Origin of the sequence: Cytobacillus citreus (assembly GCF_018343665.1) — a bacterium.
GTDB lineage: Bacteria > Bacillota > Bacilli > Bacillales > Cytobacillaceae > Cytobacillus > Cytobacillus citreus.
This window is the reverse complement of sequence record NZ_JAGYPM010000004.1, coordinates 237,357-295,027: the sequence shown is the minus strand read 5'-3', so window position 1 is coordinate 295,027 and position 57,671 is coordinate 237,357. Positions and strand designations below refer to the sequence as shown.

Sequence of the window (57,671 nt, the reverse complement as noted above, 5' to 3'; positions counted from 1 at the left end):
GTACATTCATCACTTCCTTAGTACCGTTACCAACAACGAAATTAATCTTCTTATCAAACTGACTTTCATATTTGAATGATACTTCGTAAGTTGTTCCTTTATCGAATCTTAAAGTCTGCGGTAATGTTCTCATGATGAGACCGCTACCAGTTTTATGGGACTTAATGGACCATTGGCCATTTAATACATCATCAACTGCTTTTCCATTCCAACCTTTTTGAGTGTATGGAGCGTGTAATTCTGATAAATGAGTACGTGGATCACTTACTCCATCAGCATCGGCAATAACAAATGGCGTCAACCCTTGGTCAACATTTTCAAAATCTTCAGCTAATACTACATCTGAAGATTGTGGAACAACTCTCTTTGTAGGTACACAGCGTACATCGTCAAATGTTACAGTCGCTGTTCCTGGAGCTACTTGCAAGTATAATTGTGCAGTTTGCTGTCCTTCTGCTACATCAAATACTACTCTCATTCTTTGCATATTTGTGCTGTGCTTTGAGTCAGCTGAGATATAGTTTTTAAGCGGTGAACTTTCAGCATAGTTAGTTATGTTTGCCCCGCCGGAATTTTTAACACCAATAGTCGTTTTACGTTTTGCATTTCCTGCAGTGTTTGGATCGCTAGCATTTGTACGGTTTGGTGTATTGCCAACCTGTACATATATTGAAGCTGAGTATGTTCCTGGCTTTAAACCTGATAATTTAGTTTCTAATACAGTCTCTTTTTTGTTTTCTTTTACTACTAATTCATATTGTCCACGATTGTTACGTTCTACTGTTGCAGCACCGCTCTTTACTTTCCAGTGATCTAATGATCCGCTGTTGAAGCTTGGATCCTTTGTAGGCATTCCAAATCCCCACTCCATATCTTCAGCAGTTACAGAAACATCACCTTTGTATACACCGTAAGCTTGTTTTGGTTTTGCATCAATCGTGATTTTGCCTTCAACTACGTTTAATACTTTTTTATCTTTCTTACCGGTATCTGTTAATGTGTATAACTTAACTTTTGATACATTGTTCCAGCTATTTGGAAGTTCCCAAGTAGATGATCCGCCAACTTCATTATAGTGATATAGTTTTTCTTCAGCGCCTGCCAATTCGCTCTCTGTCCTATCGGCATTTGGCGACCATGGTAACAAATATTGGAGGTTATTGAATCTTACATCATCATAAACGTTACCGTTACTTGTTCCTTGTTGTATTGTTACATCTTCTTCAAGAAGTTTCTTTCCATCTTTTGTAAATACTCTTTTTCCGTCTTCTGTCCTTTCGGCGACAACATTTCCTTTAAATTCAACTCGTCCCACATTATTGGTTACATCGTACTTCGTCATTGGGAAGCTTTGAAGATATTTGGTTGGTAGATTTGTTTTGAATACATCATCGATCATTTCATCATAATTTACTCTACCCTGCCATCCTTCCGAATCGGTTGCCTCCGTACCGCCTAGAATCGGATGACGACCGATCCAAGTATCCTTCTGGTGATTTCTTATGAATCTTGCGATATCGCTGCTGTAGCCCTTGATTTCATTGCCGCCGGCGCCGTAATCATAGTCGACTGACCAGTGATTCCAAACGGCTTCGTCTTCTAATACATTTGGAAACTCAGTCGTAAGGGTCCATCCCAAAGAGTTCACTTCTCTAGCAAATCTTCTTCCATTAAAGCCCTGTTCAAACCATGCATCAGCATAAATAAAATTAAGTGTTGGTGCATCTTCCTTTAACATCTTTAAACGGTTTATTCGGTTTTCAGTATAAACTTCTCTACGGTATGTCGGGTCATCAAAGTCATAGGATTGATCAAGCCAATCCCAACCCGGTTTATTTAAATTAACTAATTGATCATCAAAAGCTTTTGCTTCTGGGTGAGCACCTGTACCACTAATATGTACACCCATGAATGCATTATATTTCTGCGCTTCTCTTACAAGCGTATCCATATCCTTCTGTCCACCCTGACGTACACCTATATGTCCGCCATAATCCGGATGTGCCGAGTCATGACCTTCTGCTTGGTAACCCTTTAATTCCACCCACTGTCCAAGCCCATCAGTTGATAAATATATTTTTTTTGTTTCATCTAATGTCTTTAAGAATGGGTTTGTTGCCTGGCTACCAAAGTTCATTGGTATACGGTGAACAACAAGTTCGGACATTCTGTCGCTGCCAACAGGATTGTTCATAATATTACGGTATGCAATAGCTGCATCCTGCCAGTCCATTTGATCATCACCATTTGCATCTTCTGTGATCACTACTTTAGCGTGTGGTAATGGCTCCGTTATATCATCAGGCATTTCATTTCCACGATATACCCATGAAGCACTCCACAAAGCTGTACGAGAGTAACCCGTTTTCTCTGTAGTCTGCTTAACAACACGGTGGTTGTCATTGTCTGCATCTTTATTTGCATCACCAAATGCATTTGACCAAACACCCGCTGCCAATTCATCATTGTTAATGAACGCGTACATATAGTTTTTTGGTGTACTATCTACCGTAGGAGTACCTGATACAGGTTGGTACACATCACCTTTTTTATAAACAGCGTTTTCCATTCTGGAACCGGCAAATTCTGCACCCGCTTCTGTACTTCTTACCGATGCCAAGCTATGGTTTGGAATATCAATGGTGTGTATTCTCGTTGCACCATTTTCTTCCACTTTTTTTACTTCAAAATCAAGTGTATTCTCTTCTACTGTTATGGATAGAAATATTACTACATTTAACTCATCAACGGTTAGAACATAGTCAGCTTTATTATCTGCTGCTTCTGTGTAGGTTACTTTCGGTACATAGTCTGTTCCGTTAATTCTTATTGTGTTTAATACATCTTCTGAGCCATTTAATACTTTGCTGTTTAACTCATACTTTATTACTCTTGGAAAATTCTGATCTACTTCAACTTTCATTTGATTTGATGCTATTATTCCATCATAAGCTGCAGCATCTGCAGTTCCTGAAAATGCTGGAATTGTAATGCTAATCATCTGTGCAGAAGCTACCACAATTGCTAAGTTTTTAATTATCTTTGACAGTGACATGATTTACCTCCTCTAGGTTTATCCATTACTTTTCAAATGCTTTTAATTAATCTTTAGTTTAACTTAAATTGGAATTCGTAGTCCCCATCTGCAAGCTGGGGTGAGTTTTGATCTACTACTATAAGATTGTTATCTGCTCCCCTTACTACTTTCATTTGATTATTTTCTATCACTAATGTTGAGGCAGTACCAACAGCAGCTTGCCAGCCTCCAATATTTCCGTCATCAAAATTTTGCATATATAGATTTTGCCAATCATACTGAATGTGCTGAGCAGTATTGGCAGCATATGCTGTAAAAGAAACATTAAAACCAAATACTTGTGTAACCATAAATAATGATAAAAATAAACTAATTGCCCTCTCAAATTAATAAAATCATGCACCTCCCTTAATACTCAAAATACGTTTTATGTTTTAAATTTTCAGTTAATTTAATATTCTAACAAACCGAGTTAATACTTAATGATATATTTTAACTAAAATTTGACTATTCTTTGTTTTTTAATAATTTGATAAATTTTACCTACATGGAGTTCACGGATTGCTGCAGCAGCCCAAAAGACAAGGAAACAGGTCCTTTGTCTCGAAAAAAATTAGTAAATAATACTCACTTCAGTTTGCATGATTTATTTCTATTTCAGTCGAAATGAACTGCAATTAATAACCATAGATAACGTAACGTCAAATAATCCCCATCTACCTAGGTGGGGATTATTTGACGTTTAACTTTATGTAGTTTGTTATGCTTTCCATACCGACAAACCCTTTATTTTTGTCTTTGTCGGTACCTGACACCAACCTATTTCTCTATCAATGGAAAATATGAATGAATAACGACCTGATCTGGCTTTAAGCCTTCCTCATCAAATATAACAATTTCATTTTGTTCTTTTAATAACGAGGCTGGAATCTTATATTCCTCCTGAGGTCCAATGTTCCAGTACCGTCCTAAACATTGGCCATTTATCCAAAAACAGCCTTTACTCATGACATCCAATCGAATTTTGACAATCAAACCGTTTTCTGGCTTCCAGTCAAAAGAACTTTTATACCAGCGTGGAGAAACTGTTTGTTGATTCTGTTGATTAGCAGCCGACCATTCCTTTTCTTCTTGAATCTGGGCAAATGATTTTGTTTTCCAGTTTTTAATTTGCTCTTGTTCGTTATACAAATAAAGATCAAAGCGGCGAATACTAGATGTATTCTGAACATCTAAATCTAATACATTCTCTCCCTGCTTTAAGGCATCGCTAATATCCGCAACCCCGTACACAGCATAACCTCTTGACCAAGCCGTTTGAGTCTCCATTAACATCTTTACCGATCTTCCATTTACCTGAACACGCGATACACCCTCACCAACAAGAATCGCCCGGTCATAACCATGATTCATGAAAGATCTTAAAAATCCAATTCGTCCTTCAATTTTTGGTATTTGCGATAAATGGTGTGTAACTCCACACCCTTCTACCTGCCATCCTTCCCGTAATGATAAATACTTTCCATTCAGAGCAGGCGCTTCACTCATCCCTTTTGGTTCACCGATCGCTTGAGAATAGTTAAAACGCCCCATATTTTGGACAAGGCAGGTTAATGTATTTTTCCCTTTCTTAACAGGAACCTCAATGGCTGCAGCCCCAATCATGCTAAGCTTGCCGACATATTGATCATTACAGAAGACCATGACGGGATCCTCGATTCTCGTAAAAACAATCGTCGTATCCTTCGTTTCCTCAGCATAAAATTCACTTTCATAACCTAAATAGCCGCTAAACTGTCCGAAGCTGCTAAAATCAAGTGGTTTGTCGGCCTCTTTCACGTTTCCGCTTAAAAAACAAAGCTTTTCATCTGCCGCTTCCCAATGTAATGGATGATTTGCTGAGCTCTTGTCCAAATGAGGAACCGCTTTTTCTAAAGATTTTCTTGAAACCACTTCAATTGAATAGCTGGAACCACCTTCAAAGGAAAGCTGAACGGTTTGTGGTTGGCTTCCATGGAATAAATGAAACGTAACCATGTCATCCTCACTGATTTCAAAGCGATTCGGCATTGGACAATGAACTTCAGCCTTTCTATTAAGCTGTAATTTCAAAAATGAACGCTGCCCTTCCTCATGATAAATGACCGCCTTATCGGTATCGAACCCAGTTGTCTGACCAGTGAGTGTCGCAATAGAAAAGCTGTTTCCTACGTTCACATGACAGACAATCGGTAAAACCGCATTCGCCTCTATCGTAAACGGAACCGATTCACCATCAAGTAAAACCTGTGATTGAACTCTTTCCTGTCTAGTATTCTCGATAAATATCACTTCACCATGTGGACTGACAACCCGCTGAGACTTTAGTTCACTAGGAAGCTTTAATTCTATACCTGTTTGTTCTGCATCTGTGAATACCGGTTCGAGCCACTTAGTAAATGAATGAAACCTTTTTAATACCTCATACTTTCTTGTTGGCTGTAAATATTCATCAATGGCGACATCATAATCATACGATGTCGTGGAAAAAATCTGTTCTCCACCTGTCCTGCCACCCCAATGGTCAAAATTGGTGCCGCCGAAATACATGTAATAATTGATTGCAGAAAATCCATTACTCAATAGTTGGTAACACTCACGTTCAAGCTGCTCAGGTGTTTTTTGATTCGCTTTATTTCCGCCCCAATGTTCAAACCAGCCGATCCAAAACTCCATAACCCCTTTCGGCTGATTGGCAAACCGTTCATCTAAGATCTCAGCGGCGTGTTTGGCATGCGACCAAAAATTGCGAAACTCGACTGCGCCATCAACGGCTCCGTAGCATGTAATAAATGGTACCTCAATGCCCCTCGCCATCATACCGTCCCGCAAGTTTTCCATATACTGTTTGTCAGGTTTACCAAATGCCTGGAATTCGTTTTCTACTTGGACCATAATGACTGTTCCATTTTTCGTCAACTGGAATTCATCTATGATCGGTATGACCTGATCGAAATATTTATCCACATATTGTAGAAAGATAGGTTCAGCGGTACGATATTGAATCCCCTTTTTCGTAGAGAGCCACCAAGGTATTCCGCCAAAATCCCATTCAGCACAAATATATGGCCCTGGTCTCGCAATCACATATAATCCTTTGTCAGCGCATAGCTCAAAAAAATGAGCTAAATCCTTGTCGCCAGAGAAATCCCATTCCCCTTCATTCATTTCATGAAAATTCCAAGGGATGTACGTTTCGATTGTATTGCAGCCCCCTGCTTTCGCCTTATCTAAGACTTCGCTCCACTCTGCCTTTGGAAGGCGGAAATAGTGGATAGCAGCAGATAGGATAAAGATTCTTTCATTATTAATCTTCCAGCTTTTTTGGTCATAAGTAATCATTGATTTCCCTCCAAAATTTTATTAGGAAATATTCTGTAGGACCCCTACATTAACACGAATGCTGTTACACTGCCCCCAAAAAAGAATATTCATCCGGGCATTACTTTAAAAGCATATGATCAAAAAAGAACAGATTGAATATTCACTACGGATGGATATAAAAAAATGAATAGATTTATAGAAACCTGCGAACTCTATTTAAGGATAGAATTCGCAGGATGAAGCATGATGCGATTTTACTGATCTTCCCTTATCATCCAAATCGGACTTTCAGGTTGAGGTAATTTCATCGCTTCTACTTTTTTACGGGCATCATCCGTAAATTTCAAGCCCCATTTATCGTAGAAATTAAGCAAGTTTTTCCCGCTCGTTTTCGAGGACATGACAACGTACATATCAATTTTTTCCTGATCATCATCAGACGGTAATTGATTCTCCGGTAATTCACGATAGGCTATATGCAGTTGCGTGTAGAAATCCCATCCAAATGCAAGTTGTAGCTGTCTGAACATCACTAATCGTTCAAATACACCTATTTGATTGTAATTTTTGTTCGGATCATTGCTGTTTAAGAATTCGAATGCTTTATCATAATAGGATTTGCCTTGTTTATCTTTTTCGACCACTAATCGGTTAGGGGCACCGAAATAATCTTGCATGTTCAAGGAATGGATATTGACGGTTACTTCAGTAATATCTCCCCAAAACCAAGGAGTCTGTTGATATTCATGCCCCATTTCATGCCAAAAGCCCCAGCCTGTTTGTATTTTTGAAAAGTCAACGGCGTTTTTGGCTTCTGGGTCAATTGGGATCATGATCGGATAACCGGCATGCATATAACCAGCACTGATTTGTCTGTCTGCCACAATACGATGAGGACGATCCGCGCTTCGATGCGGAAGCGCATTATCTGGACCGACACCAATCAACTCATCATACTTAGCCAGCATATCATCCCATTTCTTCAATAGTTCTTCCGGATTATCAAGCTGACGGATCACATCGGAAGGAACAGTAAGGATAATCCTGTCGCTTTGCAATTCTGCCCAAGGAGATTCATAGTTTCGTATAGTATCTTTCCAATCTTGTATACTAGTTTTCCCTAAAACAAATTGAGGGGCTCCGACCGCTCCACTAATGCTCACATTTGCCTTACTGTTTTCTTTCGCTTCTGTTGGAATTAAGTAAACTAAACCGCCGTACGGACTTTTAACTTCATTCTTACCAGGTTTTAGCGTTTGCCGTAATGTGATAGAAGGGACTCTCTGCCACGTTGAAAGGCTAGTTAAGTTATCGGTATGCGCTCCAACTTGAACGTCTAGATGTTCTGCCCCCTCAGGAACATTAATCGTAATGGTTTGACCTGGAGGCACATACAATCCAGTGCTTATCCAATTTCCTGGCGGTACCAATGTTCGTAAATAACTGAAATCATTATAGTCAAAATCTACTTCGATTGATTTGTCCTCAACTACTGGGGCGTTGTCTCCCACTTTACCAGGAAAATCATCTGCAAAGGGAGATTTAGTGCCGTCGGGAGAAAGAGATGCCTGATTAGACGTGTAGGCTAACAATGCACTCGTATAAGGTAACTTGCCTTTTTCAACTGGAAAAGACACTTGTCCAAGGTTTTTGGAATCTTCTCGTACCATCTCAAGTAATGGGCTTTCAGATGTTAACGCATCTACAGTACAGCTTACAATGGTTCCAAGAATGGATAGTTTCTGTACATCTGTTGCATCTGGTGGTCCGAGGTGAATATCATTAGGAGATAAACTACCCTTTTCATACGCTTTTGCTTGATCGACTAAACGTAATATGTGATAGTTCATCGCCTTGTCAAACGAAAGTTTAGGAACTCCACCGTCTTTATCAGCTGCAATATTGTTCATTAAACTAATCCCGACTTTATTTAAAAGTTGCTGCAGTGGATAGTCACTAATTTTCACCGCTCTTCCTCCAACTTTTTCTTTCATATCCTCGGTAGGATAGCCTTCCAACACCCATCCCTTTTGAGCAACAACGACATTACCACCCTTACGAATATAATCAGACAAGTTCTTTACATCTTCATCCTTTAAATCGTTATATACAAAGGCGACCGGATATTTACTCGGGTTTAATTGTACGTCCGACCAATTTTCAATTCTTTCCAAAGCAATGGGCAGATCGGGATTCACCTTAAATTCATTATCATCAGCCGTCGTTATCATTTCTAGTTTGCCTTTACCCTTTAATGCCTCTTCATAACTCGTCGCCTTTTTATGAACATCCTGCGTTAGCCAAATTAAGATGTTACGTGCGACTTTACTTTTGTCATCTCCTGAATTTAAGGATAGATTAAATAGATTCACTTCATCCCCTACCGCAAGGACCCGACCTTTACCATATCGCGAGCCTGCCATAAATGGAGTCGATTCAGGGTTTACTGCAACAGGAAACGATGATTTGCCAATTGCACTTACTCCTCCTGTGTAAGAGCTGGCTGTAGTTGGAATACTGTTAAGGCCACGATACAGAATCTCAAAGTCTCTCTTCAATACTGTTGGAGAAATTAACTCCTCCTTCGTAATGGATATCGTTGATGAAGGAGTATTCTTGGTAGCATTTTCGGCATGAATAACAGGAAGGGCAATAGTCATTGACAAAGACAATGCACAAAGAGGGGCAATAATCATTGCTTTTTTCTTCATCACCAATTTCATCTCCTATTTCTAAATAGTAATAGTGTTGCTAAACGATCGAACAATTCCATAAACATATAACTCTAGTATTCCTTTTTAATAAACCAATCTATCACTCCATTTCTATTACATTGTCTCTGGGATGATCCTCTACGGTGGTTCATGTTCCAACCATGTGCGTTTGTAGTGAAATTATGATAAAAGAGGACAATATGCTGTCTTCTTGGAACACCTTAAATTCGGCAGTAATTATCTGTAATCATCGAATACTCCTTGTATTGTGACTAGTCATCATTAAGGTGCTGTTCTATCCTTAAAGTGTTTCATAGGTGATTTTCTTTGCACGCCAGGCTTTATATGTGTTTGTTGTTCCGTTCTTTTGAATGCCTTAAGAGATACCCACATAATAAACAGAGCAAACAAACCGATACTAAAGAAAGGAATCAAGCCTGGGATCAATAAAAATAGCCGATATAGGACAAAACAACCAAACACAGCTAATAGTGTATAAATTGGCGAGGATATTCCTAAAAGCAAGGACATTGTAAAGTACTGAAAAAACTTCAAGTCAAAGTGAACATATACTGGAAAGATATAGATAAGCAATATGAGGAACAGAATACTAAGCGTGAATAAACCTATGAATAGAAATAAATAGATAAAACCTTCTGTAAATCGCATAATAGAAAGATTCATATAGAGCAAAAAACTTAGTAAAAATAAGACTATGCCCATGGCATTCGCCCTCCAAAACTCTTTACGGAAAGCATTCCAAAAAGCTTTAATTAATGCTCGATTATTTTCTTCTCCCATCATCCATTTCCGAACAACAGTAAACATCCCGATAGTAGCTGGCACAATTCCTAAAATGATGACTCCGGACAGTGTAAATGCCACCCATAGGCCCTGAATGAGGACTACTTTCATGACAATTTCTGAGAATCGATAAAATTTATCCCAAAGGCGATTTGACTCCATAATAATCTCTCCTTTCCTGATAGATACTTTTGACTCAGGAGGGATAGTAAATTCTATCCCTCCTGAGTCTAATAAATTATTGATCTTTATATCTCTTATAAGCGGCTTCATTAATTTCCATAAAACGTTTTAGGCCCATTTTTTCTAATGTTTTAACATAGTTGTCCCATTCGTCGAATGACTTCTTGCCTGTAATAAAGTTTGCAGTCATTTCTGTAACATATGTGTTAATATCTGTAGAAAGTGCAGACAACTCACTTGACTCATCGACAGTGTAATTAAAGTTCGGCCAGATTTCATCCTGTTTAAGGGTAAGTGGTTCTGCCTTCTCAGCATTAGCTAAAGTTTCTTCAGATCCTTCTGCACCTTGGAAATATTTTTCCGTAACAACTCCAGGATAATATCCGCCCGGCCATGTTAAATATTTGCTTAAGGCTTGGTCGAGGTTCAGTCCATCAGGGTTTTTGGTCATTTCATCCGTATATACGAATTCACCATCCTTTTCTGTATAGGTTACACCTTCAAATCCCATAAAGAACATTTTTATGCCTTCCTCGCTGTAGAAATGGTCGATCCATCGAACGGAAGCTTCTGGATTCTTATTTTTATCAGTTATAACGAACATCCCTGCACCACCCAATGGGGATCCGATTGCCGTATTTAATCGATCACCATTTGGACCCTCAAGTACAGGCATACCGACATATCCATCTAAGTTCAACAAAATTTTAGGATCGATTTCAGGCAGCACTCCATAAACACCTTTTGCAGCAACTGCATTAAATTTTGAAGAATCAGGGGTAAAGACATTTTTATCAATTAAACCCTCAGTGTATAACTTATTTACATAGGTTAGCAGCTGTTTGTATTCTTTGGATGTTGGCTGGAATCTTAATTTATCTCCTTTTGGATCTAAGTCGATATGCCCATTCGATATTCCGTGATTGTTTAAACCAACTGATCCTTTAAGGAAATTAATAATTTGATTGATACTGAACGACGCCCCTAATGGGATCTCATCTGCCTGACCGTTACCATTTGGATCTTCTTCCTTAAACTTCTTCAATACTTCGTATAGCTCATCCCAAGTTGTAGGTTCCTCTAATCCTAATTTGTTTAACCAGTCCTTTTGTATCCATGGAGTTCCAATATGCATTCCTTTAAAACTTGGATCATAGTAAGCAGGGAAACCATAAATATTCCCATCAGCCATAGTAATCCCTTGTTTAACGATAGGATTTTCTTCCATAATCTTTTTAAGATTTGGGGCATATTTGTCAATTAGGTCATTAAGAGGAAGAAAAACCCCTTGCTGACCATACTTTATAAGGTCAGATTTTGGTAAAGCTGCCGCAAACAATAAATCAGGGTAGTCTCCACTTGCTAACATAAGATTACGCTTCTCTGGCAACGCTTCAGTAGAAACCGTTTCCCAATTAATATGAATATTCGTCATTTTTTCATATTCTTTCCAAAGCATAAGGTCTTCCCAATTCTGTGGAGATAAATACCTTGCAGCAAATCCATCTAGTTCAATTTTCTCTTTCACAATCGGCATGTTCGTATTGTTCAGATTATCCTTATTTTCTTTGTCTGTCTCAGTAGACGCCTCTTTGTCCTTACAGCCGCTTAGTAAAATGGATACGGATAATGCACCTGTAATAAGACTGGTTAAATATTTTTTTCTCTTCATACGACATCCCCCTTATTATCCTTTAATAGAGCCAATCATGAATCCTTTTACAAAGTATTTTTGCAAGAACGGATACAGAATCATCATTGGCAAGTTTGATACAATCAAGACGGCATATTTCAACCCTTCTACACTCAACTGCTGTTTTAAAAAGCTTTCTGAGGTAGCTTTAATCATTTCATCCATTTCACCTTTGATCAGTATTTCTCTTAAAACCAATTGAAGAGGAAAATTATCTTTATCTGACAAATAAATTAATGCATGAAAATAGGAATTCCAATGTCCCACTGCATAAAACAGAACCATAACAGCAATAACAGGCATCGAAAGGGGTAAAACAATATTTATCAAAATTCGGATATTCCCGCATCCGTCAATCTGTGCCGACTCCTGCAGTTCGAGAGGGATCGTCGTTTGAAAAAATGTCCGCATAATGATAATATTCCAGACCGCAACCGCATTTGGTATAACCATGACCCAAAACGTATCGATCATCCCAAGGTCGCGAATAAGTAAATATGTAGGAATTAATCCCCCGCCAAAAAACATCGTGAATACAAAAATCGCCATAATCACATTTCGTCCGTAGAAGTCTTTTCTCGATAACGGGTATGCAGCCATAATTGTCATGATTACGTTTATTAGTGTTCCGAAAGTAGTATATTTAAGTGTATTGATAAATCCATTCACTATATCTTCATTCTCGAACACCTTTTTATAAGCATCTAAATTAAATCCTTTTGGCCAAAGCCACATTTCCCCTGTCAAGATATAGGTTGGATTACTAAAAGAAGCGCTTACAACAAAATATAAAGGATATAAAATAAGCAATGCGATTATAGCCAGAAAGAAATAATTGAAAAAACTAAACACTTTGTCCGAAGTAGAATTCTGCAATCTGGTTCACCACCTACCATAAGCTTGTTTTATTGATTTTCTTAGCAAAATAATTAACCATCACAAGCATAATGAAGTTAATTATTGAATTGAATAACCCGACAGCAGTGGAGAAGCTATACTGTGCCTCCAAAATACCGCTCCTGTAAACAAACGTTGAAATCACATCTGATGCAGACATGTTCAAACTGTTTTGCATTAGGAAAACCTTTTCAAATCCTACAGACATAACAGAGCCTGCATTTAAGATGAAAAGAATGACAATCGTTGGCATAATCGCAGGTATGTTAATATACCAAATTCTTTGGAGTCTTGAGGCACCATCAATCATTGCCGCTTCGTGCTGTGAATGATCAACAGCTGTAAGTGCTGCAAGGTAGATAATTGAGCTCCATCCCATCGTTTGCCAAACATCTGAGAATACATAAAGAGTTTTAAACCAGCCTGGTTCAGTTATAAAATCAATGGGAGTACCCCCAAATAGGGTGATCACTTGATTAATTAGACCATCTGATTTTAAAAACAGAATCAACATTCCAACCACTACCACAGTGGATAAAAAATGTGGTGCATATATCACTGTTTGAACGAATTTTTTGAACTTTGAATTTCTTACTTCATTGAGCATTAGTGCGATAATAATCGGAATTGGGAACGATATAGCAAGCGTATAAATACCAATTCCCAGCGTATTCTTTATAAGCCTCCAAAAATAGTAGCTATCAAAAAATCGTTCGAAGTGTTTCATTCCTACCCATGGACTATCCCATATGCCTTTCGTAGCAATAAAATCTTTAAAAGCAATTTGGATCCCATACAATGGAAGATAATGAAAGATAATAAAGTAGGCGATTACCGGAGTAATCAATAAATAAAGATCCCAATTTTTACGAAATGATTTCTTTAAATTTGTCCACTTCGACAAGGAAACATTTGCTTTTTTTTTTGATATATTATCTACTTGAATACTAGTGTCGTTTTGAATAATTTTTTCCAAATTTTCTCCCCCTTCTCTTAACGGAAGCTAGTTACACATTCTTTACAGTTGAACCTTGACAAACTTCAATAACTTTTCCGCCAGAGCGAATGGATTCAGTTGCTGCACATCCTACCGCAACACTCATTCTCCCTGCAAATGGTGTTGTTAAAGGTTGCTTGTTGTTTAAGATTAGTTCGACAAAGTCTTTACATATCTTCGGATCTGAACCACCGTGACTGCCTAGTTCTTTTTTCATGTCATACGTTATATCACTGAATTCATTCCAGGTATTGGATTTTCTTGTTTTCACGTAAATTTTGTCATTAACATCATCATTCTCTACTCTTCCTTTTGTACCGATAAAGGTATAATTTCTTGAATAATCTGGTGTAAAATGACATTGCAAGTAGGATGCTTTAATTCCGCCTTCAAGCTCCATGATCAACATATTATTGTCTTCAACATCAATTTCTTCCCGGAATGCACATTGAGTCAGAATTTTCAGACTTGCATCGGTACAAGTATCCTTTTCATCACATGTTGGACATGTTAACGTATTTGGTTTATCTCCGCCATAAAAATCAAGTCCCCCAAAAGCCGATACCTTTTTCGTATATTTTCCCGTAATCCAATGGATCACGTCGAGATCGTGAGAACCCTTTTGCAATAAAAGCGAAGTCGTGTTTTTCGCTGTTCCATGCCAGTCATGATAATAATAGTATCCGCCAAATCCGACAAAGTGTCTTACCCAGACAGCTTTAAGATCACCGATCACACCTGAATCAATAATCTCTTTCATTGTTTGGTACATACTCATATAACGCATATTGAATCCAACCATAAGGTGCTTTCTAGCTTTTTCTGACTCCTTAATAATACGATCACAGCCTTCTACTGTTATTGCTAAGGGCTTTTCACAATAGACATGTTTACCTGCTTGAAGGGCAGCAATTGCATGTTCTTCATGAAGATAATCTGGCGATAGAATAGCGACTGCATCAATATCCGTACGCGCTAACAACTCTTTATAGTCCAAAGTAATGTATGCGTGTTCATTAATATTTTCTTGAAATTTCTTTAGTCTTTCCATTGAGACATCAGCAGCGGCAACAACCACTGATTCCCCGCCTGGATTATGCCAATACTTTGCAATCCCACTTCGTAGTCCTGCTCCTATGATGCCTATTCTAACTGTATTCATTTTTTCACTCCTATTCTAAACTAGTAAACTGTCAAAATTCAGACAAGCAACGAAGGGATGATCACCACCTTAAAAGAACCAAATGTTTTTCCTGAAATTATCCAAACGTTTTCCTAATAATCAAACTTATCAAGTCTAACGAACTACTGATAAATATCCCCTTACTCCTCAGCAAGTGAAAAAATCATTATTATATTATTTTTCAATTATAGTTGGTATCTGCTTTACAACCTAGGTTTCGTAGTTTGATTGTTTTTACACAGGTATTAGACTTAATAGACCTTAGCTAGTTATTTTCCAAATAATTCACCTTTAAGTCATGAGTGTATATCCCTGTTTTTTTCAAATCAACCATTAGTTTCCGGTTTTTTTAAAAAAAGAACCGTTTAGGTTCTTTTTTTATTTGATGATTCACGAAGGACTAATTCAAATGGCAAAGTGATTTTAATTGGTAGTGTAATTTTCCCTTCTACCATTTCCATAATGGTTTTAGCAGCTATTTTTCCCATCTCATATTTTGGAATGTCTACCGTGGAAAGCTGTGGAAATGTATACTTACCCATTTCAATATTATCAACCCCAAAGAAAGCAATGTCCTCTGGAATTCTTAGATTATGTTCTCTGGCAGCCCTCATAGCAGCGATAGCCATAAAGTCACTGGCACAAACCATGGCTGTAGGCAAATGCAGAGGGTCTCGTTTTATTAGGCTTTTCATTTTTTGATAGCTATTTTCCATGTTCCACTGAGTATTAATTACCCATCCAGGTTGAATAGCAAATCCAGCTTCTTCCATAGCTGCTTTATAACCTTTAAAACGATATTCCGAATCCAAATTTACATAACCTTCATTCGCACCTCCGCCAATAAACCCAATGTCTTGATGACCTTGTCTAACTAAATGCTGAACTACCTTTTGAATTGCTGCCTTGCGATCGTAGTCGATAATTGCGATATCTTTATCTGTGTAGTGAAAGTCTAGTCCTATTAAAGGTATATTTTGTTGAATATATTCAATAAGGCTATCATCAATTGCTTCAATAAGAAGCAGTCCTTCAATCCCTAAGTCATGAATCGTCTTAAGCAACAGTGCTTCGTTTTCAAGCTCATCCTTGGTGATAGAAATCAGGGTGTAATCATTATCGTCTAATGTATCACGTATACCTGCATACATAGTTGCATAGTAAGGGTTTGTCTCAGCCTGTTTTGGATTGGCAACCCAGCCAATTTTCATTGTTCTTGTATGACTTTTTTCTTGCTTGTTTGTAACTAGATTTCGAGCATGCTGATTAGGTATATACCCTAATTGTTTAACAGCTTCCCATATTTTTGCCTTAGTTTCAGGTTTAACATTTCGTGTCTGATCATTTTGAATGACTCTCGATACGGTAGAAATCGACACACCTACATGCTCTGCAATATCCTTTAATCTAACCACTAGTAAAACACCTCTTAGTTATGTACATATACGCTTTCCATTATAAGGATACCAAATTATTATCCAATTCGGAAATAGCAAATAAATATTCCAAAGATGTTCGTAATAGAGAGGTTTTACTTCCTTAGAAAAGTGCTTTTTTCATACTCTTAGGATGGGGTGTTGGTACAAGAAAGTGTGAATCGGAATACTTAACTAAAAATTCTTACTAATTAAAATATACCAACTTCATAATGACCTGTCAACCCATCAACTTAATTTATTTTTATACTTTACTGTGTTAAACTAGGTTGTTGATTAGAGCTCCAGGCGCTTCGCTTTCCACGGACGATCCGGGGTGACCCGCAGGAGTCTCGCGCCTTCGGTTCCAATCCACATTGTTAGAAATTCACCATGACTTTTAACACAGCGTTAAATTTAATAGGTTTTTGTTATATGTTATTTTTTGATCTATTACTGTTAGACAATAATGCTATGAGTGATTTAAAGTATTTAGGTTAGTTCAGTGTAAAAGCGGCAGCGATCGCCTCGTACAATGGATATACAAAATTCAACAGGTTTTCCAGTAATATCATAGGCTGTTCTTTCAAGCAAGAGTGCCGGACGTCCTTCCTCCGTTTGCAGGTATTCAGTTTCGTCAGCACGAATGAGGACGGGTTCAAATGCTTCTTTTGCGCTTGTTACGACGATATTAAACTGTTGTGAAAATAAGTCATATAAGGAAATTTCGCCGACTTTTTTAAGCTGCTCCGGATCGGAAACCACATGTTTCGGAATGAAAGATGATTCCAAAATATACGGCTCATTATTGGCACAGCGAAGTCGTTTCATTTCAATCACATGCTCATCTTCTCTTAGCTGTAATGCTTCGCGGATTTTTGACGTCGGTGTGACTTCTTCTATTTTCAAAATGATATCCTTAGGATTCAAGCCGTTTTCTTTTAATACTTTACTAAAGCTGTAGAATCCCATCAATGACTGCTGCAATTTCGGTTTTGCCACGAAGGTTCCTTTCCCTTGGATTCGGTATAGGATTCCTTCCTGTACAAGCTCCTCAATCGCTTTTTTGGACGTGTTACGACTCACACCAAATTGGTCCATTAACTGATTTTCCGATGGGATTTTATCCCCAGGTGTCCAATGCCCTTTTTCAATCGAACCTTTTATTCTTTCCATTAATTGGTGATATAGCGGGATTACACTATCATGCTTCAATGGTTCCATTTTATAAGCCTGCCTCCAAACAATACTTCATTCTTTTGATTACCAAAATTATACCACCTCAACTTGTGGAGTCAACCCAACAAGATGTTGTGTGATGACTATGTACCGAGCGAAAACTTTTCCACAACCGTCCCTCCATGTAAATGGTGGGAGAGCCATTGATACTCCAATAGTTCTCACATCCGGGTTAAGATAAATGCGGATTTACAACGCTATGGCCATTTTCAAACCGATTCCCCATTAAGCACAAAAAAGAGCCTACATAGAGTAAGCTGAAATTTTAAAAACTAAAAAAGCTTAGCCCACAAATTGTGAACTAAGCTTAATTTTATTTATACTTGCGTTTTATAACCAGTATTCGCTTTTACCTTTACCTCTGCAAATCGCTTCGCGTCTTGCTTTTTAGAAAGCAATGTTCCAATAACTCCGCCAATAAATCCAATCGGAACAGAAAGAAGTGCAGGATTTGTTAGTGGAAAAATTGGATCTCCGGTAATTAATGCTGCACCTGCTACTGGAGACATTACACTTGGACTAATGGCTACAAGAACCAATGCGGACACTAGTCCTGCTATCATTCCTGTCATTGCACCTGTCGTATTGAATCGCTTCCAATAAATCGTATACACAATAACAGGCAGATTGGCGCTTGCAGCTACACAAAACGCTAAGGAGACGAGGAATGCTACGTTCAAGTTTTGTGCAAATAATGCTAGTAAAATAGAAAATACGGAAACGCTCAGTGAAGCATATTTTGCAGCGAGCATTTGCTGCTTTTCTGTTGCTTTTCCCTTTTTAATAATTTGACCGTAAATATCATGAGCAAATGCTGAAGCTCCTGATAAAACAAGACCTGCAACAACCGCTAATATCGTTGCAAATGCTACAGCTGAAACAAAAGACATTAAAATATCTCCACCTAGAACTTGAGCAAGTAAAGGGGCCGCCATATTACCAGCAGCATTACTGCTCTTAATGACATCTGCTCCAACAAATGCTGCAGCTCCAAAGCCAAGGAAAATAGTCATAATATAGAAAATCCCCACAATCCATGTCGCCCATATGACTGAACTGCGTGCTGTTTTGGCATTTTTAACTGTGAAAAATCTCATTAAAATATGTGGCAGTCCTGCAGTTCCAAGAACAAGCGCTATCATAAGTGAAATTGTATCTAAAGGTACAGTATACTTAACACCTGGATTTAAATAGGCTTCTCCGAGCGGAGTCGCGGTTTTCATCGTGGTGAACATTTCGAAAATATTGAAGTTAAATTTCGCAAGAACCATGAACGAGATAATGATAGTTCCGATCATAAGCAACACGGCTTTAATGATTTGTACCCAGCTTGTTGCCGTCATACCGCCAAACAAAACATAGATCGTCATCATGACACCAACAATTAATACAGCAACCCAATAAGGAATTCCAAATAGTAATTGTATTAACGCACCTGCCCCAACTAATTGGGCAATCATATAAAAAATAACAATTGTAATCGTATTTAGGGCTGCGGTCGCACGAATTTTTTTAGCGTCAAAACGTGCATTAATCATGTCCGCCAACGTATATCTCCCAAGATTACGAAGCGGCTCAGCTACAATAAATAACACAACTAAATAAGCAACTAAGTAGCCAATACTAAATAAGAACCCGTCAAAGCCACTTAAAGCAATCGCACCAGCAATCCCTAAGAAGGAAGCAGCGGATAAATAATCACCAGCGATAGCAAGGCCATTTTGCCATCCAGTCAACCCCCCGCCTGCCGTATAAAATTCAGACGCTGTTTTCGTTCTTTTGGCAGCATAATAAGTAATAGCAAGCGTCATCGCAACAATGATTAAAAATAGGATGATTACAGTAGCATTCATTGAGCTTCCCTCCCATCTAAATCTTCTTCCTTCCAAATTTTCTCAGCCATATGATCAAATGTTGCTGCTTTCTTCATATAAATAGTAGCCATTACCCATGTCATAATAAATAATAATAAAGCGTAGATCCAAGCCCATGATATATCCCCTATTGCTGGTGCATCCATTATGTTTGTGTAAGAAATCAAAATAGGAAACAATAAATAAAGCCCAAAAAATATAATAATTGAAGGTACTAAAAATTTCCTTTTGGCAGCCATCAACTCCTGAAATTGACTGCTCCGTTCAATCTTTTCAAAATCCTCTCCCCTTTTTTTAAGATCACTTTGAGACACCTTCTTTGCCATAGCTCCATCCCCCTTGTTTGTATATTCAAATAATTTTGAATATAAATAAAATTTAATAAAAAAGAGGACAACTGTCAATTTATATTTTTATTTTTTCATGCTTAAGTCACAAGATTTTTCAAGTAGGCAAATATTTTTAAACAAAAAATACACCACTACATATGAGTGGTGTACTATGTTTTTATATTCGAACGGTTTTCAAATCGTTCAAAAGCTGTATACTCACTAACGAATGTATCATGAACAAAATCCTCACAGCATTGTTATCATAATGGATTTCACTGCTTATCTAATGATTTCCTGCCAATTTGGCGGTAATTCATGTGTTTCTAAATGTTCATACTTCATTAGTTTTACCTGACTAGGAATTGTTGGAGCTATTTCGAATGTGATCCGGTCTTTTCCTACAGAATTGTGTGCGCCCACAACCGGTGTCACTTCAAGTGTTATCTTAAAATGGAATGTACGAAATCCACCTAACCTTTCAACCTTTATCACATCGATTTGATACGGGTAAACAAGAGGATTTATTGTTAACAATTTTGAATAATATTCGTTAACCGCTTTTTCTATTGGTTCGCCGAGAAAAAGCATTAGAATGTCCTGAATCATTAACTCTTTGGAGTCTTGTTGGATGTTTGCATTTGAAGCTATACTGTGAGAATGCCAAGTGAAAATCAATGAAAAAGTCAGAAATATTGTGAAAAGAAATCTCCTCATGATATATCTCTCCTATTCGGATTTATTTATCTATCATAGGATTCCTCAGATTGTTCATTTATTAAAGAGGTATAATTTCACATTCTTTTCACGTATATCCCAATCTATATTTGCACGATTAATTTAAATTCAAAAAATGGGTGGATCCTGGAAACTTTTCTTCTTTTGTAAATCCAAGTGAAGTATAGAACTTATCTGCTTGCTCTGTATTTGTACGGAGCACTATTACTTGAAAATGTTTTTCTGCATCGTAAATAATTCTTTTTAGCAAGAGTTTCCCTAATCCTTTTCTCCGATTTTTTTTCGCAACATAAAATCTTCGCAAACGGCCAATGATTTTTTGATTTGAATATGGATCTATATTTAGTCCGCCAACAGCAACACAAACTCCCTCTTTACTAAAAACACCATACAAAGCTTCCCCGTGCTCATTAAATGTATTTGTACCACCCTTGTACTCATTCATTAATCTTTCAAGAAAATGGAAGCCCTCTTCCTTACTTTCCTTTACTAAATTGCTTAAATTGTTACATAGCAGATTATTTAGTTGTTTCACATGGAATTCTTGCATAACTCCTCCTAACATTTAAGAAGTATGTATCACAACAGGATTACATGGTTTTTCATAGAAGATCAGAACTTAGTGCAGTTATTGAAATGCCTGTATTATCTCCGATTATTCAACAATATATATTAATTCTCCTGCCCACCTGAATATAAATTTGCAGAAAAACATTAATTGTCAAAGGACGCTACAAACTATCTTTAAAACTCTTGTTTAAAATCCTTCGATGAAAAAATAATTGGTAAATGAGAGTTCTAGGGTGCTCAATGAAGACGGAATTTGGTGATATTGACTGGGCGATGGCTTCTTCCGGGCTCAATGTGGACATGTAACGGTGATATTGTCTGGGTGATGGCTTCTCTCGGGCTCAATGTGGGCATCTAATGGAGAAATTAGCTAGTTGAAGACATCATACATTTAACTTTCTTTCCCACTCCCTGGACTACATAAATGATTTCCCCGAAACTTTTCCCTATAAAATTCGTATTAATATTATTGAATTTTCCAAAGGAGAGATTTTATGGGCAACATTTTTCTATTTTCACTCATTGTAGGATTAGCATCTGCACTTGTGTTAATACCCTTCTCAAAGAGTAATAAATCAAAGGAAAAAGAAGGAAAGCAGTCAATAGCCGGAGGACTTATCACTGGAATTGTTTTGTTAATTGTAGGTGTCTTTACCTTCTATTATATTACCAATCTAGATCGGAACCTAACCTCTTTATGGGTGTTTGCTATCATCGTAACTCTTGGAGGAACTTTATTCGCTACTGGTAAGGAAAGAATTTTCAAAGGGGTTTTGTTCCTAGGCACACTCATTGTTGGGGGAATATTTCTAACTTCATTCCTTTTTAATGCAGATGAAAAGTTTGATATTGCTAAAATGAAAGAAAAAACAGAAATTGAAACGTTTGATGAGAAGGAAACGCCAGCCAGTGTTCCGCCTCAGTTTGCGCGTAATAAAATGAAAAAGGCATTCGGACAGGTTCCAAATACGAGCTATTATGAACTTGGAAATTTACAAATTCAAAAGGTTGACGGTCAATATGTGTACATTGCCCCAGTTGAATTTTCTGGATTTTTCAAGTGGTTGAATGGCGACTATACACCAGGATATTTTACGATAAGCGCAACTGATTCAAGTGCAAATCCGAAATTTGTTCAAGCTGAAATGAACTATACCCCTTCCTCTTTTTTTAATAAAAAACTTGAACGCCATATTCGGATGCAATATCCAAAACATATTTTCTATGGTGATGTGCAATTAGAGGTTGATAATGACGGTAAGCCCTATTATATCCGTTCATTTGGTGAATTCGTTTCTGCTCGAAATGGATTTGATGTAAAAGGGATTGTAATGGTAGATCCCAAAACAGGAGAAACGAAGGAATATAGTTTAGCGAATGTTCCAGACTTTATTGATGGGGCAGTTTCACCTGAGGTTGTCAGCTTACAAAATAGCTACTTCGGTAATTATGTGCATGGATTTTGGAATAGCAAATTTGGCAAAAAGGATGTAAAGCTTCCTTCTGATGAAGGCACAGAGGCGAATGTTAGTCCGATATTTGATGAAAATGGGGATATGTATTATTTCACTGATTTCACAAGTCCAAAAGAGGGCGTAGATTCGATGCTTGGATACTCTCTAACCAATTCAAGAACCGGCGAAGCAACGTACTATACTGGAAATCTTGAAGAATCATATATGGATTCCCAAGGTGCGTTACAAATTATTGAAAAGAAATTTATTGAAAAGAAATGGGAAGGTGAAATGCCAGTTCTTTATAACTTCTATGGGGAAGCAAGCTGGCTAACACCTGTTCTTGACTCAAACGGCTTCTTGCAGAATTACTTTATCGTATCGGCTGCCAATCCGGAAATTTCCGTGTATGGCAATACGCCAAATGAAGCTTTGAAGCTCTATAAAACTGCCTTGCAAAGAGGCGGTGGTACTGTAGATGGAAGCTCCAAGGCAGAGGAAAAACAGGTTAGCGGAACAGTCGTCCGCGTCTATAAAGAAAAATCTGGAGATTCCACAGTTGTAACCTTCCTATTAGACAATAAACAAAGCTATGTGATTTCATCAGAGAACAGCCCTCTCGCTATTTACTTGCAAGAAGGCGATAAAGTAAAGGTTAACTACTTAGATACAGGTGAAGTCTTTATGCCTGCTAAGGAAATTGTCATTGATGGTTTAGAATAAAATAGAAAAAACAAGATGGAGCTCTTTTCGCTTCATCTTGTTTTTATTATTCATTTGCCATTAAAATAGCGTTCTTTTAAAATTTTGCGATGATGAAGCTCGTGTCCTGCTATAATACTTGCAATCGCATGAACAGTAACGACAGTACCATTTGCAGTTCCTTCTCGTGACCATGCTGCAGAATCCAAACTTTTGAGTAAATGAATGGTTGAAAGACGGACTGCCGAAAAACTTTCAAGCAGCTCCTGTATCGACAATATATTAAATGAGGCATTTTGCACATAAGCATTTTCGTCAAAACCTGGAAGCGGGGAAGCTTCTCCTCTTGCAAAACAAAGAAGGCGATACCCCATGATACGTTCGGTGTCAACGATATGACCTAGCACTTCTTTCACTGTCCATTTATCAGAATCATATTGAAAAAGGCTTTGCATCTCAGTCATGTCTTTTAGCAATTCAATCATTTCATTCTTCTGTTGACTTAATATAGAAACAATATCCCCTTCAGGAACTAAGTTCACGTATGATGAATAATAAGCCGGATACTCACTTGCTTCAGGTCGCTTTTGCATGTATACCATTCCTCTTTAATAAAATTTAGTCTTCTGCCAAATATATTACAAGAGATCAACATAAATGATCAGCAGATATGTTTTGGCTTTGAAGAATAGTATTCATTAGATTATAATTAAATTGTTTTTCATTTTTAGATGATCTATTTTATACCTACTATAGGAGAAATAAATGTTTTCTAGAAAAAGCTTTTACAAAACTGAATGGACTTCATTGCTTCTAACTGCCGTTTTGACCGCCATCGCAAGTGAGATTAAAGTTATCCCCTTCAGCGGGGAGGCTTTTCGTTTTGGATTAGGAAGCATAGCTTTTTTTCTGCTTATTCTTATTCTTCCACCTGTTTCTTTAATTCGTACAGGCATCAGCACTGGAATTACTGTCGTCTGTTTTCGTATCTTTGGTGATATATTCTTTGATCATGTTCCTTTTTGGATAAGTTTTAAGAGTCATCTGCCTGTTTTCCTTTATTATTTTCTGTTTTCTCTAGGATTTAGTTTCATAAAAATAAATAATTATAAAACAAATCCTCTTCTCCTGGGAGCTTTCGCAGCCATTTTCGAATTTATCGGAAACAGCGCAGAGCACCTTATGCACTATTGGCTATTAAATCATGCGAACTTAGGACTGCAGGAATGGTTATTACTCTGTGGAGTAGCCTTACTAAGAAGCTATTTTGTTGTAGGATTATATAGCTCTATTACTGTTTCCGAACAAAAGAAACAGATGCAAGAAATGCTTGGAGTTGGATCTGAATTATATGCAGAAACCCTATATTTAGAGAAATCATTAGATCATATTGAACAGATCACGGTTTCAAGCCATGATTTATATCGTAAATTAAAAAAGAAGAATCTTTCAGAATTAAGCAAGCAAGCATTGTTCATCACACAAGAGATACATGAAGTGAAAAAAGATTCACAGCGGATTCTTTCTGGACTTTCTAAAATCTCGACGCATAAGAGGAATGATGTCGTCTTCCTATCCGATGTCCTCGGATTCGTAGTTACAGCTAATGAAAAATATAGTGAGCTGCTCGGGAAAAAAATCATCTTTCATTTCAAGTTATCCACTGATTTTGAAACAGATCAGCAAATCCCACTCCTTGCTATATTAAATAATCTTACTGCCAATGCTATCGAAGCCATTGAGGAAACCGGGAATATTCATATTGAAATCTTTGAAGAGTCAGATTACACAGGATTCATTGTAAAAGATACCGGAAAAGGAATTTCAGAAGAGGATTTATCCTTTATTTTTGAACCAGGTTATACGACTAAATATAATGATCACGGAGTGGCAGCAACTGGGATTGGTTTGTCTCACGTACAAGACATTGTACATTCTCTAAAGGGACAAATAACATTAGAATCCTCTACTAAAGGAACAACATTCAGTTTACAAATTCCAGCTAATAACTTAAGGTATACAGTTAACTAATTTTAAAAAATTTCATTTACTTTAAAGAAAGCGAGTTGAATGAAATTGCGTTATTTTATCATTGATGATGATATGGCAAGCCGAAAAATGCTAGAAAAAATCATCGTTGAAGAAGAAATCGGCCATATTATTGGTATGGCAGAAAACGGACAGAAAGCCATTCAGTCTATCCTTTCAACTCGTCCTGATTTTGTCTTGATTGACTTTCTTATGCCAGAAATGGATGGAATAGAAACGATAGAACAGTTGAGAATGCAAGGCTTTAAAGGCAAGTTCATTATGATTTCTCAAATAGTGAATAAAGAAATGGTAGGAGAAGCATATGAAAAAGGGGTAGAATTCTTTATCCACAAACCAATTAATCGGATTGAAGTACAAAGCATCCTTAAAAGGACAGCAGAACAATTTCATCTCAAGCATTCTCTATTAACGATTCGGGAATCATTGTCTCACATTGAATCATCCCATTTTACTCAAAAACCGCGCAGCGTGAGAGAAATCGCTTTATCGATATTAAATGATATGGGAATTATCGGTGAAGCCGGAAGCAAAGATATGGTTTTGATGCTGGAAATCTTAATGAATCGAAATAATTCCAGTACTGTATTGCCGCCTTTAAAAGAATTATACGAAGCAGTAGCCATTTCGAAAGGAACTGACGGAGTCAATATCAAAAAAGAAAGTAAATCCATTGAACAGCGAATTCGAAGGGCCATTATTGCTGCACTTAATAACTTAGCTTCATTCGGTACCATCGATTACACGAATCCAAAGTTTGAATATTATGCTCCTCGCTATTTTGATTTACAAGAAATTAGGGCACAAATGAGAAAAATTGAATCAGACAGCAACGAAACAATGAAAGCTAAAATAAATATTAAAAAGTTTCTGCAAGTATTATATGTTGAAACAATAGAGAATTTCCGTCAGCGGTTATAAAGAAGCCCTTACTTAAAAAGCCCACCTCAAAAAAATTATTGAGGCGGGCTCTTTTTATTCTATGTCTATGTGAGACTTCCCTGTTTATTTACGCTACAGGCACTAAAGCGTAGCGGGCGTTCCGGAAGCTTCCTTGTCGCTACCGCTTCTGCGGGGTCTCCTTTGACTCGCTTCTCCTACAGGTCTCGCGCCTTCCTCTTCAATCAACAACAAAATAGCATGATCAACATAGAGCTTTAACACAGCCTATTATATAAAAAATATTTTAAAAATTTGTCGGATTTTGTAGGATTCAATAATTTCTCAATATAATAAATATATTATTGATTTTCAAGCACTGTAAGCGTTTTCTTATTTTTTTAGGAGAGGTGACCTGATGAAAAAATTTAAATTTAGTTTAGCTTATCAGATTCTTGTTGGTTTAATTTTAGGGATTACGGTCGGAGCTATTTTTTATGGCAACCCAGCAGTTGAAACTTATTTACAGCCAATTGGTGACATTTTCATACGCTTGATTAAAATGATTGTTGTTCCTATTGTTATTTCTACATTAATTATAGGTGTTGCTGGAACAGGAGATATAAAAAAATTAGGAAAGCTTGGCGGAAAAACACTTTTATACTTTGAAATTGTAACGACAATTGCCATCATCGTTGGATTGCTTGCTGCTAACATTGTTAAGCCTGGTGAAGGCGTCGATATGTCCAAGCTTGCTAAAGGCGACATTGAACAATATGTAAATACGACAGAAGAAGTAACAAGTAATAGCTTAGCCGATACTTTTGTAAATATTGTTCCAGAAAACATCATCAAATCATTAGCAGAAGGAGATATGCTTGCCATTATTTTCTTCGCGGTTATGTTCGGATTAGGAATTGCTGCCATTGGCGAAAGAGGAAAACCAGTCCTTGCTTTCTTCCAAGGGACGGCTGACGCTATGTTCTGGGTTACAAATCTAATTATGAAATTCGCTCCATTTGGAGTTTTTGCTTTAATTGGAGTAACTGTTTCAAAATTCGGAGTCGAATCATTGATTCCACTTGGAAAATTAATCGTATTAGTGTATGTTACAATGGCCCTATTTGTTCTTGTCATTCTAGGCTCCATTGCGAAGATGTGTGGAACAAGCGTTTTCCATCTTATAAAGATTTTAAAAGACGAGCTCATTTTAGCTTATTCAACATCAAGTTCAGAAACCGTTTTGCCAAAAATAATGGAGAAATTGGAGAAATTCGGCTGCCCGAAAGACGTCGTTTCCTTTGTCATTCCCACAGGCTATTCATTCAACCTAGACGGTTCTACACTCTATCAAGCAATTGCAGCCATTTTTATTGCCCAAATGTATGGGATCGACTTAAGCATTACTGATCAAATTACATTAATGTTAGTTTTAATGGTAACTTCAAAAGGAATTGCCGGTGTACCAGGAGTTTCCTTTGTTGTTCTTTTAGCAACTTTAGGAACTGTAGGTATCCCTGTTGAAGGTCTCGCCTTTATTGCTGGGATCGACCGAATTCTAGATATGGCTCGAACTGTTGTAAATGTAATCGGTAACTCATTAGCTGCCGTTGTCATGTCCAAGTGGGAAGGCCGATTTGATTCCAAAAAAGGAAATGAATATCTCACTACTATTCAGAAATCAGCATAATGTGAAACTTTAATCAGTTAGGGTCTTTCAGCCCGTTAACCTACGATAGATTGCTTTAAAAAATAATAGAGCCTGTTTTGAATTAATAATCGTTCAAAACAGGCTCTTCATATTTTTAGAAAATTTTTTTCGATAATCATTTTCTTCTCATTTTTGGAAATTACCTAGCATGTTGAAAAATTCATTCAGGAACTCGTGAAATAGTTTCGCGGTTGGGAGCATTTCACGGTCGTTTGGAATGATTACCCCTACCGTCCTTGTAACTTGTGGCTCGACTGAGATTTTTACTGTATGGCGCGGCAAGCTGTCAATCAATGTTATTTCCGGAATAAGTGTTACACCAAGCCCAGCTGAGACTAAGCCTTTTATCGCGTCAATGTCCTCTCCTTCGAATGTCACATTCGGTTGAAAACCTTGCTGGTGGCAGGCATTCACTGTAATTTCACGTAGAACATATCCTTTCGGAAACAATACAAATGAATCATCCCGCAATTGGCTTAGCTTAACCGATTTCCGATCAGCTAAAGGATGCCTTACTGGCAGTAGAGCAACTATTTTTTCGGTAAATAAAATGTTTCCCAGCACTTTTTTCTCATCTTTTGGTACAGGACCAAGAAGAGCCATATCGATATCGCCTTTTATTACCCCATCTATTAAACTTTGATAGGAGCCTTGACGCAATTGATATTTCACTTCTGGATGCTGTCTGCTAAACGCAGAAATGGCAGTTGGCAGTGTATAAGCAGCAAGACTGCTTGGGAAACCAATGCGAATCGTCCCCTTCTCTGGATCTAAATACTCATCCACCTCCCGTTTCGCATTTTCAATAACATTCATCGCTTCCTCCATGTGTCCAAGAAATATCTTTCCTATCGGAGTCAATCGAACATTTCTGCCCTCGCGGATAAATAAGTCCACCCCCAGCTCAGCTTCTAAATTAAATATCTGCCTGCTGACTGCTGATTGTGCAACATGTAAAGAAACAGCAGCTTCTGTTACATGCTCTCTCTTCGCAACCTCCATAAAATATTGGATCTGCCTTAATTCCAAATGACTCACCTCATCCATTAATCTCATGACGGCATGATTCTTATCTAATATTCATATTGTTTAGATTATTTTTTCATTATAAAATTTTCTTATGAGAAAATCCATTTATTTTAATAATTATTCACAAATAATATTATTTCACTTTGCTATTAACACATTTTATATAGAGAGGATTTGATAAATATGCAAACTTTAGAGGAAGTGAAGCAGAGCGAGTCAAAAGCTGCGATTGATTATGTAAATGAAGTATTTGAAATAGTGAAGATTAGAAATCCTTTTGAAACTGAGTTCCATCAAGCTGTTGAAGAAATTTTTGATTCACTCGTGCCTGTTTTTTCAAAGCATCCAAAATATATGAACCAAAATATCCTTGAAAGAATCGTTGAACCTGAAAGAGTCATTTCTTTCCGAGTTCCTTGGACAGATGATAAGGGAAAAGTACAGGTAAATCGTGGATTTCGTGTCCAGTACAGCAGTACACTTGGTCCCTATAAAGGAGGCATCCGTTTCCATCCTTCAGTAAATGCTAGCATCGTTAAATTCCTCGGGTTTGAACAAATTTTCAAAAACTCCCTCACAGGACAGCCAATCGGTGGAGCAAAAGGCGGCTCAGATTTCGATCCAAAGGGAAAATCAGATGGTGAAATCATGCGTTTCACACAAAGCTTCATGACTGAATTATTCAGGCATATTGGCCCTGATACCGATGTTCCAGCTGGAGATATTGGAGTCGGCGCAAGAGAAGTCGGCTATATGTATGGACAATACAAAAGACTGCGTGGCGCCTATGAAGCAGGAGTTCTAACTGGAAAAGGGCTTGGATTTGGAGGAAGCTTAGCACGTACGGAGGCAACTGGCTACGGTCTTGTTTACTTTGTCGAGGAAATGCTAGCTGACAAAGGACTTAGCTTTAGCGACAGCACTGTAGTCGTGTCCGGCTCGGGAAATGTTTCTATATACGCTATTGAAAAGGCGATGCAATTAGGCGCTAAGGTTGTTGCTTGCAGTGACTCGAATGGATATATTTATGACGAAAACGGACTTAATCTGGAAACAGTCAAGCGCTTGAAAGAGGTTGAGGGAAAACGAATTTATGAATACGTGAATGAACACCCTCATGCCCAATATGTGGAAGGCTGTTCTGGTATCTGGTCCATTCCTTGTGACATCGCTCTTCCATGTGCAACTCAAAATGAAATAAACGAATGCTCTGCTAAAATACTTGTTGCAAATGGAGTAAAGGCACTTGGGGAAGGAGCCAATATGCCTTCCACATTAGCCGCGATCGATGTATTTCTGAAAAATGATATTCTTTTTGCTCCTGCAAAAGCAGCTAACGCCGGGGGCGTATCTGTTTCTGCCTTAGAAATGGCCCAAAACAGCGCAAGAATTGCATGGACATTTGAGGAAGTGGATGAGAAACTTTGTATGATAATGACGAATATTTATCGTCAAAGTGTCAAAGCTGCAGAGGAATATGGCTATCCGGGGAATCTCGTTGTTGGCTCAAATATTGCCGGCTTTATTCGTGTCGCCGATGCTATGATTGTACAGGGAGTCGTTTAATATAGCTATTTAAATGAAGCTTTCTTTTAGAAAAAGCATTAATTTCTTTTTCATAATTAGACTTAAAAACATATAATACTCAAAATACAAATTAGGATGTAGACCGTATTCTATTTACCATACGGTCTGCATCCTAAATCATTTCATGTCAACTTCTTAATAATCGCCACTTTCAGGTAATTGCCTTCTTGAAATTCCTTTTTCGTCTTAAAATCCTCGGGGAGACTAAATTCCTCAAGAATTTTGTATTTTGTTCCTCTTTTATTAAATGCCTTCTCAATAAAGCCTTTAAATTTTTCCATGTTAAAAGTACTGCAATTTGTAGAAGCAACAATAATTCCATTTTTCTCTGTTATTTGAATTGCTTCCTCAAGAAGACCTGTATAATCCTTTACAGCACTAAAAGTATGTTTCTTAGAACGTGCAAAGCTCGGGGGATCGAGAATGACCATTTCAAATTTCAGTTGCTTCCGGACAGCGTATTTAAAATAATTGAACACATCTTCGACAATGATGTCATGCGTTTCATAGTCAATGCCGTTAACACTAAATTGCTCTATCGTCTTACTTTTACTGCGGTTTGCAAGATCTACACTCGTTGTCTTAGCTGCACCACCCAATGCCGCAGCTACTGAAAAAGCTCCTGTATAAGAAAAGGTATTTAATACTGTTTTCCCTTTTGCGTATTTGTCACGAATTGCCTTTCGAACATTCCTTTGATCTAGGAACACTCCCACCATAGCTCCGTCATTCAGATAAACAGCAAAGTTGATCCCATTCTCTTTTACTATTAAAGGGAAAGCTGCACGTTCTCCAGTAACGAAATCATCATCTTCCAAATAGGTACCCTTTATTGCGAAGCGTTTTTTTTCATATACCCCTTTTACTTCTGCCACATTGAGCAGTGCTTCTATTACTTCATTTTTAAAATGATAAATCCCCTCGCTGTACCATGTAACTAAGTAAAACCCAGCAAAGAAATCAATTGTCAGTCCGCCAATCCCGTCGCCTTCTCCATTAAAGATGCGAAAGGCCGATGTGTCCGGATCATCAAAGAATATTTTTCTGCAATCCATTGCTTTTTTTATCCTTTTCTCAAAAAAACCCTGATCAATTTGCTCCTGCTGGTTTCTGCTTAGGATCCATCCTATCCCCTTATTCTGTTTACCATAATAGCCTTTGGCTATAAATCGATTCTTTTCATCAAAAAAGCTAATAATTCTACCCTCAGTAAGACCACTTGGAATTTTAGCAATGGAATCCTCTATGATAAGGGGATAGCCAGATTGTAAACCTTTAACAAATGTTGATTTCACTTTTAAGCATTCTTCTTTATTCATTTGTTCACCCAATCATTTCTTATTACTATCTCTCATTAATGATCTTAACATTTGAGAGAAATTCCTCCAAATATGTTCTGTTTTACAGCAATCGAGAAATAACAACATTATTAAAAAACTAGGAAATTTTATTATCCTGTTGTAATTTATTTATATATGTAATAAAATTATTACATATGAAAGATATATTATTTGGCGACGAATTGTTAAAGACACTTGAAGCATTGTCTAATCCATATCGGATCAAAATTATTGGCATTCTCAAACAAGAAAGGCAATATGTTAGTCAATTAGCTCGAATGTTAAGTATTAGCAGACCTTTGCTTTATTTACATTTACAAAAGCTAGAGGATGCAGGACTAATTAAAGGTCAGCATGAAATTTCTGATTCCGGGAAGGCAATGAAATATTACGAACTAATTTCTTTTAACATTCCGTTAAATGAGGAATTAGTCGCTAAAGCTGCAGACAGTATCACAATAAAAAATCGAAAGGATTAAATTATTTAAGGTAAAGGAGATTATTTAATTATGGAGGTTCATATGGGGGATATACTTTTTCAATTATTTACATTGGGATCATTACTCATCCCTTTGCTCATTACTATTCTAATCATCATTTTTGTTATTCGGATAGTACGAAGAATGGAACGAAGAGCTGATGAAAGGCTAAAGTTAGACAAAGAAAACGCTGTATATCAGCAAGAACAGATGCAGGCGATTAAAGAACTAAATAACCGCTTAACAAACATTGAAATTATGCTTAAAGAAGTTGAGTGAGTGAATAATAAAAATAGTGGATTCTTTAATAGAATCCACTATTTTTATCGTAAATATATTATTTTAGAAAAATTTTACATCGTTTTTTCAATCGATTGATGTTAGAATATTTATAGTTTTTTATCCTATTTTTATAAATTCAAATTTCAAAAAATGGAGGGATGTAAATGTCAGATACAGGTCTTCAGCTCGTTTCGATTGGACTTTATATGGTGCTAATGCTGCTTATCGGCTGGTATGCGTATCGAAAAACGAGCAACCTTACTGATTACATGCTAGGTGGCCGTTCACTTGGACCTGCAGTAACAGCTTTAAGTGCAGGAGCAGCAGATATGAGCGGCTGGTTGTTGATGGGATTACCTGGGGGAATATATGTAAGTGGTTTAGCAGATGCTTGGATTGCTGTAGGTTTAACTGTTGGAGCCTATTTAAACTGGCTTCTTGTTGCACCTAGATTACGTACGTACACACAGGTTGCAAATGATTCTATTACTATTCCAGGATATCTTGAAAATCGTTTTAAGGACTCAACAAAACTATTAAGAATTGTTTCTGGACTCGTTATTCTTGTTTTCTTTACTTTTTATGTTTCTTCCGGAATGGTGGCAGGAGCAGTATTTTTCAAGAGTTCATTCGGTACAAGCTATCATACTGGACTATTCATTGTTTCAGGTGTAGTTGTTGCTTATACATTATTCGGCGGATTCCTTGCCGTTAGTTATACAGATTTTATTCAAGGTCTTATGATGTTAATTGCATTGTTACTCGTCCCAATCCTTGCTTTAACACAGACAGGTGGTTTGAGCGGAACATTCGAAACGATTCGTGAAATTGATCCGACCTTGCTTGATTTCTTCAAAGGTACGACAACTTTAGGAATTATCTCAGCACTTGCATGGGGATTAGGTTATTTTGGACAACCTCATATTATTGTCCGCTTTATGGCCATTTCTTCTGTTAAGGAAACAAAAAGTGCACGCCGCATTGGAATCGGCTGGATGATTTTCTCATTAATTGGAACCATCTTTACTGCATTGGTTGGATTAGCATTTTTCTATCAGAACAAACAATATACACTAGACAATCCTGAAACTGTTTTCCTTACACTTGGACAAATTGTCTTCCATCCTTTATTCGCAGGATTCTTATTAGCTGCTGTTTTGGCTGCGATTATGAGCACGATTTCTTCTCAATTAATTGTTACATCAAGCGCATTAACAGAAGACTTGTATAAAGTATTGTTTAGAAAAAATGCGACTGATAAAGAGTATGTTTTCTTTGGCCGTATGGCAGTGCTAGCTATTTCCGTTATTGGTGCCATCCTTGCATTCGAACAAAACGATACGATTCTAGGACTTGTTGCTTATGCATGGGCAGGTTTCGGAGCTGCATTTGGTCCGGTTATCCTTCTAAGCTTATTCTGGAAAAAGATGACCAATTGGGGTGCTCTTGTAGGGATGATCGCTGGAGCATTAACGGTTATCATTTGGAAAAATGTTGGCCTTGGGGACACATTATATGAGATCGTTCCTGGCTTTGCGATCAACTTAATCCTCTCATACGTTGTCAGCTTGATTACGTATCAACGTAATGAAGAAATTGAAAAAGAATTTAATGAAAGTGTTCGCTTGTTAAAAAGCGAATCTTAATGAGAAAATCCTCCTTTTTCAAAAGGAGGATTTTCTAAATTATCAGCTCTGTTTTTGAACAATTTTTCTCATATAAATGGCCCTCGTAATAAAAAAGTATACAAATTGGAATACCAAATAAAAACCAATTGCAATTATCCCCGTGTTTAAGACAGTTGTCGCGCCTAGTGCTACACGTGCGCTATTAAAAGCAAATAAGGTGTGTACTGTCCCCACGACTACTGGTAAGAAAAATAGGATCCCCATTTGCATTGACACTGAACGCCTAACCTCTCCGTCTGTCATGCCCAATTTCCGCATAATCGAAAATGCCTGCCGATCCTCATCAATTTCTGTCATCAGCTTAAAGAAGATTAAGCTACCTGACGCAAGGAAAAACAGCATCGAGATAAAAAGACCGATAAATAAGAGAAGATTATTTCCCATTTTAATATCAAGATAATTTGTAAAGCCATCATAAATCGAAATTGTTGCGTCTTTCTTTTGATTCATTAAGTCAGTTAGTAAATTGCTTGCATTTGCTAAATCGCCGAAATAATAATCCTGCAAGACAAGCTGCTCCTGACGCGGGAAGACACCTGCCCATTTCTCAAAGATTTTATCATCGGTGACAAGAAGAAATGCATTTCCACCATCCTGACCCCGAATGAATGTTACTTCGTAGATGGATGACTGGATCTCAATTGTTTCCATTCCTCCAGCAATTACAACATTCATTTCCTTTTCTTCATACTTAGGCGGATGATAGTTTTTTCCTTCCGTTGGATCAAACGGAGAGATAGACACAGCTTTTCCATCATCGATATTTAGCGGCTCAACATGTTTCATCTGTTTTGCTCGTTTATTATAATCACTTTCTGACATAATCCACATCGAGGAGACTTTTTCATCTCGAAGTGTAACCGTTGATGGCAAAACAACCGTTTTATCATAATGCTTTATTTCTACCTCATGTTCCTTTGCAAGAGTTGACACTTCATCATACGAATCATTGTCTTTCTCATCCAACCCTTTTTGCAAAATAATCAAATCCTGTGGACCGCGGATGGCAACTCCAGAAAAATGATTAAACCAAATAAGAAGCCCCATACTTGAAGTTACGACTGCACTTAAAATGGTTGCTATGCTTAAAATTCTCGCATTATCCTTGATTTTAAAAACAAGCATGCTGATTGTTGTCATATTCGTCTTTTTCCAATAAAGTGAGGAAGAATCCCTTAATCTATACAATACAGCTGTCGATAATTGCCCAAATAATAAATACGTACCTAAAATGACGAGCACTAAAATAGGAATCATCGAGAAGAAAAGAATGACTAAGTTTGATACTGCCGCAAGTAGGTACCCTCCTATTAATAGAAGAACGCCTAGTATAACAAGCACAAGTGAATATTTTGGTGGCTGCTTCGGTTTTTTTGAAGCCTTAATAAGTTCAATAATTTCACTATTTCTAATTTCCTTCAGTCCAATAAGGGTTATGAATTCAAATAAGGCAAAAAACACGATAATTGTTGTCATGATCGCTTTTAGTGGAACAATAAAAGCAAGTGGTATTTCCAGCTGTAAAATCGCATTAATCCCCATGAAAAACAGCTTCGAAAATAATACTCCAAACAAAATGCCAACCATAATTGCACCAATTGAAATAATCGTAAACTCAAAAAATACAAGCTTCGCTATCTGTTTATTCTCAAGCCCAATTAGCTTCAAGAGTCCAAATTCCTTCTTCCTAGACTTCATGAAGGCAGAATTGGAATAAAGGACAAAGAAAACAGTAAAAAAGACAATAACAATCTCACACGAAATTAATAGTATCGTTATGATTTCATGAATATTCTGCCCTTCCACACTTGGATGAAAGATAAAAGCAGAAAATAAATAGAAAATAAAAACCGTGAATGTGCTGCTTAAAAAATAGGAGCTATATTTTTGGAAGTTTCCTTTAATATTACTTAGAATGAGCTGACGAAATGTCATCAAAGGAACCTCCCAGCATCGAAAGAACATCAAGGATTTTTTGGAAAAAGGCTTGTCTCTTTTCTCCTCTATAAATTTCCGTATACGGTTTTCCATCTCGAATAAACACAATTCGATTGCAATAACTTGCTGCAAACGGATCATGAGTTACCATTAAAATGGACCGTCCTTGCTCCTTATTTAACTTCTCCAATGCCTCCATTAAAGACTGGGCAGCCTTTGAATCCAAGTTTCCAGTAGGTTCATCTGCAAGAATCAACTCAGGATTATGAATAAGAGCTCTTGCTGCTGCTGTTCTCTGTTGCTGGCCACCTGAAATTTCATAAGTCCTTTTAAGTAATATTTCACCAATTCCAAGAACTTCTGTAATGTCAGCAAGCCTTTTCTCCATTTCTTTTTTTGGCATACTTTCGAGTACGAGAGGCAGCAGAATATTTTCCTTTACCGACAAAGTATCAAGTAAATTAAAATCCTGAAATACAAATCCAAGCCGTTTCCTGCGAAAAAGTGCCATTTCTTTATCATTCAGCTGCCTTGTATTCACACCATCGATTTCTACCGTTCCTGCTGAGGGCTTGTCAATCATGGCTAATATATTTAATAGCGTTGATTTACCGCTTCCAGACGGACCCATTATTCCGATGAACTCTCCTTTTTCAACTTGAAGATTGAATTGGTCAAGAGCATGGTGAGAATAGCTCCCTTTTTTGGATGTATAAACTTTCGTAATATTTGTTGCCCGTAATAGCATGTTCATCCCCCTTGTCATATCATTAAGTCTAATTTAAACAAAGAATAGTTTTGTCACTATCGATAAAAATGACAAAGAAAGAGAGAAAGATGACAATTTTGTCATCTTTCATCACGAGCAAACTGATAATAATCAAATGACTGTTGAAAATGAAGCTCAACCACTGTCCCTTCATTTTCAACTGAATGAATCATAATCGGATGATGTAATTGATCGCAAATCCTTTTCGCTAAATAAAGCCCCATTCCCGTTGACTCATGCAGCTTTCGGCCATTTTCCCCTGTAAAAAAAGGATCAAATACTCTAGAAAGGTCCTCCCGTTTGATTCCAATGCCTTTGTCTGCGATTGCAAGCTTTATTTTATTTTCAATAAACTCTATCGATATTTTTATATACTTTACGTCTTCGCTCTTTTTTCCATGTGAATACTTTAATGCATTATGTAATAATTGTTCCAATACAAAGGTCAGCCATTTTTTATCAGACTCAATCAACATTTCCTCATGATCTGTTTCAAGCTTCGGAAAAATCCGATACCGTATAAAGGTTTTACGTTTATCATGCAAAATGGAACGAATAAACGATAGCAATTCAATTTTTTCAACAGAAAAATCAAGCTCGAATTTTTGCAGGCGAATGGTTGAAAGCATCATTTGTAATCCATCTTGCAGCTTTAATGTTTCCTCATCAATTTGCTCTAATAGCTCTTCCTTTGTCCATTCCTCTTCTTCCTCAAGCATGAGGCGAATAACAGACAAAGGCGTCTTCATTTGATGTGTCCACCGATTCGTAAAATAATAGTTTTGCTTTTGCTGTTCCTCATACATAAACAACTTCTCAGCATAATCTTGATAAGCCTCTTCACAAAGCTGTTTGAACACTTGCTGTTCTCGCGTTACTGCTGTCATTTTTAAAAATGATTGAAGGTCGGCTTCTTTTGAAGCATTGCTTAGCCCAACATAAAAAGGCCTCTGTCTTAAGTAATCAATAAACAAATAAATCAAAAGCAAGACAATAGATAAAAGGCCGATATAAAAAAGATTACTAGTAGAAAAAGATACTCCACTTTCAAACAATCCTAGCTTGACGACTAGCAGAACGAGAATGATAGTAACAAAGTAAACAATCACATAGGCGAGCCGATCGAATAAAAATTGAAAAAAGCTCATTATGACTGCCTCCAGCTTTTTTTTAACATATATCCTTGTCCGCGCATCGTTTGAATCGCATCGTGAATCCCTATTTCATCAAGCCTTTTTCGAGCTCTTCGAATATTTACATTTAACGTATTATCATCCACAAGATCGATTTCATCCCAAATAGCTTCCAAAAGCTTATCTCTTGAAACAATTTTATCAGCTTTCTTCGCTAAACAATCAAGCAGGCGAAACTCCTTTGGGCTGCACTCCGTTTTTTCTCCATTATATTCAATGATATTTTTATCTCGATATAAGAATAGTCCATCCATTTCAAGGACATTATGATCTGATGGAATCGCATAATCTCCATAAGTTCTGCGGATGACGCCCTTCACTTTCGCAAGAAGAACCTCAAGATGAAATGGTTTCGTAATATAGTCATCTCCACCATTTTCAATCGCAAATACTTGATCCATTTCTCCTGAGCGAGCTGATAAAAAGATGATAGGTACATTCGATAATCCACGAATTTGTCTGCACCAATAAAAGCCATCAAAGGAAGGCAGATTGATATCTAATATAACAAGATCAGGCCGATATTGAATAAACTCTTGCTTTACATAATCAAAGTCCTCAGCATAATGTGCATCATAGCCATACTTCTTTAAATATTGACAAATAATCGAAGCCATTTTGCGATCATCTTCTACAACATAAATTTTATACATACTTTTGATACTCCTTTCAGCCTGACTAATATTATTTTACAATACAAAAGATATAGAAGCTGAAAAAACTCGCCAAATTGGCGAGCTATACTCCAAGACTATGATTTTTTTAGAAAAGGTTGTGGTTTTAAATAGGTTATCATACGCCAAATCCATTCAAATGGTCCGAATGCAAAGCGTTTAACCCAAAAATGACTGATCACCATCTGAATGGCAAAAATTCCGATTGTTAGCAGAAACCCGTTAAATGGATTCACCTTTCCATATAAACCAAAACCATAGTTATAAAAAATCAAGGTTCCAATTATTGATTGCATTAGATAATTCGTAAAGGCTGTTTTTCCAACGGCTGAAAATGGGAGCAATAGTTTTTTCATCCGAGTTTTATTAAACAAATAGGTAATCGATGTTATATAGAAAAGCATCATGAATGGAGCACCAATTAAAAGACAGATCTCCTGACCTTTTAAACCAAATAAAAGATTTGCAGGCACACCGATCATGAATCCTAAGATCCATATTCGCTTTAGCACATTACGTTTCTCTTCAGGCTTATGTAGAATTCTTGCTTTCGCCATGGCCGCTCCGATTAAGAACATGCTAAAGTATGGCAGTGAAGAATAAAAATATAAAAGTGGACCTGAAAGCATGCCATTCATTGACATATACATCATGCGATCATGTATACGCTGCTCAGCAATGTCCATGAAGCTTCCATTCCCATACACCTCTAATGCTTGCTTTGCCTCCCCCTCCATTGATTGTTGCCACTCTTCCATCCCAGGCTGTGCAGCTGTACCGAAACTTGATAATACAAAAGGTAAAGCAAACAGTGTGTAAAAAAGAATAGCCCAAATCACTAATGTCCTTGCCTTAGCCTTCCTAAAAAGCAGCAGAACAAAACCAAGTAAGGCATAATCCATTAAAATATCGCCATCCCAAATAAGAAAGGCATGTATCGCTCCGAATAGAAGCAATGCCAGCAATCTACGAATATAGACAGGTACGAACCTCCTGTTTTTTTCTATGACCCGTTCCATCATCACAACCATGCCGAAGCCAAATAATAAAGAAAAAAGCAATATAAATTTCATTTGGATAAAAATATCCAAAAGTACACGAACAACATGATCAGCAGTATTCCATTGTTCGGTAAAAAAGTTTTCCTTTCCAACCATCGATAAATATACATCAGGATAACTAAAGTGTGCCATATTCACTAACAATATTCCTAAGATGGCAATCCCCCTCAGCACATCCACTATCTGAATGCGTTTATTCTGTTCCACCGGCTGCAATGTGTTCAATCTAATCACTCTCCTAAACTCGCATTTCTGTATCATATCTTAATGAAGTTTGACATTTCGAGAAAGTGAATTAGATTACAAGGGTAGAGGAAAATCTTACAATATTGTCATAATCCTAGCTTATGATTTTCTTTTATCATGAACTGCAATTTTTTCGCCGCCTATTTGAATGATCATAGCAATTAAAACGAGTACTATAATGTAGCAAACCATCCCTAATGTTGAAAAGCTTATGCTGGTAAAACGTGAATCCAACCAGATAATATAGAAGGTAAAGAAGATAATGTTTACTAGAATAATCCCTTTGTTTATGATGCTATTCTTCGGCAAGGAAGCAAGTAATAGATTAATAATTTCAAATGGAATAGCCCAAAGCATGACACATACTGAAAATCCAAGCAATTTATAAAAACCTTCTATTTGTATTTCTAATATTGGAATAAGACCTAGTAAATAAAGTAAAAAACTTAAAATACATAAGTACAAGGATATAATAAGGAAAACAACAATGAATATCCCGATTACCTGCTTCATTTTCCACATGCTCTTTCAACGATCCTTGTTTATTTTTAGCACAGAAAAATAGTTGTTTATTTTTTGTAATAACTCCCTAAATATCCAAATGACAAGACGTACATACGGGGTCGTTAGTGGGGGCAATAAAAAAGCATATATCACTCCCCAAATCAAAACCTCTTTAACATTTAACCCAACATATCCGCCATCTATTTCGATTCTTACCCCTCCACTTACCACGATCTTCATACCAAAAGCTCACAACCTTGCCATCATATTCTTCAATGCGATACTCAGCTATCGCTGGTCTAGCTAAGTATCTTCCTATGTACTTTGCGGCTCCTTTCGCATCTTTCATTTTCTTTTCTGCATTTACATAAAATCCGTTCGGATATCTTTGATACAATTCATTAATTAAATTAATCACCTTTTGATTACTCGGAAACCATGCCTTCAATAAAGTGAAACTTCCATCAGTGGGGATTTTCTTTCATCCCCCACTGATGGTTAGTTGAACCAATCACGCTCAAAACGCCACGTCCTGTGGCTTTCGCCTGACTAGGACATCGTGTCCGTCGTCGGGCCTTTACTGACAGTTGATCCCCCACTTAGGTTTCTTTAATTCTCTCGCAACCTTGAAGTGGGGTCTTACTGCCCGTTAATCTGCGATAAATCTAATACAACTTTTTGCCAAGACTTTCTCAAAAAATCATAGGGAATATACTCACTTGAAACCCATTCATTTCGATTATCTAGCGCTCCTTCTGTTACTAGGGGATGAATATGTGGGTTGAATTTTAAATCTCTTCCAAATGTATGGATTACCGTAATAACTCCAACTGTCAAATTACGCTTTTTACTTCTCTTTTGGTAATGGTATTGAAACACTTCTGCAACTTGCTTACTTAGTTTATTTAACTTTTTTCGATCTTCAAAGAATACGTTTCGAAGTTCCCTCGGTATCGTAAACACCAAATGGTGATGCGGTACATCTAAAATCATTTCCTGTTGTTTTTCAGACCAATCATCTGTATACTTCTTTCCACATTTATGGCAGAAACGACTCTTACATGTAAAGCAAACAAAAACAGGCTTGGGGTTTCCTTCGCAGCCTACGCATTCGTAACGAGAATAGCCTAAATCACGAGTACCACATCGAATGGCTTTCTCAACTGTCTCTTTTATATCATCCCGATATGTTTCTGGAAATCTCCTTTCATTCATTTTCCAAAAACCATCAAAATGTTCTTTTAAAATCCGTTTAATTACTCCGCTCTCATGTTTACTCATACCAATACCCCTACTATTTATACGAACATTTTATCGAACAGTTATCCACAAGTCGAGAAATTTATAATTTCCTGGTAAACAAAAATAAAACCTTGTCCCAATAAAATATTAAGACAAGGTTTAATAAAAAAAGATATATTTATCGGAAAGTGACCCTTTTATGACTTCTGTTAATAGTATAAAACATTTACTTTATTACACTTCATACAAGTTTCAGAGTATGGACTCCCTATAAATTGGTGTTCACAGTTTTTTTGAATTTCTTCTAATTGCCTTTTCAACAATACCAAGCGGATTTCCAGTTGTTTTATTTCCTTAGTAAGATTTTGCTCCTTCATTAGAACAGCCTCCTTAGTAAAACAAGGTATTCGTTAACATCTTTTTGCGAAAGCTTTCATTTTTCTTATTGATAAATATGACCTCCAACCCGCTGAAACTCTTCTGCCTTTTCCTTCATCCCTTTTTCAATTGCTTCCTGTGTTTCAAGTTTGTTTTCTTTCGCATAATTACGAATATCTTGGGAGATTCTCATGCTGCAGAATTTAGGTCCACACATTGAACAAAAATGAGATGTTTTCGCACCTTCAGCAGGCAGTGTTTCATCATGATATTCCATTGCTCGTTCGGGATCTAGAGATAAATGAAACTGATCTCGCCAACGAAATTCGAAACGGGCTTTTGATAAGGCATCGTCTCGTATTTGTGCCCCTGGATGCCCTTTCGCCAGATCTGCAGCATGGGCAGCAATTTTATACGTGATAACTCCTTCTCGAACATCATCCTTATTAGGAAGCCCGAGATGTTCCTTCGGTGTCACATAACAAAGCATTGCAGTCCCGTACCAGCCAATCATTGCTGCGCCTATTGCAGATGTGATGTGGTCATACCCTGGTGCGATATCTGTTGTAAGCGGACCAAGCGTATAGAAAGGTGCCTCATGGCAAGCTTCCAGCTGTTTATCCATATTTTCCTTAATCAGATGCATTGGCACATGTCCCGGTCCTTCCACCATCACCTGTACATCATGCTCCCACGCAATTTTAGTTAGTTCTCCCAGAGTTTCTAATTCTGCAAACTGAGCTTCATCATTTGCATCAGCTATCGAGCCCGGACGCAAGCCGTCACCTAAAGAGAAAGCAATGTCATATGTCTTCATGATTTCACAAATGTCTTCAAAATGCGTATACAAAAAGTTTTCTTTATGATGGTATAGACACCATTGGGCCATGATTGACCCACCACGAGAAACGATGCCCGTTACCCGCTTTGCTGTCAATGGTACATACTTAAGCAAGACACCGGCATGTATAGTAAAATAATCCACCCCTTGCTCTGCTTGCTCAATTAAAGTATCACGATAAATTTCCCATGTGAGATCTTCCGCAATCCCATTTACTTTTTCAAGTGCTTGATAGATCGGCACTGTTCCAATCGGTACTGGGGAATTTCGAATAATCCATTCCCTAGTCGTATGTATATTTTTCCCTGTTGATAAATCCATAATTGTATCAGCACCCCAGCGGGTCGCCCATGTCATTTTTTCAACTTCCTCTTCGATGGAGGATGATACAGCCGAGTTTCCGATATTTGCATTAATCTTTACATAGAAATTTCGACCAATAATCATCGGTTCTGCCTCAGGATGATTAATATTAGAAGGAATGATCGCTCTGCCTCTTGCTATTTCATCACGCACAAACTCTGGTTTCAAATTTTCCCGCAAAGCAATAAACTCCATTTCAGGCGTGATCATTCCTTTTTTCGCATAATGAAGCTGTGTAACATTTTTCCCTTTCTTTGCCCTTAAAGGTTTTCGCTCTAAACCCGGGAATACATTGTTGTTTGCTCGAGGGTCATTTGCAGAATGGAAGCCATTATCTTCAGGCTGTATGTCGCGCCCGTCATATTCCTCTACATCCCCACGCTCATAAATCCATGCACTCCTTAGCGCCGGCAGCCCCTTTGTAATATCAACCAAATAATGTGGATCGGTATAAGGTCCGCTCGTATCATATACACGAACAGGCGCGTTCTCCTCTTCTCCAAATGAACCCGTCGTTGGACTTAACTCGATTCCCCGCATTGGCACTTTCATATCAGGTCTTGAACCTGCCACATATACTTTTTTACTTCCTGAAAAGCTAGACATAATCGAAATGCTTTTTTCATTTAATGAAGCTGACATAAAAAAAATCTCTCCCTTACAATTATTTGTTGTTAAAGGACGAGATCCGGATGCATGGATGGGCGTACGAGAACAATTAAAAAAAAAAGCCGGATCCATAAAAAATGGCAGGACCCGGCTAATTGTAAAAGTTATTGTCTCGATTACAAATACATCTAACTTCCCCACGCTGGTATGAACCAGATCAGGTCCGAAGGGTCAAGAAACTTTAGCGCGTTTCTATCTCAGCCCAACTCATTGGACACCCCTAGTTATTTCTATTCAATTTGATTCTAGTATACATGAGTCTATAAGAAAATAAAAGATTCTATTTCAATTCTTACCCCTCACTTACCACATACTCTGTAAATACTGCACCTATTGTTCCACTATATATAACATGATGAATAGGGCACTTATTAAGCTAAGCCCCCATAATTTTTTATTAGAAATTTTCAGTCCGCATATAAAAATAAAATCCCAATAATAAATAAGCCCATCTACAAAAGACTGTGCAAACCCTGTGAAAAAGAGTACAGAAATGAACGAAGCGATTACATCGAAAACTAGTCCAATAATTAAAAATAGAAACCTCATTTGGCATCCCGCTTCGCTATAACCTTTCTACAATCTATTCGATCGGCTTCTTTTCATTACCTCATTTCGTCTTGTTTTATTTCAACACTAATATTCGATTGTTTTTCTCTCCGATTTTCCATTCTGCGAACAAGATAGATACTTATTTCATATAACAGAGCCATTGGCACAAGTACGATCAATTGGCTGATGAAATCAGGCGGCGTAATCAGCGCCGAAACAACAGCGATAACTAAATATGACCATTTCCGAACTTTAATTAATGCAGCTGCTGTCAGTACATCTATTGAGTTCAAAAACAATACAATAATTGGAAGCTCGAATAAAAATCCTAAAGGAACTGTTGTCATGATAAGAAAATGTACGTATTCAGAGGCAGACACCATGATTTCAAAATTCATAGCTCCAAAATTAACTAGAAACTGATAACTTAATGGATTAACGACATAATATCCGAAGGTTATACCTAATATAAATAAAGTAAACATGGCTGGTGCATAAATGCCTAAAAACCTAACCTCTTTCGAATTCAAACCTGGTTTTACAAAAGTCCAAATGAAATGAATGAAGAAAGGCAAGGAAAGACCAAGTGATAAAGTGACACAAATAGATGTATAAAGCTTTATCACTTGGAATGGTCCAAGCACTACGAGATCATTTCCCCTCGTTACATAGGGAAGCCACAAATTAATAGTCGAAAATACAATGACCAAAAAGAAGATGAACACACTAGCACTTTTTATTAGCTGCTTTCGTAAATCAGCCAAATGTTCTGTGAGTGATTCTTCTTTTATCTTTTTTTGAGTTAATTCAGTAACTGCATTCGCTTTATGCTCTTGGTATGGATCCATACAATCACCTTATCGCACTACTCAGACTTTTTATCAAGCTTCGAATTTGTATCCTCATCATCCAACATGCCCTTTGTCGATCTCTTAAATTCTGATAATGTCTTACCAAATGCTCCACCGATTTCAGGCAGTTTTTTCGGTCCAAAAATGATTAATACAATAACAAGGATAATGATTAGACCTGGAATTCCTATTGATGACAATCCCATATTATGAGCCTCCTAATTTTAAACGAGACTTCCCCCACTTTTGCTATATTTAATAATACCGTCTGCACAGCGGTATGCTAGAGCTCCAACTGTGCCAGTAGGATTATACCCACTGTTGTGATTAAAGTTTCCAGCACCCACTACAAACAGATTATCGGCATCCCAATGCTGTAAATAAGTGTTCACTACACTCTTATCACGATCTACTCCCATGATGGTTCCGCCAGTATTATGTGTAGTCTGATATGGAACAATGTCATACTCTTCTATAACATTTTCAGGTACTACAGTCTTAGCTCCCATTTCTTTCATAATCTCTTCCGTTTTGTCATTTGAAAATTTAAAGAGATTTCGGTCTTGTTCTGTAAAATTATATGTAAGCCGTAAAAGCGGCAAGCCGTAAGCATCTTTGTATGTATCGTCTAACGACATATAGTTTTCTTTATAAGGCATCGTTGCACCTTGGCCGCCTACATAGAGAGTTCTTGTGAAATTATAGATGGAGGCTTTTTTAAATTCAGGTCCCCATGATGGAACGTCAGGTGTGACAGGATTTTTGGCGATTGGTCTGTTCCCAGATTGTGTAATCCAAATTCCGGAGCCATGAATAAAATTCACATCACTATGGTCAAAGTTATCACCATTCCAATCATCTAATGTCATTCCTAATGCCCCAGCTCCCATAAACACATTCATTTGCTCGTCGAAAAAGCCAGTTGAACCAGCGTTTAACTGATAACAGTAATTTTTCCCTAAGGTTCCCCTTCCTGTATCAGGATCGTATTGTTCCCCAATTTTTGAAACCATAAGCAGCTTTGCATTGTTTAAAACATAGCTTGTTAAGACAACTGCGTCTGCTGGCTGGATGATTTCCTCTAATGATAATGTATCAATGTATTTAACACCTGTTACTTTATTTCCTTGTTTTAAAATTTCAACTACATTTGCATTGAAGCGAAGATCATAATTTCCTGTCTTTAAAGCAGTAGGCACCACCGTAACCTCAGGGCTTGCCTTGGCCCCATACTCACAACCAAATCTTTCGCAATATCCGCAATATTGGCATCCATTGATTTTGGAGCCATCTGGATTCGTATATGTTGTTGAAATTGTTGCTGCTGGCAGCATATATGGTTTCATTCCCATTTTTTGAGTTGCTTTTTCAAACCGTTCAAGAATTGGAGTCTTTACCATCGGCGGAGTTGGATATTCACTTGAACGCTTACCTCCATACGGATTTTTATTTTCTCCAGATATCCCTGCTGTTTTTTCAAACTTGTCATAATAGGGCTCTAAATCGTCATATGTTAATCCCCAATCCTGTAAAAGATAATCTTTTGGAACTTTATTTTTCCCGTATTTTTTTTCAGTAAGGGTTTTAATCTCGAAATCATATGGTAAAAATCGGTATGTCCAGCCATTCCAATGAGTTCCTGCACCTCCAAGTCCTTCACCTAAAAGGAAAGAACCCATCTGCCTCATAGGAAGTGCTTTCATTTTGCGGGTATTTTGAAAAGTAACGGTTTCTTTTGCAACATTTTGCATTAATTCATAACGAATCGCATAACGGTACTCATCATGAATATGTAAAAAGTCAGTAGTTCCTCTTTCCTGCCCACGTTCTAGACCAACAACCTTAAGACCAGCTTTTGTACACTCCGCAGCGACTATGCCACCTGTCCAGCCTACACCAACTGTAACTACATCAACTTTTTCCATTGTTCTCGCCATAATGTACTCCTTTAATGCTCCATATTTGCTAAAGATTGTGGATCTATTTTCTGAAATTCTTTACTATCTATTACATTAAGATAGGACATTTGATTTCCTGGGAAGTTTTTCATTCTCCATCCATCCATATTATTATTTCCGCTATAGATCGGATCAGCATATGCGCCTTGCAGTGTTGCAGCTCTTAGCATGCGAAAGAAAAAATCAGACGGAAGCCCGTTCATTTTTACTTCACCTTTTTCAAATGAAGTAAGAATTGCATCCATTTGCTCACCATCGAGATCGACAAAACTCTTTTTATATCTCGATTGCGCCTCCTTTTCCAGCATCGAAACCCCTTGCGTGTATGCATCTGCACGAGTTTGAGAGCTTTGATAGCCTTGTGTTGGTGCTCCTACGAAGAATGGCCCTTGCATGTATTCCCTAGCATTGCTTCCATAATTTCCTGCAAGCTGATTATCGATAAAATATGGAACACCAAGCTCGATAGCTCCTGGGCCTATGTCATCTTTTGGAAAAATCCGTTCGGTCGCTTGAGATAGAATATTAAAATCACGATCTTTTGTAAAAAACATTCTTCCTTTCGGGCTTGTTAAGTTATGATTCGTTTTCTCTGTTTTTTTGTCTGGAACTTTTGTTGTTTTAGGCATGCCATAACCAATGATGCCACCAATCAAGCCACCACCAATTAAAGTCCCAGTTGCAATCCCAGACGTTTTCAAAAAGTCACGTCTAGAAATGTTTTTTTCTTTCTCTGACATGCAATGACCTCCTTTTTTTATGCCTACATCTAACGTAGATTAAATACGAAAATGCATTTTGAAAATAAGGAATTCACCTCAATAAATTGAGTAGCTACAAGTATTGACATAGAATTTTTTTTTTAATCATTTTTGGGTAATAAGATAACTATTTTTTTAAAAAAACTTGGTGTAAAAAAGGGCTTCATCGAATGCTAAAATCCGAGCAAAAAAACCCCCTGCTTAACCAAGCAGAGGGCTTTTACCTTTTTAACCATTCTTCAACTCAAACTGCTGTTCAAACGCCGACCAATTAACAATCTTTTCTAATAGAATCGAAATGAACACACCCATGATCAATCCATTTGAAATAAATGGCTGAATCAGAACGGGTAAATCTTTGAAAAGAGAAGGATTGATATTCATTAAGCTGATTCCAACCAAAACAGGGGCAGCCAATCGAAAAATCGTATTCGAATTAAATACCTTTCCATTTAGACTGTTAAAAGCTGTTCCGAAAAGCTGCAAGTAGGCTACAAACAATACTGCATTCCCAACCGTCATCGGCATGGAAGCCAAAAATGACCCTAGGGCTGGAATAAGCCCGATCAAGGTGATAAGCGCTCCTCCAATAAAAAAGGGCTTCTTATCTAGAATTCTCGTACTTTGCAAAAAACCAATTGTAGATGTATACGGCGTAAATGGTACAAGCCCGAAGCCTGTCCCAATTATAGAAAAAATACTTGTGATAAAAATAGATTGTCGGTATCGCTTCTGTGATGATTCCTTTTGAAAAAGCTTTTCGCTTGCACTAATCGAAGCGATCTACAATTTCTTATTGATCAAAACTGAGGATTTGTGAGTTATTTTTCATTCTTAATACGAAAAAAATAAGAAGCCATTCGGAGTCATCATATATTGTAACTATTCAAATATTATTGAAGAAAATCTTTAGTTGGCGAATAAATTCTCCCTTTTCTTTCCCCATGTTTCTCCAGTTTCAATGAATTAAGTAGTTTAGAAGCTGAAAAAATAGAATCGATATGGAGAAACTGTCGGAATTCTGTATTAGAAATAGTATTTTTAAAAAGATTAAAGTAATCTTGAAGTGCTTTAATATGTGCATCTTTTGAAATTGTTCTACATTTTGAACACTGCCACTTTCTTCTATTATATACCATTGGGAACTCATTACATTGGGGACATTGCACACCAGTAATAATATTTGATGGAGAGATTGAATATTTTTTAAGTAAGGAAAGAGTATTGGGAGGAGTATCTTTTTTTAATAATAGATTACCTATCTTTCTTATTTCTTTCACATTTAAAATATCTGTTGTATATCTCTTTTCAAGCTCTTGGATTTTTTCAAGAACTCGGTCAATTTTACAAACATATTTTGAAATGAACTTATTTCCCTTTAAAATAGATCCAGAATGACTGTTTATGACTAATATCTCGATCGGCATTGGAATATATCGGTGTCTATCCAACCATTTTTCAAATTGAATCTGTTGACGTTTAATTTGTAATAGCGGATTAGGAAAGCCTTCTTCTTTTTCATCTATACTACGAATTAATTGATTAAATTCGGGCTCAAAAACTAGTTTACCTGACATATTCTTCACTTCAATTAGAAGAGCAAAGCTTGTAGTTAAAATAAGAGTATCAATTTGAAAAAAATATTCACCATTCCTTAAACGGAGATTGTGGAAAATTTGATACTTATTTTCATCAATAAAGCTTAAATAATAGTTTAATGCTTTTTCACCTTGATATCCGGAGTTATATTTCGACAAATCCCGTTCTATAATCTGCCTCTTATGATGACTTTCCGGTAACCTACGGAGAATTGCTTCTAAAGCTAGTATTTTTCTAGAAATTTCTCGCTTTTTTACTATCAAATTTCATCACTCCTTCTGTTTTATCATAGAGGATTCGCTGTTCTTTCTCTTATTCCTCTTAAAAATCTTGAACCTTTCAACTTTTTATCCAAAAAATAGATTTATTTGCTATTTTGAATATTTATTTGCCAATCAGAAGAGGATATTTGCCAAACTTCAATTTTATTTGCCAAATTGACAGCTTTATTTGCAAAAGCAAAAAACCGCCTCCATAAAGCGGAAACGGCTCATCATCCTATTCATTATACATGGACAGCTACTTTCGGCATGGCGACCCAATGCCCCTTAGATACCTCAACAAGCTCAGATTGACTTAAGTGATACTTGTCTTCATCTGTTTGCTCCTCCATTAATACTCTTTTCTTCATTGATTCTATCTTTGGATCAGGGATAGGAATAGCAGAGAGTAATTTTTTCGTATACTCATGCTGAGGATTCGAGTAAAGCTCCTCACTTTCCGCAAGCTCCACAATCTTCCCTGCATACATAACTGCGACCCGATCACTAATATGCTTCACCATGGATAGGTCATGGGCAATGAATAAATAAGTTAAACCGAGTCGATGTTGCAGATCTTCCAATAGCTTAACAACCTGTGATTGAATGGATACATCAAGAGCAGACAGCGGTTCGTCACAGACGATGAATTTAGGTTCCACTGCAAGAGCGCGTGCAATCCCAATGCGTTGTCGCTGTCCACCAGAGAATTCATGTGGGTAGCGCAGTGCATGAGATGGTTCTAGTCCTACCATTTCAAGGAGTTCTTCCACTCTCCTTTTCCGTTCAGCCTTACTCCCGCTTAGTTTGTGTACATCTAAGGCCTGCCCAATAATGTCAAGAACTTTAAACCTAGGATTTAGAGACGCATAAGGATCTTGAAAAATCATTTGCATATGCCGGCGCATAATCTTCATTTCACTTTGAGATAACCGATTAACTGCCATCCCTTGGTATAAGACATCTCCATCCGTCGGTTCATGAAGACGTAATATCGCACGCCCTGTTGTGGACTTTCCAGAACCCGACTCCCCGACAAGTCCTAGCGTTTCACCCGGTCGAATATGGAAGCTGATATTATCTACCGCTTTTAAAACATTCCCCTTCCCCATATCAAAATATTGCTTCAAGCCTCGAACTTCAAGCAATGGTTTATTATAATCCGTACCCGGCAGAATCAGCGGTGCAGGCTTTGGCTTCTTTTTCTCATCGAGACGAGGCAGTGCATTTAATAGTTTCAATGTATATGAGTGCTTTGGATTTTCAAAAATTTCTTCAGTTGTTCCAGTTTCTACAATTTCTCCATCCTTCATCACGACAACTCTATCACACATACCAGCTACAACACCGAGGTCATGTGTAATTAAGACGATCGAGGTGCCGAACCGTTCCTGCATATCCTTCATTAAGTTCAATATTTGTGCCTGTATCGTTACATCCAGTGCTGTTGTTGGTTCGTCTGCAATTAAAAGTGTAGGCCGGCAAGCAAGAGCAATTGCGATCATAACCCGTTGCCTCATTCCGCCTGAAAACTCATGAGGGTATTGATTATAGCGCGTTTCACTGTTACGAATACCAACAAGTTTAAGCAATTCAATTGCTTTTTCTTTGCCATCTTTCTGCGATAATTTCTGATGCTTAATCAGGCTTTCCGCGATTTGCTTTCCTATTTTGATTGTCGGATTCAGAGATGTCATTGGATCTTGGAAAATCATTCCGATATCCCGGCCACGAATGCTTTCCATCTCCTTCTCAGTTTTAGTGCTGAGGTTTTCACCTAAAAAGGTAATTTCTCCTTCCTTCATAAAAGAGGGGGGAGACGGGAGCAGTCGCATAATAGACCTGGCCGTTACACTTTTGCCGCTTCCTGATTCCCCAACGATTCCTAATGTTTCCCCTTTCTTCACTTCAAAACTAACACCGCGAACAGCCTCAAATTCATCATCTCGCGACAGAAATGATACCCGTAAATTTTTTACTCTCAAAATCGGTTCCAAAACTTCCACCTACCAGTAATTAAATATATTCTAAATATTACAAAAACTATTTATTGACTTTTTCATAATATGAATTAAAATATACTATACAGATCGGAATAATGCAATTTCATATGAAGGGAGGTCTAATGATTTGGAGGTAGAAAAAGTAATAAAAACAAATAAAAAGAGCCAAGAATCTAAATTTTCTGAAATCATAAGACGTACGTACACCAAGATGCAGCCACACCCTTCTTACAGATGGTTAGTCTTTATACTTGGCTTTCCGGTTCACCTCGTTGTGTTTCTTTTTTATTTTAAGCAAAGAGAAAAAGATACATATTCTACAATAGTAGAAGAAACAAAGAAAGCACTTCTAGCAACTGGATTTAAGGATAAATTAATCCTTGAGCTTAAGGAGCAATTGTTAAGGAAGCACAATTTCTTTGGCCAAAAGGTAAATCAAAAGGAAATAGAACAGCAAGCCGAGAAATGGGCAGAAGAACAATTTCAAAAAACCGTACAAGAAAAGGCTGCCTCAATACTTGAGGTAAAGGGCGATAAAAGAATTACATATGAAACAACCTTTCAATCTTTAATCTCAAACCCTCTTTTTTTGTTCTTAACTTTCATTCCTGGATTGCCTATGTATCTTTTAATTCTACTATATAGCAATCCATATTTGAAATATATTTTTGAACGACTTATTATGAGTCTATTTGTTATTCTCGGTGTTGCTTTTTTTGTCTTTACTATTTTGTATTTGTCGCCATTTGATCCTGCTGCAAACATACTCGGTGAAACGGCAACAAAAGAACAAATAGCGGCATTCAATCATCTTTATGGACTTGATCAGCCGTATTTAACTCAATTATGGAATGCGCTGAAAGGAATTTTCACATTTGATTTAGGATCATCCTTTTCAGGAAATGAAGAGGTTGCCTCAAGTATCGCAAGAAAATTCCCGATCACACTTTTATTAACAGTCATATCTCTAATAATGGCGATCATCATTGCCATACCGATTGGGATTATTTCAGCGACAAAGCCTAATTCTTTTTTTGATTATACCTTTATGTTTATAGCACTGATAGGATTATCCATCCCAAACTTTTGGCAAGGGCTTATCTTTATCTTAAATTTTTCTATTAAATTACAATGGCTGCCGGCTACCTTTAATCCTCAAAATTGGCTTTCTATTATTATGCCTGCAGTTGTACTAGGAACTGGACTTACTGCCTCGATTGCTCGTATGACAAGGTCATCCACGCTTGAGGTCATTAATGAAGATTATATTATTACTGCAAAAGCAAAGGGGCTTACTCAGCGGCAAGTTCTTTGGAAACATGCTGTCGGGAATGCCATGATTCCAGTCATCACCGTTATTGGCTTGATGTTTGGTGGAATGCTTGGCGGTGCAGCAGTTACTGAAAAAGTATTTAATATTAGCGGAATTGGGAGTTATATCGTGGATAAGCAGTTTATTCCTGATATCCCGAGCATTATGGGCGGGGTTGTCTATATCGCTATTACAATTTCATTAATCAATTTGTTCATCGACATTTTGTATGCGTTCTTTGACCCACGAATCCGTTCAAAAATGAAACAATATTAAAGCAGGTGTAGGAATGGCAACTATCTTAAAGGAAAAGGAAAGTTATATAAAGAAGCACGCGCTGAAATTATCATCAGAATATACACAGGCAAGCTTCACATGGATTACATCGCTTGCACTTACGATTATTTTTCTGGTAAGCAGCATAGATTTTTCAGGAAAAGCAATGAAGCCTTTTGTATTTAGTGTATTTGTTGCCTATGCCCTGTTTACATGTATTCAGATACTTATCACCTTTATGATCAAAAAGGATCTTCAAAGCATAGGCTATTTACGTAATTCAACAAGAAAACTTGGACTTATTCAGCTATTAAGCATTTTGACAGGTAATATTTTTATCTTTACCTTTGCCATTCAATTAGTCAAAGCGGAAAAGTCACCTGAGTATACCCTTGCTGGATATATGCTGCTAACTCAAATCTTTATCATTGCTATATCAGCATTAAATTTATTTAAGCCTTATGTTGCGGATACGTTTCTACCTGCGATGGGCGCATTGCTAGTTATGGCCATTTTTCAACTTGTGACATTTTTTCTTATTGCGAAGGATGGAAAAGGTAAACAAAGGGCTCGGTGGAAGGTATTCTTTGCTATCCCTCTTATGCTTACAGCGGTAACGGGTAATCTCTTTGCGCTCGTATTAGGCTGGAATATGCTTATGCATGAACGCTTCATGAATAGTCCAAGTATAGGGAAATGGCGTAAGGTTTGGGAGAAAATCGCATCTAATATGACAGCAATGCTTGGTTTATTCTTTATCGTCTTTGTATTTTCCATTTCCATTTGCAGCTACTTAACATTTGACTACGGGATGGCGGTTGAGAATAATTACAGCGCAATCCTTCAAGCACCAAGCTTAGCTTATCCGCTTGGAACAGACAATTTTGGAAGAGATTTATTTTCACGAATAGTGTTTGGAGCAAGAATCTCACTTATCGTTGGATTTTTATCGACCGCTATTCCATTTATTATAGGCGGTTTTCTTGGAGCCATTTCCGGCTACTATGGACAGCGAACAGACAATATTATCATGCGATTGCTTGATATTCTTTACGCAATTCCAGGTATTCTATTGGCTATTGTCATTATCGCTGCTTTTGGCTCTAACACAATGACACTTGTTCTTGCACTAAGCGTAGGATCCATACCTACTTATGCAAGAACAATGCGGGCAAATGTAATGATGGTATCGAATTATGAGTATGTTGACTCAGCCCGTGCACTTGGTTCTAGTAATCTATCTATTATTTTTCAACATGTTGTTCCAAACTCGCTTGCTCCCATGATTGTAAAAGCGACTCTAACAATTGGGGGAGCCGTCATTGCAACAAGCAGTTTAAGCTATTTAGGACTTGGGGTCGAGCCCCACATTCCTGAATGGGGAAACATCTTAAAAATTGGAAGCACATATCTTGAATCCCATTCTTATCTAGCCATATATCCAGGGCTAGCAATTATTGCACTCGTTCTATCCTTTAATTTCTTTGGAGACGGATTAAGGGATGCACTCGATCCAAAATTAGATTAATATTTTAAAATTTCAAAGGAGGAATACATTGTGAAAAAATCTCTTTTACCACTGCTTCTTACCTTCGTTTTAATGTTAGCAGGATGTGTTAAAACAAAATCTGATGTTGCAGAAAAACCAGCTTCAAATGGGAATTCAGGCGGCGAACAAAATGCGCAAGTTGATATTGAAATTCTAGGAATGAGCAGCAGCGAAGAAGATATGAATATTGTTCGCGATCAGCTTGTCAAGAATGGCTTTAATGTGAAGCTGAATATTCAGCCTGATTATGGCAGTTTTAAAGCTCAACAAGAAGCAGGCAACTATGATGTTTCATTGTCAGGATGGACAACAGTTACTGGGAACCCAGATTACGCCGTTCGTTCCCTATTTAAAAGCGGCGGCGATTACAGCATTATGGCTGATCCTGAAATAGACAAATTAATTGACAAAGCAAGCACTCAAACACCTGAAGATTATGTTGAAACATATAAGGAATTAGAACAGCTGCTTGTATTTGACAAAGCTTATATTGCACCACTATACATTTCTTTAAAAACACAAGCCATTAACAAAGACGTGCTAAACCCTGACACAGTTAGACTTTCAAAATCACGTTCCCTTGCTTGGGAAACAATTGATTTTAATGATACAGCAAAGCGTGAATCAGATCCGCTTGTCTTATCTCAAGCAAATCCAACCTTAACATCACTTGACCCAATTAAGGGTAACGATGGTTCTATTAACATGATTAACACGAATATGTATGTTCGTTTAATTAACTTAACGGATGATGACAAAATTACAGCTGATGGATCACTATCACGTAACTATAGCATTGCAGATGGAAACGCAGAGTATTATTTCCTATTGAGAGACGATATTAATTTTGCCAAAATCACAGATAAAAAAGCTGTTGATACTGGCGAGCGTGTAGGAGCAGATGATGTCATCTTCTCTCTAAATCGTGCAAAAGATAAGGACTCAGTACCAGACCACCGCACATATAGCTTGCATGAGCATATTAAAACTGCGGAGGTTGTGACTGATTTAAGTGCACTTGAAAATGTTAAGCAATCAGGCAGTGATGAATCCATTAGAGAAGGTCTTGAAAAAGGCTTAGATACTAAAATTACTGAGCTTGTTGCTGATAAAACACAAACAAATAACAAAGAGGGTAAATACCAAGTTGTGAAAGTAACAACAACAGAGCCATTTCCACAGGTACTAAATTATTTAGCACATCAATCGGCCGGTATTGTTTCTAAAAAGCAGGTTGAGAGCATCAACACTTATGATGTTGCTACTTTTGATGTAAACAAAGACATTCCTTATGGGGATCAAAATACAGTTACTGAAGGTGACAAATACAATAATACACTTTACACAAGCGGTCCTTACATTCTCTCTTACAAAAATGATTACGAAGCGATCTTCTACAAAAACCCTGCTTATATGAAAGGAACAGAAAACGAACCAAAAATCTCGAACATCAAGCTTCGATTCATTAAAGATTTGGATAGCTCACTTTCCGCATTACGTAATGGTGAAATTTATGTATTATATGGTGTACCAGAAAATAAACATGAAGTGGTTGAAGGCGACAGCAAGTTAAAACTTCAAAGTATAGAAAGCAACTCAGTATCCTACCTACTATTTAATACTGCTAATCGTGAAGTTGCTAAAAGCGAAGATTTAAGAAAAGCTGTTCTCTACTCAATCAATCAAGATGAAATCCTAAGCTATTACCAAGGCAAAAAAATCAAAGCCGTTTCAACAGTTAGCCCACTTGTGAAAACCGGAAACGAACTGAAAGCAGATCAAGCTAAGGTTAAGGAATTCTTGAACAAGTATAACTCTAGTAAGTAATAGCAGCAACACAAACTCAATATGAATGACATAATAGCCTGCCTCGGTACAAAAATATTTTGACTGGAGCAGGCTTTTTTTATCTTACCTATACATATTGTCCAAATATCAAATATATTGTCCGTTCTGGAGATTTATTGGCCATTTTGAGAAGATATTGTCCAAATTTCTATTTTATTGTCCGTGTTCACAACTTTATTGTCTAAGTTCACAAATTCGATAAAAAAGCCGTCTCCAAAATGGAAACGGCTAAATTAGTTTATGGTAAATCAATTTCAAACGCCTCATACAAAATTGGTTTCGGCTGATTATAGGTTTTCAGCTTTAAACCTTTCATATTTTTTGTTGAAAATTCCTGTTTAAACCGATTTCCTTCTATTCTTTCTGCTAAAGGCTTATCCTTAGATATTAAATTCTCCCCGCTTGCATCCTCTAGCCCAATTGAATTACGGGAAGCATGATTGTCAATAATAGCATCACTTAGAACTTCAAAATAGACAATTACCTTATCATTCTTATGCTGAATATCCGTGACTTTTACTTTCTCCTCTTCATTTTGAACCATTGTGAAAGGGAGGCTTTGTCCATCTAATGAAACAGAGTATTCTT

General features: G+C 37.3%; 45 protein-coding genes, 2 pseudogenes and 1 riboswitch (2 of these 48 cut by a window edge). Of the genes and pseudogenes, 11 read left to right on the top strand and 36 right to left on the bottom strand.

Features of this window, described 5'->3' with window-relative positions; all coding sequences use genetic code 11:
• The 15 genes from KHA94_RS18025 to KHA94_RS17955 form a co-directional block, all read right to left on the bottom strand.
• On the bottom strand, positions 1-3,055 hold the 5' portion of the coding sequence (locus tag KHA94_RS18025; RefSeq protein ID WP_249365591.1) for an endo-alpha-N-acetylgalactosaminidase family protein. Its footprint begins 1,109 nt before the window's first position; the window shows 3,055 of its 4,164 coding nt (coding positions 1-3,055); the start codon lies at positions 3,053-3,055; the stop codon falls past the left edge of the window.
• Positions 3,056-3,108: 53 nt separating this feature from the next.
• A complete protein-coding gene (locus KHA94_RS18020) occupies positions 3,109-3,387 on the bottom strand; it encodes a hypothetical protein (RefSeq protein ID WP_213103518.1) in 279 nt (92 codons plus the stop codon).
• Between the two features lie 469 nt (positions 3,388-3,856).
• Entirely contained in the window at positions 3,857-6,418 is a 2,562-nt protein-coding gene (locus KHA94_RS18015; RefSeq protein WP_213103517.1) for a beta-galactosidase, read from the bottom strand.
• A 236-nt stretch (positions 6,419-6,654) separates the two neighbouring features.
• Positions 6,655-9,111, bottom strand: a complete 2,457-nt coding sequence (locus KHA94_RS18010; protein ID WP_249365635.1) for a M60 family metallopeptidase — start codon at positions 9,109-9,111, stop codon at positions 6,655-6,657.
• 285 nt (positions 9,112-9,396) lie between these two features.
• Positions 9,397-10,080, bottom strand: a complete 684-nt coding sequence (locus KHA94_RS18005; protein WP_213103515.1) for a YesL family protein — start codon at positions 10,078-10,080, stop codon at positions 9,397-9,399.
• A gap of 76 nt (positions 10,081-10,156) precedes the next feature.
• Positions 10,157-11,773, bottom strand: coding sequence for an extracellular solute-binding protein (locus KHA94_RS18000; protein ID WP_213103514.1), 1,617 nt, complete (start codon positions 11,771-11,773; stop codon positions 10,157-10,159).
• A 15-nt stretch (positions 11,774-11,788) separates the two neighbouring features.
• Positions 11,789-12,670 carry a carbohydrate ABC transporter permease gene (locus KHA94_RS17995; RefSeq protein ID WP_213103513.1) on the bottom strand — a complete coding sequence of 294 codons (882 nt, stop codon included), beginning with the start codon at positions 12,668-12,670 and terminating at the stop codon, positions 11,789-11,791.
• Between the two features lie 13 nt (positions 12,671-12,683).
• Positions 12,684-13,595 carry an ABC transporter permease gene (locus tag KHA94_RS17990; RefSeq protein ID WP_249365634.1) on the bottom strand — a complete coding sequence of 304 codons (912 nt, stop codon included), beginning with the start codon at positions 13,593-13,595 and terminating at the stop codon, positions 12,684-12,686.
• A 103-nt stretch (positions 13,596-13,698) separates the two neighbouring features.
• Entirely contained in the window at positions 13,699-14,850 is a 1,152-nt protein-coding gene (locus KHA94_RS17985) for a Gfo/Idh/MocA family protein (RefSeq protein ID WP_213103512.1), read from the bottom strand.
• Positions 14,851-15,236: 386 nt separating this feature from the next.
• The gene (locus KHA94_RS17980) at positions 15,237-16,286 is read right to left on the bottom strand and encodes a LacI family DNA-binding transcriptional regulator (RefSeq protein ID WP_213103511.1); all 1,050 of its coding nucleotides are present in this window, start codon (positions 16,284-16,286) and stop codon (positions 15,237-15,239) included.
• A 492-nt stretch (positions 16,287-16,778) separates the two neighbouring features.
• The gene (locus KHA94_RS17975) at positions 16,779-17,510 is read right to left on the bottom strand and encodes a GntR family transcriptional regulator (protein ID WP_213103510.1); all 732 of its coding nucleotides are present in this window, start codon (positions 17,508-17,510) and stop codon (positions 16,779-16,781) included.
• Between the two features lie 332 nt (positions 17,511-17,842).
• Positions 17,843-19,378: a solute symporter family protein gene (locus KHA94_RS17970; RefSeq protein WP_213103509.1), complete on the bottom strand. Its 1,536-nt coding sequence runs from the start codon at positions 19,376-19,378 to the stop codon at positions 17,843-17,845.
• Complete coding sequence (locus KHA94_RS17965; protein ID WP_213103508.1) at positions 19,375-19,725, bottom strand: DUF485 domain-containing protein; 351 nt, start codon at positions 19,723-19,725, stop codon at positions 19,375-19,377. Before KHA94_RS17965 ends, KHA94_RS17970 begins: the two co-directional genes overlap by 4 nt.
• A gap of 285 nt (positions 19,726-20,010) precedes the next feature.
• Positions 20,011-20,445: a DUF3888 domain-containing protein gene (locus KHA94_RS17960; RefSeq protein WP_213103507.1), complete on the bottom strand. Its 435-nt coding sequence runs from the start codon at positions 20,443-20,445 to the stop codon at positions 20,011-20,013.
• A 118-nt stretch (positions 20,446-20,563) separates the two neighbouring features.
• The gene (locus KHA94_RS17955; protein WP_213103506.1) at positions 20,564-21,016 is read right to left on the bottom strand and encodes a GNAT family N-acetyltransferase; all 453 of its coding nucleotides are present in this window, start codon (positions 21,014-21,016) and stop codon (positions 20,564-20,566) included.
• A gap of 514 nt (positions 21,017-21,530) precedes the next feature.
• Here KHA94_RS17955 and KHA94_RS17950 point away from each other — a divergent pair.
• Positions 21,531-23,213, top strand: a complete 1,683-nt coding sequence (locus KHA94_RS17950) for a hypothetical protein (RefSeq protein ID WP_213103505.1) — start codon at positions 21,531-21,533, stop codon at positions 23,211-23,213.
• Positions 23,214-23,263: 50 nt separating this feature from the next.
• Here KHA94_RS17950 and KHA94_RS17945 read toward each other — a convergent pair whose 3' ends face one another.
• A complete protein-coding gene (locus KHA94_RS17945; RefSeq protein ID WP_213103504.1) occupies positions 23,264-23,785 on the bottom strand; it encodes a DinB family protein in 522 nt (173 codons plus the stop codon).
• Between the two features lie 172 nt (positions 23,786-23,957).
• Between KHA94_RS17945 and KHA94_RS17940 the strand changes: the two genes are divergently transcribed.
• The 3 genes from KHA94_RS17940 (at position 23,958) to KHA94_RS17930 (ending at position 27,810) form a co-directional block, all read left to right on the top strand.
• A complete protein-coding gene (locus KHA94_RS17940) occupies positions 23,958-25,223 on the top strand; it encodes a sensor histidine kinase (RefSeq protein WP_213103503.1) in 1,266 nt (421 codons plus the stop codon).
• Between the two features lie 45 nt (positions 25,224-25,268).
• Positions 25,269-26,162, top strand: coding sequence for a response regulator (locus KHA94_RS17935; protein ID WP_213103917.1), 894 nt, complete (start codon positions 25,269-25,271; stop codon positions 26,160-26,162).
• Between the two features lie 376 nt (positions 26,163-26,538).
• Positions 26,539-27,810 carry a cation:dicarboxylate symporter family transporter gene (locus KHA94_RS17930; protein WP_213103502.1) on the top strand — a complete coding sequence of 424 codons (1,272 nt, stop codon included), beginning with the start codon at positions 26,539-26,541 and terminating at the stop codon, positions 27,808-27,810.
• Positions 27,811-27,957: 147 nt separating this feature from the next.
• Here KHA94_RS17930 and gltC read toward each other — a convergent pair whose 3' ends face one another.
• A complete protein-coding gene (gene gltC / locus KHA94_RS17925; protein WP_213103501.1) occupies positions 27,958-28,860 on the bottom strand; it encodes a glutamate biosynthesis transcriptional regulator GltC in 903 nt (300 codons plus the stop codon).
• A gap of 183 nt (positions 28,861-29,043) precedes the next feature.
• On the opposite strand from gltC, the gene gdhA reads away from it, so the two are divergent.
• Complete coding sequence (gene gdhA, locus KHA94_RS17920) at positions 29,044-30,426, top strand: NADP-specific glutamate dehydrogenase (RefSeq protein WP_213103500.1); 1,383 nt, start codon at positions 29,044-29,046, stop codon at positions 30,424-30,426.
• A 143-nt stretch (positions 30,427-30,569) separates the two neighbouring features.
• Here the strand turns inward: gdhA and KHA94_RS17915 are convergent, their stop codons facing one another.
• On the bottom strand, positions 30,570-31,766 hold the full coding sequence (locus tag KHA94_RS17915; RefSeq protein WP_213103499.1) for a class I SAM-dependent rRNA methyltransferase: 1,197 nt from the start codon (positions 31,764-31,766) through the stop codon (positions 30,570-30,572).
• A 176-nt stretch (positions 31,767-31,942) separates the two neighbouring features.
• Between KHA94_RS17915 and KHA94_RS17910 the strand changes: the two genes are divergently transcribed.
• From KHA94_RS17910 to putP, 3 genes are all read left to right on the top strand, one after another.
• A complete protein-coding gene (locus tag KHA94_RS17910) occupies positions 31,943-32,266 on the top strand; it encodes an ArsR/SmtB family transcription factor (protein ID WP_213103498.1) in 324 nt (107 codons plus the stop codon).
• A 30-nt stretch (positions 32,267-32,296) separates the two neighbouring features.
• Complete coding sequence (locus KHA94_RS17905) at positions 32,297-32,545, top strand: hypothetical protein (RefSeq protein WP_213103497.1); 249 nt, start codon at positions 32,297-32,299, stop codon at positions 32,543-32,545.
• Positions 32,546-32,712: 167 nt separating this feature from the next.
• Positions 32,713-34,194 (top strand): sodium/proline symporter PutP, encoded by a 1,482-nt coding sequence (gene putP, locus KHA94_RS17900; protein WP_213103496.1) that lies wholly within the window; start codon positions 32,713-32,715, stop codon positions 34,192-34,194.
• 42 nt (positions 34,195-34,236) lie between these two features.
• Here the strand turns inward: putP and KHA94_RS17895 are convergent, their stop codons facing one another.
• From KHA94_RS17895 to KHA94_RS26305, 17 genes and pseudogenes are all read right to left on the bottom strand, one after another.
• Positions 34,237-36,171, bottom strand: coding sequence for an ABC transporter permease (locus KHA94_RS17895; protein ID WP_213103495.1), 1,935 nt, complete (start codon positions 36,169-36,171; stop codon positions 34,237-34,239).
• A complete protein-coding gene (locus KHA94_RS17890) occupies positions 36,143-36,922 on the bottom strand; it encodes an ABC transporter ATP-binding protein (protein WP_275950906.1) in 780 nt (259 codons plus the stop codon). Before KHA94_RS17890 ends, KHA94_RS17895 begins: the two co-directional genes overlap by 29 nt.
• 101 nt (positions 36,923-37,023) lie before the next feature.
• Complete coding sequence (locus tag KHA94_RS17885) at positions 37,024-38,091, bottom strand: sensor histidine kinase (RefSeq protein ID WP_213103493.1); 1,068 nt, start codon at positions 38,089-38,091, stop codon at positions 37,024-37,026.
• Positions 38,091-38,789, bottom strand: coding sequence for a response regulator transcription factor (locus tag KHA94_RS17880; protein ID WP_213103492.1), 699 nt, complete (start codon positions 38,787-38,789; stop codon positions 38,091-38,093). Before KHA94_RS17880 ends, KHA94_RS17885 begins: the two co-directional genes overlap by 1 nt.
• Positions 38,790-38,887: 98 nt before the next feature.
• Positions 38,888-40,096 (bottom strand): DUF418 domain-containing protein, encoded by a 1,209-nt coding sequence (locus KHA94_RS17875; protein WP_213103491.1) that lies wholly within the window; start codon positions 40,094-40,096, stop codon positions 38,888-38,890.
• Between the two features lie 120 nt (positions 40,097-40,216).
• Entirely contained in the window at positions 40,217-40,630 is a 414-nt protein-coding gene (locus KHA94_RS17870; protein ID WP_213103490.1) for a hypothetical protein, read from the bottom strand.
• A gap of 163 nt (positions 40,631-40,793) precedes the next feature.
• Positions 40,794-41,060: pseudogene (locus KHA94_RS17865) on the bottom strand (transposase); the annotation flags it as partial.
• A 221-nt stretch (positions 41,061-41,281) separates the two neighbouring features.
• Positions 41,282-41,902 (bottom strand): annotated as a pseudogene (locus KHA94_RS17860) (IS91 family transposase); the annotation flags it as partial.
• 170 nt (positions 41,903-42,072) lie between these two features.
• Positions 42,073-42,240, bottom strand: coding sequence for a serine protease (locus KHA94_RS17855; protein ID WP_213103487.1), 168 nt, complete (start codon positions 42,238-42,240; stop codon positions 42,073-42,075).
• Positions 42,241-42,305: 65 nt separating this feature from the next.
• Positions 42,306-44,087, bottom strand: coding sequence for a phosphomethylpyrimidine synthase ThiC (thiC, locus tag KHA94_RS17850; RefSeq protein WP_213103486.1), 1,782 nt, complete (start codon positions 44,085-44,087; stop codon positions 42,306-42,308).
• Positions 44,088-44,231: 144 nt separating this feature from the next.
• Positions 44,232-44,346: riboswitch (TPP riboswitch) on the bottom strand.
• Between the two features lie 373 nt (positions 44,347-44,719).
• Positions 44,720-45,514 (bottom strand): twin-arginine translocase subunit TatC, encoded by a 795-nt coding sequence (tatC, locus tag KHA94_RS17845; protein ID WP_213103485.1) that lies wholly within the window; start codon positions 45,512-45,514, stop codon positions 44,720-44,722.
• 17 nt (positions 45,515-45,531) lie between these two features.
• On the bottom strand, positions 45,532-45,723 hold the full coding sequence (gene tatA / locus KHA94_RS17840; protein ID WP_213103484.1) for a twin-arginine translocase TatA/TatE family subunit: 192 nt from the start codon (positions 45,721-45,723) through the stop codon (positions 45,532-45,534).
• 18 nt (positions 45,724-45,741) lie between these two features.
• Positions 45,742-47,454, bottom strand: a complete 1,713-nt coding sequence (locus KHA94_RS17835) for a GMC family oxidoreductase (RefSeq protein ID WP_213103483.1) — start codon at positions 47,452-47,454, stop codon at positions 45,742-45,744.
• A gap of 11 nt (positions 47,455-47,465) precedes the next feature.
• Entirely contained in the window at positions 47,466-48,215 is a 750-nt protein-coding gene (locus tag KHA94_RS17830; protein WP_213103482.1) for a gluconate 2-dehydrogenase subunit 3 family protein, read from the bottom strand.
• Between the two features lie 249 nt (positions 48,216-48,464).
• Positions 48,465-49,010 (bottom strand): purine/pyrimidine permease, encoded by a 546-nt coding sequence (locus KHA94_RS17825; RefSeq protein WP_338030838.1) that lies wholly within the window; start codon positions 49,008-49,010, stop codon positions 48,465-48,467.
• 119 nt (positions 49,011-49,129) lie between these two features.
• The gene (locus KHA94_RS17820; protein WP_213103481.1) at positions 49,130-50,098 is read right to left on the bottom strand and encodes a nuclease-related domain-containing protein; all 969 of its coding nucleotides are present in this window, start codon (positions 50,096-50,098) and stop codon (positions 49,130-49,132) included.
• A 242-nt stretch (positions 50,099-50,340) separates the two neighbouring features.
• On the bottom strand, positions 50,341-52,092 hold the full coding sequence (locus KHA94_RS26305) for an ABC transporter ATP-binding protein (RefSeq protein ID WP_213103480.1): 1,752 nt from the start codon (positions 52,090-52,092) through the stop codon (positions 50,341-50,343).
• 151 nt (positions 52,093-52,243) lie between these two features.
• Between KHA94_RS26305 and KHA94_RS17810 the strand changes: the two genes are divergently transcribed.
• The 3 genes from KHA94_RS17810 to KHA94_RS17800 all read left to right on the top strand — a co-directional run bounded on the left by KHA94_RS17810 (position 52,244) and on the right by KHA94_RS17800 (position 57,062).
• On the top strand, positions 52,244-53,686 hold the full coding sequence (locus KHA94_RS17810; protein ID WP_420828181.1) for an ABC transporter permease: 1,443 nt from the start codon (positions 52,244-52,246) through the stop codon (positions 53,684-53,686).
• A gap of 13 nt (positions 53,687-53,699) precedes the next feature.
• Complete coding sequence (locus tag KHA94_RS17805) at positions 53,700-55,214, top strand: ABC transporter permease (protein WP_213103479.1); 1,515 nt, start codon at positions 53,700-53,702, stop codon at positions 55,212-55,214.
• Between the two features lie 72 nt (positions 55,215-55,286).
• Positions 55,287-57,062: an ABC transporter substrate-binding protein gene (locus KHA94_RS17800; protein WP_249365630.1), complete on the top strand. Its 1,776-nt coding sequence runs from the start codon at positions 55,287-55,289 to the stop codon at positions 57,060-57,062.
• 259 nt (positions 57,063-57,321) lie between these two features.
• Here KHA94_RS17800 and KHA94_RS17795 read toward each other — a convergent pair whose 3' ends face one another.
• Positions 57,322-57,671 carry the final stretch of a DUF4179 domain-containing protein gene (locus tag KHA94_RS17795; protein ID WP_213103478.1) on the bottom strand. 955 nt of this gene lie beyond the right edge of the window, so the window shows 350 of its 1,305 coding nt (coding positions 956-1,305); the start codon falls outside the window, past its right edge; its stop codon occupies positions 57,322-57,324.

Coding starts and splice junctions, on each gene's coding strand:
- KHA94_RS17885 (WP_213103493.1), bottom strand. CDS start 38,091: ATGAGCTTTTTTCAATTTTTATTCGATCGGCTCGCCTATGTGATTGTT.
- KHA94_RS17890 (WP_275950906.1), bottom strand. CDS start 36,922: ATGCTATTACGGGCAACAAATATTACGAAAGTTTATACATCCAAAAAA.
- KHA94_RS17805 (WP_213103479.1), top strand. CDS start 53,700: ATGGCAACTATCTTAAAGGAAAAGGAAAGTTATATAAAGAAGCACGCG.
- KHA94_RS18000 (WP_213103514.1), bottom strand. CDS start 11,773: ATGAAGAGAAAAAAATATTTAACCAGTCTTATTACAGGTGCATTATCC.
- KHA94_RS17870 (WP_213103490.1), bottom strand. CDS start 40,630: ATGAAGCAGGTAATCGGGATATTCATTGTTGTTTTCCTTATTATATCC.
- KHA94_RS17970 (WP_213103509.1), bottom strand. CDS start 19,378: ATGAATGCTACTGTAATCATCCTATTTTTAATCATTGTTGCGATGACG.
- KHA94_RS17800 (WP_249365630.1), top strand. CDS start 55,287: ATGTTAGCAGGATGTGTTAAAACAAAATCTGATGTTGCAGAAAAACCA.
- KHA94_RS17975 (WP_213103510.1), bottom strand. CDS start 17,510: ATGGAACCATTGAAGCATGATAGTGTAATCCCGCTATATCACCAATTA.
- putP (WP_213103496.1), top strand. CDS start 32,713: ATGTCAGATACAGGTCTTCAGCTCGTTTCGATTGGACTTTATATGGTG.
- KHA94_RS17985 (WP_213103512.1), bottom strand. CDS start 14,850: ATGAATACAGTTAGAATAGGCATCATAGGAGCAGGACTACGAAGTGGG.
- KHA94_RS18015 (WP_213103517.1), bottom strand. CDS start 6,418: ATGATTACTTATGACCAAAAAAGCTGGAAGATTAATAATGAAAGAATC.
- KHA94_RS17835 (WP_213103483.1), bottom strand. CDS start 47,454: ATGGCGAGAACAATGGAAAAAGTTGATGTAGTTACAGTTGGTGTAGGC.
- KHA94_RS17930 (WP_213103502.1), top strand. CDS start 26,539: ATGAAAAAATTTAAATTTAGTTTAGCTTATCAGATTCTTGTTGGTTTA.
- KHA94_RS17855 (WP_213103487.1), bottom strand. CDS start 42,240: ATGAAGGAGCAAAATCTTACTAAGGAAATAAAACAACTGGAAATCCGC.
- KHA94_RS17940 (WP_213103503.1), top strand. CDS start 23,958: ATGTTTTCTAGAAAAAGCTTTTACAAAACTGAATGGACTTCATTGCTT.
- KHA94_RS17895 (WP_213103495.1), bottom strand. CDS start 36,171: ATGACATTTCGTCAGCTCATTCTAAGTAATATTAAAGGAAACTTCCAA.
- gdhA (WP_213103500.1), top strand. CDS start 29,044: ATGCAAACTTTAGAGGAAGTGAAGCAGAGCGAGTCAAAAGCTGCGATT.
- KHA94_RS18005 (WP_213103515.1), bottom strand. CDS start 10,080: ATGGAGTCAAATCGCCTTTGGGATAAATTTTATCGATTCTCAGAAATT.
- KHA94_RS18020 (WP_213103518.1), bottom strand. CDS start 3,387: ATGGTTACACAAGTATTTGGTTTTAATGTTTCTTTTACAGCATATGCT.
- KHA94_RS17950 (WP_213103505.1), top strand. CDS start 21,531: ATGGGCAACATTTTTCTATTTTCACTCATTGTAGGATTAGCATCTGCA.
- KHA94_RS17910 (WP_213103498.1), top strand. CDS start 31,943: ATGAAAGATATATTATTTGGCGACGAATTGTTAAAGACACTTGAAGCA.
- KHA94_RS17960 (WP_213103507.1), bottom strand. CDS start 20,445: ATGAGGAGATTTCTTTTCACAATATTTCTGACTTTTTCATTGATTTTC.
- KHA94_RS17955 (WP_213103506.1), bottom strand. CDS start 21,016: ATGCAAGAATTCCATGTGAAACAACTAAATAATCTGCTATGTAACAAT.
- KHA94_RS18010 (WP_249365635.1), bottom strand. CDS start 9,111: ATGAAGAAAAAAGCAATGATTATTGCCCCTCTTTGTGCATTGTCTTTG.
- KHA94_RS17830 (WP_213103482.1), bottom strand. CDS start 48,215: ATGTCAGAGAAAGAAAAAAACATTTCTAGACGTGACTTTTTGAAAACG.
- KHA94_RS17965 (WP_213103508.1), bottom strand. CDS start 19,725: ATGGCAAAGAAGGTGTCTCAAAGTGATCTTAAAAAAAGGGGAGAGGAT.
- tatA (WP_213103484.1), bottom strand. CDS start 45,723: ATGGGATTGTCATCAATAGGAATTCCAGGTCTAATCATTATCCTTGTT.
- thiC (WP_213103486.1), bottom strand. CDS start 44,087: ATGTCAGCTTCATTAAATGAAAAAAGCATTTCGATTATGTCTAGCTTT.
- KHA94_RS17880 (WP_213103492.1), bottom strand. CDS start 38,789: ATGTATAAAATTTATGTTGTAGAAGATGATCGCAAAATGGCTTCGATT.
- KHA94_RS17915 (WP_213103499.1), bottom strand. CDS start 31,766: ATGAATAAAGAAGAATGCTTAAAAGTGAAATCAACATTTGTTAAAGGT.
- KHA94_RS17905 (WP_213103497.1), top strand. CDS start 32,297: ATGGAGGTTCATATGGGGGATATACTTTTTCAATTATTTACATTGGGA.
- KHA94_RS17945 (WP_213103504.1), bottom strand. CDS start 23,785: ATGCAAAAGCGACCTGAAGCAAGTGAGTATCCGGCTTATTATTCATCA.
- tatC (WP_213103485.1), bottom strand. CDS start 45,514: ATGGATCCATACCAAGAGCATAAAGCGAATGCAGTTACTGAATTAACT.